The organism is Mycobacterium sp. 360MFTsu5.1 (genome assembly GCF_000383495.1).
Taxonomy (GTDB): domain Bacteria; phylum Actinomycetota; class Actinomycetes; order Mycobacteriales; family Mycobacteriaceae; genus Mycobacterium; species Mycobacterium mucogenicum_B.
Genome location: NZ_KB911468.1, coordinates 288,358 through 346,028 on the forward strand (window position 1 = coordinate 288,358; position 57,671 = coordinate 346,028).

50 protein-coding genes (1 of these 50 running past the window's edge) are annotated in these 57,671 nt (G+C 65.5%); 29 read left to right on the forward strand and 21 right to left on the reverse strand.

Annotation, left to right across the window (positions count from 1 at the left end; genetic code table 11):
- A protein-coding gene (locus H289_RS0118520) for an MMPL/RND family transporter (protein WP_020102307.1) crosses the window boundary here: on the reverse strand, window positions 1-2,208 show its 5' portion. It extends 645 nt beyond the left edge of the window; the window shows 2,208 of its 2,853 coding nt (coding positions 1-2,208); its start codon is at window positions 2,206-2,208; the stop codon falls past the left edge of the window.
- Between the two features lie 195 nt (window positions 2,209-2,403).
- Here H289_RS0118520 and H289_RS0118525 point away from each other — a divergent pair, with 195 nt between their 5' ends.
- Both H289_RS0118525 and H289_RS0118530 read left to right on the forward strand, forming a co-directional pair.
- A complete protein-coding gene (locus tag H289_RS0118525; protein WP_020102308.1) occupies window positions 2,404-3,021 on the forward strand; it encodes a hypothetical protein in 618 nt (205 codons plus the stop codon).
- Window positions 3,022-3,107: 86 nt separating this feature from the next.
- Window positions 3,108-4,409, forward strand: a complete 1,302-nt coding sequence (locus H289_RS0118530; protein ID WP_020102309.1) for an acyl-CoA dehydrogenase family protein — start codon at window positions 3,108-3,110, stop codon at window positions 4,407-4,409.
- Between the two features lie 212 nt (window positions 4,410-4,621).
- Here H289_RS0118530 and H289_RS0118535 read toward each other — a convergent pair whose 3' ends face one another.
- The 4 genes from H289_RS0118535 to H289_RS0118550 all read right to left on the reverse strand — a co-directional run bounded on the left by H289_RS0118535 (window position 4,622) and on the right by H289_RS0118550 (window position 9,084).
- Entirely contained in the window at window positions 4,622-5,650 is a 1,029-nt protein-coding gene (locus H289_RS0118535) for an amidohydrolase family protein (protein ID WP_029105421.1), read from the reverse strand.
- 73 nt (window positions 5,651-5,723) lie between these two features.
- On the reverse strand, window positions 5,724-6,707 hold the full coding sequence (locus H289_RS0118540) for a VOC family protein (RefSeq protein ID WP_020102311.1): 984 nt from the start codon (window positions 6,705-6,707) through the stop codon (window positions 5,724-5,726).
- A complete protein-coding gene (locus H289_RS0118545; protein WP_020102312.1) occupies window positions 6,704-7,573 on the reverse strand; it encodes an alpha/beta fold hydrolase in 870 nt (289 codons plus the stop codon). The genes H289_RS0118540 and H289_RS0118545 overlap by 4 nt, the downstream gene beginning before the upstream one ends.
- The gene (locus H289_RS0118550) at window positions 7,570-9,084 is read right to left on the reverse strand and encodes a bifunctional 3-(3-hydroxy-phenyl)propionate/3-hydroxycinnamic acid hydroxylase (protein ID WP_020102313.1); all 1,515 of its coding nucleotides are present in this window, start codon (window positions 9,082-9,084) and stop codon (window positions 7,570-7,572) included. The genes H289_RS0118545 and H289_RS0118550 overlap by 4 nt, the downstream gene beginning before the upstream one ends.
- A gap of 79 nt (window positions 9,085-9,163) precedes the next feature.
- On the opposite strand from H289_RS0118550, the gene H289_RS0118555 reads away from it, so the two are divergent.
- Genes H289_RS0118555 through dmpG form a run of 3 tightly spaced genes read left to right on the forward strand, consistent with a single transcriptional unit; the run spans window position 9,164 to window position 11,246 of the window.
- Window positions 9,164-9,790, forward strand: coding sequence for a TetR/AcrR family transcriptional regulator (locus H289_RS0118555; protein ID WP_020102314.1), 627 nt, complete (start codon window positions 9,164-9,166; stop codon window positions 9,788-9,790).
- Complete coding sequence (locus H289_RS30800) at window positions 9,787-10,242, forward strand: hypothetical protein (RefSeq protein ID WP_020102315.1); 456 nt, start codon at window positions 9,787-9,789, stop codon at window positions 10,240-10,242. Before H289_RS0118555 ends, H289_RS30800 begins: the two co-directional genes overlap by 4 nt.
- Window positions 10,239-11,246, forward strand: a complete 1,008-nt coding sequence (dmpG, locus tag H289_RS0118565; RefSeq protein WP_020102316.1) for a 4-hydroxy-2-oxovalerate aldolase — start codon at window positions 10,239-10,241, stop codon at window positions 11,244-11,246. The genes H289_RS30800 and dmpG overlap by 4 nt, the downstream gene beginning before the upstream one ends.
- Here dmpG and H289_RS0118570 read toward each other — a convergent pair.
- The 3 genes from H289_RS0118570 to H289_RS0118580 are packed head-to-tail and all read right to left on the reverse strand — an operon-like array spanning window position 11,243 to window position 13,969.
- Complete coding sequence (locus H289_RS0118570; RefSeq protein ID WP_020102317.1) at window positions 11,243-12,391, reverse strand: thiolase family protein; 1,149 nt, start codon at window positions 12,389-12,391, stop codon at window positions 11,243-11,245. The genes dmpG and H289_RS0118570 overlap by 4 nt on opposite strands.
- Window positions 12,384-13,619 (reverse strand): CaiB/BaiF CoA transferase family protein, encoded by a 1,236-nt coding sequence (locus tag H289_RS0118575; protein WP_020102318.1) that lies wholly within the window; start codon window positions 13,617-13,619, stop codon window positions 12,384-12,386. Before H289_RS0118575 ends, H289_RS0118570 begins: the two co-directional genes overlap by 8 nt.
- A gap of 50 nt (window positions 13,620-13,669) precedes the next feature.
- Window positions 13,670-13,969: a hypothetical protein gene (locus H289_RS0118580; protein WP_020102319.1), complete on the reverse strand. Its 300-nt coding sequence runs from the start codon at window positions 13,967-13,969 to the stop codon at window positions 13,670-13,672.
- Between the two features lie 138 nt (window positions 13,970-14,107).
- Here H289_RS0118580 and H289_RS0118585 point away from each other — a divergent pair, with 138 nt between their 5' ends.
- Both H289_RS0118585 and H289_RS0118590 read left to right on the forward strand, forming a co-directional pair.
- On the forward strand, window positions 14,108-14,842 hold the full coding sequence (locus tag H289_RS0118585; RefSeq protein ID WP_020102320.1) for a winged helix-turn-helix domain-containing protein: 735 nt from the start codon (window positions 14,108-14,110) through the stop codon (window positions 14,840-14,842).
- Complete coding sequence (locus H289_RS0118590) at window positions 14,842-15,969, forward strand: HAMP domain-containing sensor histidine kinase (RefSeq protein ID WP_020102321.1); 1,128 nt, start codon at window positions 14,842-14,844, stop codon at window positions 15,967-15,969. The genes H289_RS0118585 and H289_RS0118590 overlap by 1 nt, the downstream gene beginning before the upstream one ends.
- 22 nt (window positions 15,970-15,991) lie before the next feature.
- Here the strand turns inward: H289_RS0118590 and H289_RS31945 are convergent, their stop codons facing one another.
- Together H289_RS31945 and H289_RS0118600 are read right to left on the reverse strand one after the other, a co-directional pair.
- Window positions 15,992-16,627 carry a hypothetical protein gene (locus tag H289_RS31945; RefSeq protein WP_141772215.1) on the reverse strand — a complete coding sequence of 212 codons (636 nt, stop codon included), beginning with the start codon at window positions 16,625-16,627 and terminating at the stop codon, window positions 15,992-15,994.
- 10 nt (window positions 16,628-16,637) lie between these two features.
- The gene (locus H289_RS0118600) at window positions 16,638-17,144 is read right to left on the reverse strand and encodes an SRPBCC family protein (RefSeq protein WP_020102323.1); all 507 of its coding nucleotides are present in this window, start codon (window positions 17,142-17,144) and stop codon (window positions 16,638-16,640) included.
- Window positions 17,145-17,420: 276 nt separating this feature from the next.
- Here H289_RS0118600 and H289_RS0118605 point away from each other — a divergent pair, with 276 nt between their 5' ends.
- Window positions 17,421-19,775, forward strand: coding sequence for a Nal1-like putative serine protease (locus H289_RS0118605; protein ID WP_020102324.1), 2,355 nt, complete (start codon window positions 17,421-17,423; stop codon window positions 19,773-19,775).
- Between the two features lie 11 nt (window positions 19,776-19,786).
- On the opposite strand, the gene H289_RS33895 is transcribed toward H289_RS0118605, so the two are convergent.
- Window positions 19,787-19,921: a hypothetical protein gene (locus H289_RS33895; protein WP_263863806.1), complete on the reverse strand. Its 135-nt coding sequence runs from the start codon at window positions 19,919-19,921 to the stop codon at window positions 19,787-19,789.
- A 235-nt stretch (window positions 19,922-20,156) separates the two neighbouring features.
- Here H289_RS33895 and H289_RS0118615 point away from each other — a divergent pair, with 235 nt between their 5' ends.
- A complete protein-coding gene (locus H289_RS0118615; protein ID WP_020102326.1) occupies window positions 20,157-21,845 on the forward strand; it encodes a hypothetical protein in 1,689 nt (562 codons plus the stop codon).
- 85 nt (window positions 21,846-21,930) lie between these two features.
- Here the strand turns inward: H289_RS0118615 and H289_RS0118620 are convergent, their stop codons facing one another.
- The 3 genes from H289_RS0118620 to H289_RS0118630 form a co-directional block, all read right to left on the reverse strand.
- A complete protein-coding gene (locus H289_RS0118620; protein ID WP_020102327.1) occupies window positions 21,931-22,599 on the reverse strand; it encodes a hypothetical protein in 669 nt (222 codons plus the stop codon).
- A gap of 26 nt (window positions 22,600-22,625) precedes the next feature.
- Complete coding sequence (locus H289_RS0118625) at window positions 22,626-23,183, reverse strand: CsbD family protein (RefSeq protein ID WP_029105423.1); 558 nt, start codon at window positions 23,181-23,183, stop codon at window positions 22,626-22,628.
- Window positions 23,184-23,347: 164 nt separating this feature from the next.
- Window positions 23,348-23,620, reverse strand: a complete 273-nt coding sequence (locus H289_RS0118630) for a DUF4235 domain-containing protein (RefSeq protein ID WP_020102329.1) — start codon at window positions 23,618-23,620, stop codon at window positions 23,348-23,350.
- A gap of 231 nt (window positions 23,621-23,851) precedes the next feature.
- Between H289_RS0118630 and H289_RS0118635 the strand changes: the two genes are divergently transcribed.
- Window positions 23,852-24,193, forward strand: a complete 342-nt coding sequence (locus tag H289_RS0118635; RefSeq protein ID WP_231388057.1) for a hypothetical protein — start codon at window positions 23,852-23,854, stop codon at window positions 24,191-24,193.
- Window positions 24,194-24,305: 112 nt separating this feature from the next.
- Here H289_RS0118635 and H289_RS0118640 read toward each other — a convergent pair whose 3' ends face one another.
- Entirely contained in the window at window positions 24,306-25,976 is a 1,671-nt protein-coding gene (locus H289_RS0118640; protein WP_020102331.1) for an ABC-F family ATP-binding cassette domain-containing protein, read from the reverse strand.
- Window positions 25,977-26,144: 168 nt separating this feature from the next.
- A complete protein-coding gene (locus H289_RS0118645; RefSeq protein WP_020102332.1) occupies window positions 26,145-26,882 on the reverse strand; it encodes an SDR family NAD(P)-dependent oxidoreductase in 738 nt (245 codons plus the stop codon).
- Between the two features lie 126 nt (window positions 26,883-27,008).
- Between H289_RS0118645 and H289_RS0118650 the strand changes: the two genes are divergently transcribed.
- Both H289_RS0118650 and H289_RS0118655 read left to right on the forward strand, forming a co-directional pair.
- Window positions 27,009-28,790 carry a penicillin-binding transpeptidase domain-containing protein gene (locus H289_RS0118650; protein ID WP_020102333.1) on the forward strand — a complete coding sequence of 594 codons (1,782 nt, stop codon included), beginning with the start codon at window positions 27,009-27,011 and terminating at the stop codon, window positions 28,788-28,790.
- A gap of 48 nt (window positions 28,791-28,838) precedes the next feature.
- Window positions 28,839-31,202 (forward strand): lysylphosphatidylglycerol synthase transmembrane domain-containing protein, encoded by a 2,364-nt coding sequence (locus tag H289_RS0118655; RefSeq protein ID WP_020102334.1) that lies wholly within the window; start codon window positions 28,839-28,841, stop codon window positions 31,200-31,202.
- A gap of 200 nt (window positions 31,203-31,402) precedes the next feature.
- Here H289_RS0118655 and H289_RS0118660 read toward each other — a convergent pair whose 3' ends face one another.
- On the reverse strand, window positions 31,403-32,047 hold the full coding sequence (locus tag H289_RS0118660; RefSeq protein ID WP_110811807.1) for a DUF305 domain-containing protein: 645 nt from the start codon (window positions 32,045-32,047) through the stop codon (window positions 31,403-31,405).
- 47 nt (window positions 32,048-32,094) lie between these two features.
- Window positions 32,095-32,616, reverse strand: a complete 522-nt coding sequence (locus tag H289_RS31950; RefSeq protein WP_231388073.1) for a DUF6153 family protein — start codon at window positions 32,614-32,616, stop codon at window positions 32,095-32,097.
- Between the two features lie 79 nt (window positions 32,617-32,695).
- On the opposite strand from H289_RS31950, the gene H289_RS0118675 reads away from it, so the two are divergent.
- The 5 genes from H289_RS0118675 to H289_RS0118695 all read left to right on the forward strand — a co-directional run bounded on the left by H289_RS0118675 (window position 32,696) and on the right by H289_RS0118695 (window position 40,683).
- Window positions 32,696-34,519 (forward strand): fatty acyl-AMP ligase, encoded by a 1,824-nt coding sequence (locus tag H289_RS0118675; protein ID WP_020102338.1) that lies wholly within the window; start codon window positions 32,696-32,698, stop codon window positions 34,517-34,519.
- Between the two features lie 189 nt (window positions 34,520-34,708).
- Complete coding sequence (locus H289_RS0118680; protein ID WP_020102339.1) at window positions 34,709-36,520, forward strand: sulfatase-like hydrolase/transferase; 1,812 nt, start codon at window positions 34,709-34,711, stop codon at window positions 36,518-36,520.
- 69 nt (window positions 36,521-36,589) lie between these two features.
- On the forward strand, window positions 36,590-38,206 hold the full coding sequence (locus H289_RS0118685; protein WP_020102340.1) for a peptide chain release factor 3: 1,617 nt from the start codon (window positions 36,590-36,592) through the stop codon (window positions 38,204-38,206).
- A 76-nt stretch (window positions 38,207-38,282) separates the two neighbouring features.
- Window positions 38,283-40,271, forward strand: a complete 1,989-nt coding sequence (locus tag H289_RS0118690) for an OPT family oligopeptide transporter (protein ID WP_020102341.1) — start codon at window positions 38,283-38,285, stop codon at window positions 40,269-40,271.
- Between the two features lie 196 nt (window positions 40,272-40,467).
- A complete protein-coding gene (locus H289_RS0118695) occupies window positions 40,468-40,683 on the forward strand; it encodes a hypothetical protein (protein ID WP_020102342.1) in 216 nt (71 codons plus the stop codon).
- A gap of 10 nt (window positions 40,684-40,693) precedes the next feature.
- Here the strand turns inward: H289_RS0118695 and H289_RS30810 are convergent, their stop codons facing one another.
- Window positions 40,694-41,899 (reverse strand): hypothetical protein, encoded by a 1,206-nt coding sequence (locus H289_RS30810; protein WP_036420794.1) that lies wholly within the window; start codon window positions 41,897-41,899, stop codon window positions 40,694-40,696.
- A gap of 262 nt (window positions 41,900-42,161) precedes the next feature.
- Here H289_RS30810 and H289_RS30815 point away from each other — a divergent pair, with 262 nt between their 5' ends.
- Entirely contained in the window at window positions 42,162-42,467 is a 306-nt protein-coding gene (locus H289_RS30815; protein ID WP_020102345.1) for a GreA/GreB family elongation factor, read from the forward strand.
- A gap of 38 nt (window positions 42,468-42,505) precedes the next feature.
- On the opposite strand, the gene H289_RS0118715 is transcribed toward H289_RS30815, so the two are convergent.
- Window positions 42,506-43,462, reverse strand: a complete 957-nt coding sequence (locus tag H289_RS0118715) for a mechanosensitive ion channel family protein (protein WP_020102346.1) — start codon at window positions 43,460-43,462, stop codon at window positions 42,506-42,508.
- 264 nt (window positions 43,463-43,726) lie between these two features.
- Between H289_RS0118715 and H289_RS30820 the strand changes: the two genes are divergently transcribed.
- From H289_RS30820 to H289_RS0118760, 9 genes are all read left to right on the forward strand, one after another.
- Complete coding sequence (locus H289_RS30820; protein ID WP_020102347.1) at window positions 43,727-44,029, forward strand: WXG100 family type VII secretion target; 303 nt, start codon at window positions 43,727-43,729, stop codon at window positions 44,027-44,029.
- Window positions 44,029-44,316, forward strand: a complete 288-nt coding sequence (locus H289_RS0118725; RefSeq protein WP_020102348.1) for a WXG100 family type VII secretion target — start codon at window positions 44,029-44,031, stop codon at window positions 44,314-44,316. The genes H289_RS30820 and H289_RS0118725 overlap by 1 nt, the downstream gene beginning before the upstream one ends.
- Window positions 44,317-44,568: 252 nt before the next feature.
- Window positions 44,569-46,908, forward strand: coding sequence for a WXG100-like domain-containing protein (locus H289_RS0118730; protein WP_155944173.1), 2,340 nt, complete (start codon window positions 44,569-44,571; stop codon window positions 46,906-46,908).
- Window positions 46,908-47,321, forward strand: a complete 414-nt coding sequence (locus tag H289_RS0118735) for a hypothetical protein (protein WP_051128535.1) — start codon at window positions 46,908-46,910, stop codon at window positions 47,319-47,321. Before H289_RS0118730 ends, H289_RS0118735 begins: the two co-directional genes overlap by 1 nt.
- Entirely contained in the window at window positions 47,314-48,135 is an 822-nt protein-coding gene (locus tag H289_RS0118740) for a hypothetical protein (RefSeq protein WP_020102351.1), read from the forward strand. Before H289_RS0118735 ends, H289_RS0118740 begins: the two co-directional genes overlap by 8 nt.
- 7 nt (window positions 48,136-48,142) lie before the next feature.
- Complete coding sequence (locus tag H289_RS30825; RefSeq protein ID WP_020102352.1) at window positions 48,143-48,667, forward strand: hypothetical protein; 525 nt, start codon at window positions 48,143-48,145, stop codon at window positions 48,665-48,667.
- Window positions 48,668-48,680: 13 nt separating this feature from the next.
- The gene (locus H289_RS0118750; protein WP_029105427.1) at window positions 48,681-48,944 is read left to right on the forward strand and encodes a hypothetical protein; all 264 of its coding nucleotides are present in this window, start codon (window positions 48,681-48,683) and stop codon (window positions 48,942-48,944) included.
- A gap of 54 nt (window positions 48,945-48,998) precedes the next feature.
- Window positions 48,999-50,528 (forward strand): hypothetical protein, encoded by a 1,530-nt coding sequence (locus tag H289_RS0118755; RefSeq protein WP_029105428.1) that lies wholly within the window; start codon window positions 48,999-49,001, stop codon window positions 50,526-50,528.
- Window positions 50,529-50,717: 189 nt separating this feature from the next.
- Window positions 50,718-51,416: an SDR family oxidoreductase gene (locus H289_RS0118760; protein WP_020102356.1), complete on the forward strand. Its 699-nt coding sequence runs from the start codon at window positions 50,718-50,720 to the stop codon at window positions 51,414-51,416.
- A gap of 64 nt (window positions 51,417-51,480) precedes the next feature.
- On the opposite strand, the gene H289_RS0118765 is transcribed toward H289_RS0118760, so the two are convergent.
- Window positions 51,481-52,455 carry a metallophosphoesterase gene (locus tag H289_RS0118765; RefSeq protein WP_502685707.1) on the reverse strand — a complete coding sequence of 325 codons (975 nt, stop codon included), beginning with the start codon at window positions 52,453-52,455 and terminating at the stop codon, window positions 51,481-51,483.
- Between the two features lie 771 nt (window positions 52,456-53,226).
- On the opposite strand from H289_RS0118765, the gene H289_RS0118775 reads away from it, so the two are divergent.
- Both H289_RS0118775 and H289_RS0118780 read left to right on the forward strand, forming a co-directional pair.
- On the forward strand, window positions 53,227-56,535 hold the full coding sequence (locus tag H289_RS0118775; protein ID WP_029105430.1) for a type ISP restriction/modification enzyme: 3,309 nt from the start codon (window positions 53,227-53,229) through the stop codon (window positions 56,533-56,535).
- Window positions 56,536-56,575: 40 nt separating this feature from the next.
- Entirely contained in the window at window positions 56,576-57,583 is a 1,008-nt protein-coding gene (locus H289_RS0118780) for a restriction endonuclease (protein WP_081633465.1), read from the forward strand.
- Window positions 57,584-57,671 lie beyond the last annotated feature (88 nt).

Here is a 57,671-nt window from a genome sequence, read left to right on the forward strand (position 1 = left end):
CGGGGTGCCCTTGATGGCTTCCTTGGCGGCCTGCTTGATCGGGTCGACATGGGCGATGCCGTCCGGCGTCGCCGGGTCACCTTCGTGCTGAATGATGAAGCGAACCGACTTGCCGTCCGGCGAGATGAAGTTCTTCATGCCGCGCTTGAAGTCCTTGTTGTCGAAGGCTTCCGGTGGCAGGTAGAAGGAATCGTCGTTCAGCGAGTTGTCGAACGCCTCGCCCATGGCCGCCGCGTTGTCCGACGACGCCGCACGCTGGTCCACCTGACCCTTCTGGGTCTGGTACATGGACAGCATGTACTGCTTCATGTTCTTCATGACCTCGATCTGAGGCGGCATCACCGTGACCATCTCGGCCGTCAGCTTGTCCATCTTCATCAGATCCGGGACGAGCGTCTGGATGTCGTCGGTCATGACGTCGATGCCGTCGAGGGTGTCGAACAGCGCCCGCGTGGACCAGCACATCGGGATGTCGTAGCAGTGCGGTTCCCAGTACAGGTAGTTCCGGATGGGCCGCAGGAAATCGTCGAAATCGGAGATGTGGTCACGGAGGTCGGCGACGTCGAGCGCCATGTTGGCGGTCTTCATCGACATGTCGTGCGTCGTGGCGGCCATCTGCGTGGTGATGGCCTGCATCTTGGTCATCGTGTCGATGCTGACCTGCATGTCGTTGGCCTGCTGCAGCATGTTGGCCATCGAGTCCAGCTGGTACTTCTCCGTCATCTTCGAGGTGACGGCCTGCATGCCCATGATGAACGGAATCGTCGTGTGCTTGATGGGTTTTCCGTCGGGGCGGGTGATCGTCTGTACCCGCGCGACGCCCGGGGTGTGCACGATGGCCCGGGCGATCTTGTTGATCACCAGGAAGTCGGCCGAGTTCCGTAGATCGTGGTCGCTCTGCACCATCAGCAGCTCAGGGTTCATCCGCGAAGCGCTGAAATGCCTTTCGGCGGCGGTGTATCCGACGTTGGCGGTCAGGTCGGCCGGCACGTAGCGGCGTGCGTCGTAGTTCGTCTTGTAGCCGGGCAGCGTCACCAGTCCGACGAGGGCGAGCGCCAGCGTCGCGACGAGCACCGGTCCCGGCCAGCGCACCACGAGAACACCGACACGACGCCACCCGCGGGAGTGGATGGCGCGCTTGGGTTCGAAGCGCCCGAAGCGGCTACCGATCTTGATGACGGCGGGCCCCAGCGTCAGTGCCGCGAGGACGGCGACGAGGGTGCCGATCGCGCAGGGCACGCCCATGGTCTGGAAGTACGGCAGCCGGGTGAAGCTCAGGCAGAGCATGGCGCCGGCGATGGTCAGACCGGACCCCAGAACCACATGCGCCGTCCCGCGGAACATGGTGTCGTAGGCCTTCACTCGGTCTTCGCTGTCGCCGCGTGCTTCCTGGTAGCGCCCGATCGCGAAGATGGCGTAGTCGGTACCGGCCGCGATCACCATCAGCGTCAGCAGGTTCACCGCGAACGTCGACAGGCCGATGATGTTCGCGTTGGCCAGGAACGCGACGACGCCGCGAGCCGCGCCGAGCTCGAGGAACACCATCAGCAGGATCAGGATCATGGTGACGATCGACCGGTAGACGAACAGCAGCATCACGGCGATCACCAACAAGGTGATCGCGGTGACCCGCGCGACGCTCTTGTCACCGGCGTGGTGCTGATCCGACACCAGCGGGGCGCCGCCGGTGACGTACACGTGCAGCCCGGCCGGCGGATTCGAGTCGGCGACGATCTGCCGGACCGAGGCGACGGAGTCGTTGGCCTTCGTCTCGCCCTGATTGCCGCGCAGGTAGACCTGGACGTACGCGGCCTTGCCGTCGGCGCTCTGGGAGCCGACGGCCGTCAGCGGGTCGCTCCAGAAGTCGGCGACGTGCTCGACGTGGTCGGTGTTGGCGGTCAGCTTCGCGACGAGGCCGTCGTAGTAGTGGTGTGCCTCGGCGCCGAGCGGCTGGTCGCCCTCGAGGACGATCATCGCGTTGCTGTCGGAGTCGAACTCCTGGAAGTTCGCGCCGATCTGCTTCATCGCGATCATCGCCGGGCCGTCCTGGGCGCTCAGCCCGACGGTGTGCTCCTCGCCGACCTTCTCCAGCGGCGGGACCAGCGTGTTGGTGGCGACGTTGAGCAGGAACCAGCCGATCACGATCGGCACCGCGAGCACCCAGATCAGGTGGCCGATCTTGGATCGCTCGGTGTTGGTGGCACTCACTCGGGGCACCCTTCCGTCAGGCCCGCCAGGTCCACGGAAATGGAGCTCGTCGGCGTTACAAAATCACTGTCGCGCGAAATATACCTAGCTAACCAAACTTTTATCCATAGCAGCCACCAAAAAAGGCCTCCGACCTCCCACGAAATGGGACAAATCGGGCTCTTTTCGCCCGGTTTCGGCCGTAGCGTTGACGGCGTGGAAAATTCTCCGGCCGACACCTTCGGCAAGCGCTACGGCGAAGTGCTGCTGGTCTCCCAGACGCCGACGGGGCCGCAGGTCGCCGTGTTCAACACCTTCCCGCTGAACGACTGCCCACAAGAGGCGTGGTCCGCACTCAACCCGCAGGCCCTCGCCGAGGAGAACGGGGCCGCGGCCGCTTTACTCAACGGCCCGCGCTACTGGCTGATGAGCGAGATCGTGAAAACCCGCGAGGACGTCGGCGAGAAGAGGACGTTCGGCGGCATCGAGATGCTGCAGCAGGCGACGGTCGAACTGTCGTCGATGAACCCCGCGCCCTTCAGCGTGAACAAGGTCAGCCGCCGCACGGTGTTCGTGTTCGGCGCCGGGCGGCCTGTCTTCGAGCTCCTCGACCCGCACGGGCAGCGCTGGGTCATGCAGTCATGGAGCCAGACGGTCGACCCGACACTCTCACTGGCGGACCTGCCGGGGCTGGGTGCGCGGCTGCAGCTGCCTGACGGCTGGAGCTACCGGACCTCGACGCTGACCAGCCCGCTGCGCATCGACACCACCACCGAGGCCGCTCACGTCACACAGGACAACCTCGCCAACACCTATTCGTTGGCGAGCGCGTAATCCTCGCGGCCGTTCCCAAACCCGTCCCTGTGCGTTAAACAGAGACTGGTGTGTTTCTGACGGGTGGCTGAACTGAAGGAGGCCGTATGGCTTGGGATTTCGAAACCGATCCGGAGTTCCAGGAACTCCTCGACTGGGCCGACGCCTTCGTGCGCGACGAAGTCGAGCCGCTCGACCTCATCTGGCCGCACCTGCAATACACCGCACTCGACGAGACCCGGCGCCGGGTCGTCGACCCACTCAAAGAGCAGGTGCGCCGAAAAGGCCTATGGGCCACGCATCTTGGCCCCGAACTCGGTGGCCAGGGCTACGGGCAGCTGAAGCTGGCGCTGCTCAACGAGATTCTGGGCCGGTCGCAGTGGGCGCCGATCATCTTCGGCTGTCAGGCGCCCGATACCGGCAATGCGGAGATCATCGCGCACTACGGCACTCCCGAGCAGAAGGAGCAGTACCTACGGCCGTTGCTGAACGGCGAGGTCTTCTCCTGCTACTCGATGACGGAGCCGCAGGGCGGCGCCGACCCCACCCAGTTCACGACGTCCGCGGTCCGCGACGGCGACGACTGGGTGATCAACGGGTACAAGTTCTTCTCGTCCAACGCGTCGACGTCCACGTTTCTGATCGTCATGGTGGTGACCAACCCCGACGTCAGCCCATACCAGGGCATGTCGATGTTCCTCGTGCCGACCAACACGCCGGGCGTCAACATCATCCGCAACTCGGCGATCTACGGGGAATCCGACGGCCACGGCTCGCATGCCCTGATCCATTACGACAATGTGCGCGTACCGAATTCGGCCGTCCTCGGCGGCGAAGGCCAGGCCTTCGTCATCGCGCAGACCCGCCTCGGCGGCGGACGGATCCACCACGCGATGCGCACCATCGGACTGGCCCAGAAGGCCCTCGACATGATGTGCGAGCGCGCACTCTCGCGGCACACCGCCGGCAGCCTGCTGGCGGACAAGCAGGCCGTGCAGGGCTACATCGCCGACTCGTGGGCGCAGCTGCAGCAATTCCGGCTGTTCGTGCTGCACACCGCCTGGAAGATCGACAAGTACAACGACTACAAGAAGGTTCGCAAGGACATCGCCGCGGTCAAGGTCGTCATGCCGACGGTGCTGCACGACATCGCCTGGCGCGCAATGCAAATTCACGGCGCACTCGGCGTCACCAACGAGGTGCCTTTCCTCGGCATGGTCGCCGGCGCCGCGGTGATGGGGCTGGCCGACGGACCGACCGAGGTCCACAAGGTCACGGTCGCCAAGCAGGTACTGCGGGACTACAAGGGCACCGACGAGCTGTGGCCGACGGAGTGGCTGCCGGGCAAACGCGAAGCGGCACAGGCGAAGTACGCGGAGTACCTCGAACTCGAAGTCGGAAACCTCTAGCCGGCCGCCTCGGTCATACTCGCCGAATTGTTCGCCGACACGCTGACCGCTGCCTGAACGCATCGCTTCGGCGTGTCGAGCTCTCCTGCAGCACTTGCGATTCAGACCCGTCATCTTCGGCTGACGTTGTCACCATGCGTTGACGATGTCAGTGCATGATGACGGCCCCAGCCCGAAGTACATGCACAGCCAGGTGCGCCGGCGCGAGGCGGCTAGCGCGCCAGCAACCGGGTGACACCCCGCATCACCACGCGGCTCGCGGCGTGCTGTGCCTGCGCAATCAACGACGGCGCCGCCGGCGCTGCGGCACTGCCCAGCCGCGGGAACAGCGCCAGTGCGTTGGTGCGGTCGATCTCGCGGCGCCCGGCGTCGTCCAGTCCCCCGTACGTCTCCAGTCCGGCTGCGTACAGCTGGCTGACCTCGACGGGCGCGAACGGGAAGTCCGACCCGAATGTCACGTGACCAGGCTTGGCGAAGGCCAGCAGCGACGGCAGCGCGGCCGCCGTGGACGACAGCGCGGTATCGAAGTAGAAGCTCGCGAAGTCGTCGAGGTGATCGGCCGGGCTGCCGCCGACATCACTCGTGATGCCCATGGCCATGCGGTAGGACGCATACGGGACGAAGCCGCCGGCATGGCTCAGGATGAACCGGATGTTCGGGTAGCGGCGCCGAATGCCGTTGCGCACCAGCAGGTATGCCGCGCGACTGGTGTCCAGCAGGAAGTCGGCGGCGAACGGCAGCACTCCGTCGATCGCGTGCCCGGGCAGCTCGGCGGGGTGGACGAACACGACGGCCGAACGCTTGTCGAGCTCCGCGAACAACGCGTCCTGGCCCGTCGCACCGACATAGGTCCCGACGCTGTTGGCGAGCAGGAACACCCCGTCGGCACCCAATTCGTCGAGCGCACGCACCGACTCAGCGACGGAGGCATCCAGGTGCGGCATCGGCAGGGTGGCGAAGAACCCGAACTGATCCGGCTGGGCGGCAATCAGTTCTGCGCTGTAGTCGTTGAGATCACGGGCCAATGCGGCCGCGTCGGCCGCGGCCGACAGCATCGTCGTGCCCGGCGCGGAGACCGACAGGATGGCGGTGGCGACACCGAGCTTGGCCATCGTGTCCAGGGACGCTTCCGGAGACCAGTCCGGCATTGCCCGGCCGCCGGCATCGCCGATACCGGCGCGATCCAACGCCTTGCGGTAGACCGGCGGGACCATGTGGTGGTGGGTATCAATACGTTTCATGACGTTTCCTCCTCCGGTGATTTGTGCACGATATTCCGCGCCCACCGCGGAAAATCGTGCACAAATCCCGGGACTAGTCGCGGATTCCCACCCCGGCGAGCGCCGGGACGGTATCTTCGCGGTGCAGCAATGACCTGACTGCGGTCGAGAACTGCCCGAGCTTGTCGACGCTGGCCTGCATCTCGTGGCCCCAGATGCTGATGCCCTGGTGCGTCGTCGGCTTCCACGTCGATTCGTCGACGACCAGCGGGTTCCAACCGACCTCCCATTCGAAACCCGATGGCGTGACGGCATAGAACGACAATTCGCGGTCATTGGTGTGCTGACCGATGCCGAGCGCCATGTCGAATCCCAGGGCCCGCACGCGCTGGTAGCTGTCCGTCAGATCGTCGAGTTCGGCGACCTGAATGTTGAGGTGTTGCACCCGGGTTCGAATCGGGTTGATGGGCAGCCGATTCACCGCCGCGATGGCCACGGAGTGGTGACGCCGGTTGACCCGGAGAAACCGGATTTTGACCTTCACCCCGCTCATCGTCTCATCGATGAAGTCGCTGAGCCGCGCATCGAGCAAGGTGTTGTAGTAGCCACGCACCTCGTGCGGCCTGGTGCTGGTGACGGCCACGTGGCCCAGTCCGAATTCGCCAGTGACAAAACCTTTTCCGGCGACGGAAAGGTGGTCCCCGACGTGCGCGTGCGTGTACAACTCCTGCGCCAAGCCGTTGGGGCCGGGTATGCGCACCAAGCGCTCGACGCCGCGCAGCGCGGCTTCGTCGTCGCTCCCGACAGTGACCGGCACACCGCACCGGTGCACGCGGCGGAGGATCTCGTCGAAGGTCTCGTGATCGTCGACCTGCCAGCCCAATGCGGTGACGTCCTCAGCCGGTCCGCGCCGCAGCAGGAACCGGCATTGTTGTTCGTCGAGCCGGAATCGGATGGCGTCCGAGTCGAGGTCATCGAGGTGCATGCCGATCGCGTCGCGGCCGAACCGCCGCCAGTCGGCGAACCGCTCCGTCTCAACTGCCAGGTAACCGAGCGAGACATGCCCGAAGACGCTCATGGCTGGAACACCGTATTGTCCGTGAGGAATTCGTCGACCATCTGATTGAACAGATCGGCACGCTCCCACTGCATCCAATGGCCGGTACGACTGGTCATCACGAGTTCGGCGTTGGGCATGATGTTCTGCAGCATGGGTCCGCCGGAGGGCTTGTTCACCTTGTCGTCGCGGCCCCACAGGATCAGCGTCGGCGTCTGCAGCGATGCCAGCCGCGAGTCGCGGGTCAGGTCCATGCGCCACAGCGTTCGCAGGGCGAATGGTCCGGACGGCCGGCTCAGCGGCGGATCGGCCACCACCTCCGGGTCGATCGATGCGGCGTAGCGCAGATCGATCAGCTCGGCGGGAACCGAATCACCGTCGTAGACCAGGTAATTACGGATGAACTCGGCCAGCTTCTCGCGGCTGGGACCGGTGCCGCCGTAATACGCCAGCAGGCTGTTCAGTCCGGCGGTCGGCAGGCCACGGGTGGTGCCGATGCCACCGGGTCCCATCAGCACCAGCTTGCCGACGCGGCCCGGGGTGTCCAGCGCCAATCGCAGCGCCGCAGCGCCGCCGTAGGAGTTGCCGATCAGATGTACTGTGCTGATGCTCAATTCGTCGAGCAGCCCCCGCATCGCGTCGGCCAGCGAGCCGAAGGGATCGGACTTGTCGATGCCCTTCGATGAGCGCCCGTAGCCGGGCATGTCGGGAACGAGGACGCGGTAACGCTTTGCGAGCGCGTCGATGTTGCGGGAGTAGTTGCTGACGCCGGAGGCGCCGGGGCCGCCGCCGTGCAGCAGCATCACCGCGGGGCCCGAGCCGGCCTCGGCGACAAAGATCTTCCGGTTGCCGACGGTCACGGTGTGTTCGGTGCGGGTGGTGGTCATGCGGGTGCTCCTGTCAGGGTGGTGAGGTTCAGTCCGGCCGGCGGAGCCGGGAGCCGCCCGCCGGATGAGGCTGCGGCGTAGACGAATCCGTCCGGCCGGAGTACGACGGCGTCGGCTTTGTGGTCGGCCAGCCATCGCACGAGGCTGGGTTCGGTTGTCTGCAGAGTCGCGGCTCCTGCGGCGGCCCAGGCCGCCGCTCCGACCGGCACGGCGCCGGTGTGCATCAGCGTCCAACGGCCGCCCAGCAGATCGTCGAGTGGCACACCGTCAACGGTCGGTTGCGGAATCTGCCGGCCCACCGCCGGGTGCGCGGCTGCGAAGAAGCCGTCGTCGTAGTGAGCCTCCGGAATCCACCAGAATTTCTGCCCCACGGCGTTGGCGCCGGGAATTCTGGTCAGCGCCCGCACGACGTGGTTGCGGATGGCGGCCAGCCAGGGCCTCCGCTCGGTGATGATCCGGCCGACCAGCACGGCGCGCCGGGTGACCTCGGTGACGTGCGGCTTGCGTTCTGCGGCATAGGAATCCAGCAATGAGTCCGGCGCCTGGCCCCGGAGGACCGCAGCGAGCTTCCAGCACAGGTTGGCGGCGTCGCGCACGCCCGCGGACATGCCCTGGCCGATCCACGGCGGCATGGCGTGCGCGGCGTCGCCGGCCAGGAACACGCGGCCGACGCGCCAGCGGTCCGCCACTCGCACATGGTGGCTGTAGACGACGGCTCGCAGGATCTCGACGTTGTCGGGTGTGACGCCCTGCTCCCGCAGTACCTTCCACACCGCCTCGTCACTCACCAGGTCCTTCTCGTCCTCCCCCGCACGGGCCGGGTACTCCCAGCGGTGGTGTCCCAGCGGGGTCGGACAGTCGACGGTCGGGCGCGCCGGATTGCAGTGAAACCGCAAGCGGTCGTGGGCATCCCATTCCTTGACGACCTTGGTGTCGATGACGACCCAGCGCTCGCCGTAGGTGCGTCCGCTGTACCCGATGCCGAGCACCCCGCGCGTCGCCGACGAGCCACCGTCCGAAGCGATGACGTAGCGGGCGGTCACCCGCTTGAACGTGTCGGTACGCAGGTCGGCCAGCAGCAGTTCGACATCGTCGGTCCGGTTGGCCACCCGCAGGCATTCGTGTTCCAGGAGGACCTCGACGTTGGCGAAACGCGCCACGCCTTCGCGGAGTACCGAGTCGACCGCCGGCTGGTACAGGAACTGCTGCGACGGATGGCCGCACCCGCGGCCGTAGATGACCGTTTCGATGAACGGGCGGCCGTGGGCATCGACAAAGGCAACGGGGCGACCCGGCAGCATGTCGCGCTGAAGGCGCTCCGCCAGCCCGACCGACTGCCAGACCCGCAGCACCTCTTCGTCGGTGGAGATCGCCCGCGCCCGGCTGTAGATGTCCGGGTCACGCTCGATCACCAGGACCTTCAAGCCGAGCTGCCCCAGCAGGTTGGCGGCGGTGGCGCCGGTGGGGCCATACCCGATGACGGCGACGTCGTAGGTGTCTTCACTGCTCATTGGAGCCTCCGGGGCTTGTTCTGTAGTGATCGCTACGGTAATGTAGTGATCGCTACAGAGTCAAGAGTCGGGAGCGAAAATGACCGAAGCACCCAAGACCCGTCGCAAACGAGCCGACGGCGAGCAGTCCCGTGAGCGAATCCTGGACGCCGCCAATGCGATTGCCTCCGAACGCGGATACGAGGGCACGAGCATCGCCCTGGTCAGCAAGAAGTGCGGGCTCCCCGCCAGCTCGATCTACTGGCACTTCAAGGACAAGGACGACCTGCTGGCCGCCGTGATCGACCGCAGCTTCGAGACCTGGCTGCGCGTCTGGGAACTCCCCTCCGAGGGCGAGCCGCGGGAACGTGTCATCGGCCTGGCCAAGCAGCTCGCGAAGGGCCTACTCGACAATCCCGATTTCCTGCGACTCGGGCTCATGCTCGCGCTGGAGCGCCGACCCGTGGAGCCGCTGGCCCGCGCGCGTTTCCTGCAAGCGCGGGCGCAAGCTACCGCGTCGCTCACGGAAGCACTCGGCGAGCTGGCCCCCGGCCTCGCCGACGCCCAAGTGCGGCTGCTGGTGAACTACTCCATCGCCGGCGCCGACGGGCTGTTCATTGCCAAGGAACTCGGCGGCGACTCCGTGGACCTGCTCGAGTTGTTCGAGATACACGCCAACGCCATCTACGACACGGCGATCCGGATGCTCGCCGAGAACGCGCAATGACCGCGACCGCCGGGGCTACCGCGCCGATCGTCGCTGCCGTCGCGAGATCGTCGAGCGTGATCTACGCCGAGATCGTGTCGTCGATTTCGGCGCGCTCCGCCGGCCCGGACATCCGGGGCGGCATCGACGATCTCATCGAAACCACCTGTGCCGCAGTGCAGACCGCGGGCGCGCGGCATGCGAAGGTCATTTCGCTGCTCAGCCCGTCCCCGTCGACGCGGAACACCATCTACTGTCTCGTCGACGGTGCTGCCGATCACGTTGCCATCGAACGAGACATCCACACCGCGGTGGCACGAATCGGCGCTGAGGTAGGCGGCTTCCGGCTCAAGCAGGCCGTGCAGTTCGAGAGCATCGGCCCGATACACATCCCAGAAATCGGTGCCTTCGCCGGCACCAAGGTGACCGTGCTCGTCGAGGTCGCCACTGAAAATGCCGGAGTGCCAACATGATCTACATCAGCGACGTCACCCTGCGGGACGGCATGCATGCGGTCCGGCACCAGTACACCATCACGCAGGCCGTGGCCATCGCCGCTGCGCTCGACGCCGCGGGCGTCGCCTCCATCGAGGTCGCACACGGCGACGGACTGGGCGGGTCCAGTTGCGTGTACGGCTTCGGCGCACACACCGACCTGGAGTGGATCTCCGCCGTCGCTGCCGCGGTGTCCCGCGCTCGCATCGCGACGCTGATCCTCCCTGGCATCGGCACCGTACGCCAGCTGGGCGACGCTCATCGCGCCGGCGTCTCGGTCGTCCGCGTCGGCACTCACTGCACCGAGGCCGATCTTTCTGCGCGTCATCTCACCGCTGCCCGTGAGCTGGGTATGGACCCTGTCGGCTTTTTGATGATGAGTCACCTCGCCACGCCGGCCGCCCTCGCCGCGCAGGCAAAGCTGATGGAGGGGTACGGCGCGACGTGTGTCTACGTCGTCGACTCCGGTGGGGCAATGACCATGCGCGACGTCGCCGATCGGGTCGACGCCCTGCGTCAAACCTTGGACCCGGCAACCGAAATCGGCATCCATGCGCACCACAATCTGTCGCTGGGAGTGGCCAATTCGATCGCCGCTGTAGAACACGGCGCCAACCGCGTCGACGCATCACTGGCGGGCATGGGCGCCGGCGCCGGCAACGCACCGCTGGAAGTCTTCATCGCCGCGGCCACCAAGCTCGGCTGGCAGCACGGCTGCGATCTGCACGCGCTGCAGGATGCCGCCGACGATCTGGTCCGCCCGCTGCAGGAACGCCCGGTCCGCGTCGATCGTGAAACCCTGACGCTCGGCTACGCGGGTGTGTACTCCAGCTTTCTGCGGCATGCCGAGACCACCGCTGCGCGTTTCGATCTCGACGCCCGCACGCTGTTGGAGGAAGCGGGTCGACGCGGACTCGTCGGTGGGCAAGAGGACATGCTGGTCGACATCGCGCTGGACCTCACGCGCGCCGAGAGCGCCTAAGCGACCAGCTCCACCAGTGTCGCGTTGGCGGTGCCGCCGCCCTCACACATGGTCTGCAGCCCGTAGCGAATTCCGTTGTCGCGCATGTGGTTGATCATGCGGGTCATCAGCACCGCGCCCGACGCGCCGAGCGGGTGCCCCAGCGCGATCGCGCCGCCCAGTGGGTTGAGCGCCGCCTCGTCGGCGCCGGTATCGGCGAGCCAGGCCAGCGGGACCGGGGCGAACGCCTCGTTCACCTCGAAGACGCCGATGTCGCCGATCCGCACGCCGGTCTTGCGCAGCACCTTCTCGGTGGCCGGAATCGGGCCCGTCAGCATCAGGACCGGGTCGGCGCCGGTGACGGCTCCGCCGACATACCGCACCAGCGGGGTGAGGCCGAGCTGCAGCGCGTTCTCCAGCGTCATCACCAAAAGCGCTGCCGCACCGTCGGAAATCTGCGACGAGTTGCCGGCGTGGATGACGCCGTCCTCCTGGAAGGCCGGCTTGAGGCCGCCCAGCTTCTCGACGGTCGTCCCGCGCCGGATGCCCTCGTCCTCGTGCACCACGCCACCATCGTCGGTGAACACCGGCACGATCTGCGTGACGAACGCGCCCGAATCCTGTGCGGCGGCAGCGAGTTCGTGCGACCGCGCCGAGTACTCGTCCAGCCGCGCTCGCGACAGGCTCCACTTACTCGCGATCATCTCGGCCGAGATGCCCTGATTGAAACCGAAACCGTCATACCGGGCAAGCGCTTTCGGCCCGTACGGCTGCCCCGTCTGACGGGCCGCGCCGAGCGGCACCCGGCTCATCACCTCGACGCCGCCGGCCACCACCACGTCCTGCTGGCCCGACATCACGGCCTGCACGGCGAAATCCAATGCCTGCTGCGACGATCCACAGGCCCGGTTGACCGTCGTGCCCGGGATCGACTCGGGCCAGCCGGCGGCGAGCACCGACCACCGGGCAATGTTGCTCGACTGATCACCGACTTGCGAGACGCAGCCCCACACCACGTCGTCGACGAGGTCCGGTGACACCCCGGACCGTTCCATCAGTTCGTTCAGGACCACCGCGGACAGGTCGGCGGCATGCTGGCCGGCCAGTCCCCCGTTGCGCTTGCCGACGGCAGTCCGTACGGCCTCGACAATGACGACTTCACGCATGGTCGCTCCCTGATCCGTAGACCTCGCCGATGGCACCGGCGGCCCGCAGGCCGGCGATATCTTCAGCGCGGTAACCCAATTCGCCGAGTATCACATCTGTGTGCTCACCCAGTCCGGGGATTGCCCCCATGTTCAGCTCGAGGCCGCTGATCACCGGCGGCGGCAACAGTGCCTCGATGGGGCCGTTCGGGGTGCTGACCTGGCGCCACCGGTCGCGGGACTTGAGGTGCGGATGCGCGACCACCTCACTGGGCAGGTTGTACCGCGAATTGCCGATACCGGCGGCGTCGGCGATCCGCTGAATGTCCTCGAGATCGCGCTCTGCGCACCAGGATCCGATGGCGGCATGGAGCTCGTCGCGGTGCGCGCAGCGGTCCGGGTTGGTAGCGAATCGTGGGTCGTCGGCGAGGTCGGGCCGGTCGATGATCTCCCTGGCCAGGCGCTGCCATTCCCGGTCGTTGGTCGTGCCCAGCACCACCGTCTGGCCATCGCGGGTGGCGAAGGCGCCGTACGGCGCGACGGCCGGTGATGCCATCCCGAGCGGCTGCTGGTTCACGCCGGAGTGCTGGGTGTACGTCAATGGATAACCCATGATGTCGGTCATCGTGTCGAACAGGCTGACGGCTACCGACGGCGCCGCGCCGACCGATACCCCGCGAGCCCGGCCCACCAGCAGCGCCATGATGGACAGCGCCGAGTACAGACCGGTGGAGATGTCGGCGACGGGCGGGCCCGGCTTGGCCGGCATTCGCGGAAAGCCGGTGGCCGCGCACGACCCGGATTCCGCCTGTACCAGCAGGTCGTACGCGCGCTTCCGGGAAAGGGGTCCGCCCGGCCCGTAGCCATCGATCTCGACGGGAATCACCTGAGGGTGCCGTTTGCCGAGCTCCTCCGGTGACAATCCCAGTCGCGCGGTGGCTCCCGGCGCCAGGTTGGAGACGAACGCGTCGGCACGGTCGAGCAACTGGTGCAGCACCGCAATGCCTTTGTCGGACTTGAGATTCAGGGTGATGGACTGCTTGCCCCGGTTGGCCCAGACGAAATGCGCCGCCTGACCCAGCACCACGTCGTCGTAGTCGCGGGCGAAGTCGCCGCCCCGCGGATTCTCGACTTTGATCACCCGGGCACCGAAGTCGGCCAGCACGCGCGTGCACATCGGCGCGGACACCGCCTGCTCCATCGCGACGACGGTGATCCCGGCCAGCGGCAGCGACTGCGCTTCGGTCACGTCCTCACATAACCATGTCGCCGCCGGCGGGCAGCCTGCGGGCCGCCCAGTCAGGAGTCCGACGCACAGGTCACGTCGACGTAGACGTTGTTGACCATGCGGGTGTCGGCACGCTGGGTCGGGTCCGCAGGGTTCGGCAAACCGTGCACGTCGGTCACGGTGCACGCCGACAGCGGCGCGCTCGGGGCACCGTCGACCTGCACGTTGTAGCCCTCGCTGCGCAGCGTGGACACGACGTCGGCGCCATTGTTGCCGGACACACTGGCAGCCTGCGCCGGGCCCGCGGCCGTCAGCGCCGCAGCGGCCAGCGCTGCGGCGGCGGTGGAGAAGAAGGCGATCTTGGTGATCATTTCGGTGTCCCTTCGGGTTGAGGTTCTGACGGCTTCCAGCCTCGAATCGGCCGACAAGGGTTCCCCGGAGGAACGATGAAGATTCGTTAAAGAACCCGGCTCTGACCAGGTCATCCGGTCGACCCCGCCAGCGCGCGGGTGCACTATGAGCAGGTGACCGCCACCGAACCCGCGCCAGGTCTGCGCGCGCTGGTCGTCGACGACGAGGCCGCGCTGGCCGACGTCGTGGCCAGCTACCTCAAGCGAGAACTCTTCGAGGTACGCGTCGCGAGCGACGGCCCGTCGGCCCTGGTCGCTGCCCGCGAGCTGGATCCCGACGTGGTCATCCTCGACATCGGCCTGCCCGGACTCGACGGCATCGAAGTATGCCGACAACTTCGCGTGTTCTCCGACGCGTATGTCGTGATGCTGACGGCCCGCGATACCGAGATCGACACCATCGTCGGGCTGTCGGTCGGCGCGGACGACTACGTCACCAAGCCGTTCAGTCCCCGCGAGTTGGTGGCCCGCATCCGCGCGATGCTGCGGCGGCCCCGGCGCGCACCCGACCAGGCCTCGACGGCAGGGACGCCGCCGCGGGTGTTCGGCGATCTGCACATCGACACCGATAGCCGTCAGACCTTGCTGGGCGGCGCGCCGATCATGCTGACCCGCACCGAGTTCGACGTACTGGCCGCGCTGTCGTCCCGCCCGCGCCAGGTGTGGACGCGACATCAACTCCTGGAAGCCGTGTGGGGCGAATCGTGGTTCGGCAACGACAACGTCGTCGACGTCCATGTCGGCCATCTACGCCGGAAGCTCGGCGACAACTCAGCCGAGCCGCGCTACGTGACGACGGTCCGCGGCGTCGGGTACCGGATGGGAGAAGGCTGATGGTCCAGCACCATCCGCGCAGCAAGCACGGCATTCGGAGTCGCCTGCTCGTCACCAACGCGGTCGTCGTCATCGCGGCCATCGCCACCACGACGACGGTCGCCCTCATCATCGGCCCGCCGATGTTCCGCCAGGTGATGCAGGACGTCCTCGTCCCCGGACGTACCGGTCCGCACCCCTACGAGCATGTCTTCCGGCAGGCGACCGCCGTCTCGGTGGGGATGTCGCTCGCGGTGGCCGCCACGACCGCGCTGGCACTGAGCTGGTACCTGAGTCGACGGATGCACCGGTCGACGGCCGAGCTCGCCGCCGCCGCAACCGCGGTGGCCGACGGGAACTACGACATCCGCGTCTCGCCACCCCACCTGGGCACCGAATTCGACGCCATCGCAGACGCTTTCAACACCATGGCCGAGCAGCTCGGCTCCGTCGAGACCACCCGGCGTCAGTTGTTGGCCGACCTGGCACACGAGCTTCGCACACCCGTCTCCGTCATCGACGCGTACCTCGAGTCGATCGAAGACGGCATCCATCCGCTCGACGCGACCACGATCGGCGTGCTGCGCGACCAGACCCGTCGGCTTGCCAGGCTCAGCTCCGACGTGCGGGCGCTGTCCGACGCCGAACGCGACATGGCGCTCGTCGACACCCAATCCGTCGCGCCCGCAACGCTGATCGGTGCGGCCGTCGACGCCTTCGCCGCGCCGTACCGCGCGAAAGGTGTTGCGCTGACATCGGATATCGCGCCGGGACTGCCTGACCTCTGGGCCGACCCGCAGCGCCTCGACCAGGTGCTGGCCAACCTGCTGACGAATGCACTGCGGCACACCGATGCCGGCGGCACGGTGCGGGTGACGGCGACGCCCGCCGGTGGTTCGGTGCGGATCCAGGTATCCGACGACGGCGACGGCATCGCCGCCGAACATCTGCCGCGGTTGTTCGAGCGGTTCTACCGCGCCGACTCGGCACGCGACCGCGCGCACGGCGGTTCCGGCATCGGGCTGGCGATCGCAAAGGCCCTTGTCGATGCCCACCATGGCCGGATCACCGCGACCAGCGCCGGGGTCGGTACGGGTGCGACGTTCACCGTGGAATTGCCCAGCCGCGCCACGTCGCTCGCCGGCTGATCCCAACGCCTCCGGACCACAACTAGCCCGGAGAGTTCGGGTAATTGGGGTTCGGCGGGTAGCCCTGGTTGGGATAGCCGGGCGGCGGGTAGCCCGGATAGCTCTGCTGTGGGTAGCCGGGGTAACCCTGTTGCGGCGGTGCGGGATACGACGGCCCGCTCTTCCCGCCCCGGCGGCGCACCATCACCACGACGAACACCACGAGGCACGCCACCCCGATCACGACAAAGACGACAATCGGCCACGACCAGCCGTTCGGCGGCGCACTCACCCAGATCCGGCTCGCTCCGGGACACCGCACGGTCACCGGCCCGCGGTCGAGCGGCAACTCCCCGACCGCGCGGTAGTACTTGCCCCTGGGGATCAGGAAGAGCCGCTTGCCACCGAAACGTTTCTCGTCGTGGGCCCCGGTGAACGGCTCCAAGGGCTCGGCCTGACCACCAGATGTCGTTGCCGTGCAACGAATGTTCGATTGCGATCGATCGAGATACACGACGTGCACGCGTTCGGTGGGCGTCACCACGTCGCCCGATCTGATCAACTCGGCCGGGTCGTCCTTGGCCCCGAGGAAGATGACGACCGCCAGCGCCAACATCCCGAACCCGAACAGCGTCCCGATCACTCTGCCGATCGGGCTTTTTCCCCCTGCACGCCCCATGCCCCGATTCTCACACGGACTCCCCCACTGGTCGGGCCGAGTCGTCGTCACTGGTTGTGGTTCGGCGTTCGGCGATGGCGGCCAGCCGCAGGGTGCATTCCCGGTTGCGCGGAATGACCGCCGCCAGGGCCAACTGGTCGGGCACCCAACGCATCGGTCGACCGACCGGCACCTCGGCCATCTCGATGAGGCAACCGCCGGTCGGCGTATCGGACAACCGAAGGAAGATGCGCGCCCGGCCGAACACTCCAGCGCTGGCAAGCAGCACCAGCTCTTCCAGCGGGCGGCAGTCCTGCACTTCGGTGACGTCGTTGACGAGAACCGGCCACACTCCGATCGAGTGCTGAATGCGGCGGCCGGCGGCCGGCCAGTCGGCGTCGACGGCACGCATCCGGCTGTTGCCCACCACCCACTGGGAGTATGTCCAGCCGTCGGCGATGACGTTCCAGACCTCTTGCCGGGTCGCAGTGCTGTGCCGCCGAACGGTCAGGGCGCTGTCAAGGACGTTGTCAGCCATGCGATTTCCTTTCGGAGCCTGCCCCCGAAAGGAAACGACGACGAACCGCCCGGCCAAACCGGTGCTGGAGAATCGCTGTGGTGCGCATGACTGTGATTAGCCTGCGGCGGACAAGCTAAACCCGCGAGCGCCAACATCCCGAACTCGACTGCCGATGACGCCGCGGTGTCCGAATGGAAAACAGGTAGCGATCTACTCGGTCCTGATCACCGCGGAAGGCGCATTCTTATTACGGCCACCATCTGATCAGCGCCGAGCGTCGCGGAGAGCAAGCCCATGAGTCACGCCACACACGCAGCGTCACCCGACCGCGGGCGACTGAGCGCCAGTGACTTTCAGTCGCTCGGTATCCGCGATCTGCTGGATGCCCGCGACCAGTTTCACGTGCACCTCGCACACAAGCCGAACGTCTTCTCCACGGCGATCGGGCGCTACCTGATTCGTGACACCGATCCTGACGTACCTGAAACGACGTGCGATCCGCTCGATGCGCGGGCGCGAAAGGCACCAGAGCGCACCCTCCTGAATTCCACGACTCGGTCGTGGTCGTGGCCGTGTGTCCTGGTGTTCGTCAAGCGGTGGCAGACGCTCGACGATCTGGTCGATCGTCCCGAGGATGTGGTACCGCCGTTCATCTACCTGCCGGACGGGCGCATCGTTCCGGTGTGCGTCGTACTCGCCGAATCCGCGCAGCTCCCGTCCCCCGTGCTCGACCCGAGCCGACTCGCGGCGGAATCGCTCGGTGTGGGTTCGCCCATCTACGTCGATGCACAGGGAATGCGTCGCATGGGCACCGCCGCCTGCCTGGTTTCGGACGGCAGCGATGTCTATGTGCTGACCAACACGCACCTTGCCGGAGTGGTGGGGCGGCCGGTGCGGGCGTTGTTGCGTGGTGTTCCCGTCACCATCGGGAGCACGTTGGGAGCGCCTCATCTGGCGGAGCGCACGTTTTCGGACATCTATCCGAGCCTGCCGGGCCGGGACGCCGTCGTGAATATTGATGCCGCCATCGTCCGGCTCGACGATGCCCGGGTCTGGGAAACGGACGCCCTCACTGATCCGATCGGCGACGTGACGGACTTCAGCGCAAGCACCGCCGCACTCTCCTGGATCGGTCGGCCGGTGGTCGGCCAGGGCGCCGCGAGCGGAGAGATGCGCGGCGAGATCAAGGCCTTGTTCTACCGGTACAAGTCGATCGGCGGGCGCGACTACATCGCCGACTTCGTCATCGGTCCACGATCCGACCACACCGGCCCGCTGGTCACGCAACCTGGTGATTCCGGGTCACTGTGGTGCCTCGACGGAATCGAGGCGCCTGGTGTCCGCTCGCCGTTCGGGCTGGAGTGGGGCGGTCAGCGGATCGGCGGCGATCCGGCCGCCGGCGACTTCCTTCAGTTCTCGCTGGCGACGTCGATGGCGGTGATCCTGCGGGAACTCAATCTCGACCTGGTCTCCGGCCCCACAGCACAGCGCATCCAGTATTGGGGGCCGGTGGGGCACTTCAAGATTGGCCAACAGGCCTGCTTCCTGGTCGGAAACCCGGCATTGCGAAAGTTCTTCACCGCCAACATCAACAACCTGAGTTTCCGCAGCGACGACCAAATTCAACTCGCCACGCACCTGCAGGCCACGAAATTCGTCCCGCTCAGTGATGTCCCGGATGTGGTGTGGAAGACGAACATCAACCGGGCCAAGCCGGAAGTCGCGCGGGTGATGGAGAACTGGAATCACTACGCCGACATCGACCTCCCCGGAGCCGACGGCGACTCGCTGATGGCGAGCTATGCGGCCGACGAGGATTCGCTGAACTACAGCAACTGGCTGACCTTCTACAAAGACGCGCCGGTGCCCAGTGCCTCGAAGACGCATTCCAATAACCAAGGGGCGCTTCCGTTCCGGGTCTGGCAGATCGTCGCTCAGATGGTGAAATTCGCGAAGAACGGTGACGGCGATCGTTTTCTCACCGCCGCCGGCTGCCTGGCGCACTATGTGGGCGACGCGTGCCAGCCCCTGCATTCCTCGCAGCACTCCGACGGCTTGAACGGAGCTTCAACCGGCGTCCACGCCACCTACGAGGACAACATGGTGAACGCGCACGCCGACACCATCGCGGATGAGATCGGCAACGCCATCAAAAACCTGGACTTCACACCGCGCGCGATCCACAGTCCGCGCGACGCTGCCAAGGCCACCATGGATTTGATGATCTTCGCCCAGACCACGCTGCCGCCCCAGACGATCTGCCAGACCTATGACGACGTGCATCCAGGAGCCAGCCACGAGACGAGCAATCCGGCGGTGTTGGACGCACTCTGGAACAAGTGCGGGGACCGGACCGTCGAAGTCATCGCGGCGGGTGCGGTGACGCTCGGCGCGCTCTGGACTGCCGCGTGGAAGCTGTCCGGCGCATCTAAAGATTCCCCTTGGCTGACAAAGGTTTACGACGGCACCAAGGATTTGATGCCGATCTATGAGGACAAGAACTTCCTGCGGTCCCTGCACCTGAAATATCTGGGGCAGGACGACCTGCCCGGATCCGACGCTCCCAAGAATCCACCCCCACCGCCGGGCGGCCCCGCCAAGAAGCCCGCGAAGCAGGTGGCGAAGAAAGCTGCCAAGAAGGTCCCCTAGGCGCTGGGACGTCACTCCGCGGCGTCGACGATCTCTTTGTCGGTGATGACCGACGCTCTCGGCGCGGTCGCCAGGCTCGACAGCGTCGTCGGGCGCCGCACGACAGGCAGCCAGTCCGGCACCCACTCTTGGCGAGCTAATTTCAACAGCTAAATACATCTTGACCCAGCAAACATACTGTGGGTATTTTATGGGTGGGGTTCAATCGTTGGCGACCATGACACATGGGGCGGGGTTGGTGTGCCTGCTGCAAATGATGTTGTGGCCACTGGCATTAACGATCACGGAAACGGGGACCAGATCATGCCGGCTGCACATTCCAGCAAGTCCACAGCAAACTCACAGAAGTTGGCGGTAGCCCTATTGGCTAGCGCTACCGCGGTGACCGCGAGCATCGTCGTTGCCAATCCGCACGCCAGCACCGTGGCCGCGCCAGTGCCAGAAATCACCAGGCAGGTGAAGCTGACCGCGGCCGCAGACCCGATCTCGCTGATCGAGGGCCTACTGGCCCTGCCGACGTCTGTCGCGCAACAGCTTCTCGGCAACGGGCAGTGGATCAACAACTTGGCCTACCTCGCTGCACAACCGCTGGTGGCCGCCGACAACACGCTCTACGGACTGGACACCGCGGCGGCGCCGGTGATCTTGAACGCTGTCACTGCCCTGCTGTCGCCGCTTGCCTCGACACCGGTGGCGCCGGCGCTGGAGGCCGCCTTGCAGGAGTACTTCAAGAATGCGGCTTTTCCTCCTACTGCCTTCTCCGGCGGAGGTCTCACCGGCTTCAACTTCTACGACTTGGCGCTCGCTTCGCTCTACGACTTCGGCGCCCCGGCGACCGCCCTATTTCCGGCAGCAGTGACGTTGTTGGAGAAACTGGGGATACCGCTGCCGTTGCCCGGCAACCTGGTGCCGGATGCGGCGACCAATGCGGCGCTCGCGCCTGCCATCACGCCCGCAGCCGCGACTCCGCAAGACCTGGTTGGCGGCCTCGGTGGCCTACTGACCAGCGCGCTCAGCACAGTGTGGAATGACGGCGCCTACTTGGCGAGCATTCCCCTGCAAATCGGGGTCCAGACGGCATGGACGCTGCTGTATTACGGCGGTGCGGCCGTGTTCCACCCGGACCTGCTGTTCAGTCTGCTCACCAGTTACATTCCGAACTACATCCAGCAGTTCACCGCAAGCGGCCTCAGCGGATTCATCAGCACCACAACGCAATTCCTCGCCGGCCTCGCGGGGACTCTCGGCGGGCTGCTGCCGGCCGCAGCCGCGCCACTCGCAGCTGCAGATGTGTCAAAACTGCAGCCCAATTCGGCTGCGGCAGTGACTCCTTCGATCAGTCCCTCGGTCCCGTCACCGCAGAATCTGATCGGCGGCCTGGGCAATGTGGTGTCGTCTGCGGTGTCCATGGTGGCGAACGACGTCGCCTACGCGGTGAACCTGCCATTGGCCGTCTCAGTGCCGGTAGTGGTGCCACTGGTCGCCGGGTTGCCCTACACCCTCGCCCCACAGGCCCTGTTCGGGCTGCTCACCACCAACCTGCCGAACGCTCTGCGGTTCGCCGTCGGCAATACGGTGAACGGAATCGTCTCGCAGGCAGGACAATTCGTCTCCAGCCTCGGCGGTCTCGTTTCGGCGGCAGCGGCGCCGCTCGCCGCCGCCAGCGTGCCGAAGGTCCAGACCAATCTGATCAAGGTCAACCATCCGACAGCCGCGCTGTCGGCGCCCAACTCCACCGCCGACTCGACGTCCGGCAACACCGCTTCGGACAACAAATCGGACAAAGCAGACGCGAACAAGTCCGGCACCGACAAAACAGATTCAGGCAAAGCCAAGTCGGACAAGGGCGGCAAGCACCGCAAGCCTTCAGAGTCGGGCCAGGCGGGCAGCGGACAGCCGGATGCCGGTGCCGGAAAGACCGGTGGGACCAAGAGCGGCAACAGCTCTCATGACGGCGACGGACCGAAGCACGCGTCGGATACGTCAGGGTCGAGCAGTCACGCAACCGGAGATGGTCAGGGCAATGCCGGGAGCCACGGTGGTGGCGGGGGCCACCGCGGCAGCAAATAGCCTGTCCGGAAACCGGTTTCACTGAGTGGCTTCATCGGCGGCAGGTGTGCCGCCGATGAAGCCACTGTCGATTCGGAAGCCTGTGTCAGACCCGGCCTGCCCGCCGGTTCCGCTTCTCGGCGTCGGCAAGTACTTCGACCTGCTCCGCCTGCTCGCGCTTGGCTGCCGCCGCAGCACGCTTGTCCCGCGCGTCCTGGAGCGCGGCTTCGGCCGCAGCCGCCGCCTTTTGTTCGGCTTTGTTGATCCGTTGCAGCCGTTGCTGTTCGGCGGTTTCGGCGGCGTCGCGCTTACGTTCGGCCTCGGCCCGACTTGCCTTCGCGGCCTGAGCGATGCGCTTGTCGGCCTCTTCGGCCGCTTGCCGCTTACGCTGCTGCGCGCGCTCGCGCGCTTCGGCCACCGCGTCCTGCTTGGCGGCGATCGCTTCGTCGCGGTCGTCGGCGGCCTCTTCCAGCGAGTCCTCCAGCTGCGCGCCGGCTTCTTTACGCCGTTGGGCGGCGTCCATGCTCCGCACGACAGCTTCGGCACGAACCTCGCTTCGGCGGGCCAGCGCCGCACCCCGCCGGCGCAACGTGGAATCGCCCAGCACTCCGCCGATAGCAGCGTCCAAACCCCCGAGCGAGCGCTCATAGATCAGCCGAGCGGGTGCTTCGGCGTCCAGGCGGGCGATCCACCGATCCTCGATGAACTGCAGGGGAAACCGGGCCAGGCGGTATTGCAGGCGCAAGACCTGTAACGGCAATTCGATGATGCTCACGATATCTCCTTGGTTCTCAATGTCTTTCAGGGCAGCTTGGTTCGATCGCCGAGGGTCTCGGCGCGTTCGCGAAGGCGACGGGCCTCGGCTTGCTCTTCGTCCGCCTCTCTCTGCGCGGCGCGATGTTCGGCGAGCGCGTCACGTGCCTCCCTGCCGGCTGCCGCGGCGTCGGCCGTTTCCCGGATTTCCGCCTGTCGTTCCTCGCGCTGCTCCTCGACGCTGGCGCGGACCTGCTCCTCGGCAGCGCGGTGCCGCGCTGTCTGCGCGGCTTGCTGCACCTGGTCCACCTGCTGCTGTTGGGCCGCATCTTCTGCGGCGTCGGTACCGCTCTGCACCACGTCTCGGGCGGCGGCGGCCTGGCGGCGGGACTGAGCCAGCAGGTCGGCGGCGGAGTCGGCTTCGGCGTCCGCGACCGCCTCGACGGCGTTGGCCTCTCTGCGGGCCCGCGCCTGTGCCTGCTCCAGTTGCCCCTCGGCGGTCAATGAATCGTTGCCGGTCACCGCGCCGGCGATCTCTTTTGCCTTGCCTTTGATCGAATCGATCAGGCCTGTACGTGCCTCATCAGCTTTCTCATGTTCGCCCATGACCTCTGCCATGCTCGTTTTGCGCGTTCTTCAAACACCGTTCGGTCGGGTCTGGGTCGTGCGCGGAGACCGCACAGCGCGCTGAACAGGCACGAAGCATCGATGCAGGCTGACGATAAAGCCCCTGTGATGTGAGTCAACCCGCGTAGCCAACCGTGAAAGCGTTACACCGGATTCTCGTGCGCCACAGCGCGGTAGCTGCGCGCCCCAGCGCGATCTACGGCCGCCCTGACCAAACCGAAGACGAGGCCCTGCACACCGGCGGCCAGGAGCGCTTGCCCGCCCGAGCGGTCCAGATCTTTGGGGTCCGGCGGTCCCTCCCCCGAGTCATCGATCCGCTTCCACAACACACTGAAGACCTTGCCGGCCACCAGGCCGCCCACCACACTGAACGCAGCCGACAGCGGCAGATACAGCGACTTCGATATCTTGCTCATCGTTCTCCTTGGCATATCTGACGGTCCCGACTGATCCGAGCCGTGGCTGAGAGTTACCCCGCCTGCACCGAAACCAATCGCCGCCCTCTCACCGGACGCCCTGAGCTGGCAATGTCTGAAATAGCTATGAATCGATCATGAAATTGGCATGTCGATCATTATGTGTCACATATGAATACCTCGACGCACGTTCGAACCTGACTAGCATTGAATTTGAGAAACCGCAGATAAATGGTTGTAAATGCTGGAAAGGAAAGTGAATTGTTGGGCGGCGGTATTACCAAGGGCGTCGTGGTTGGAGCCATCGTGTTGAGCTTGGGCACGGCGGCTCCGGCGCTGGCTGCGCCCGAGGTGCAGAAATCGGCCCAGGCGACGATCAGCGAGTTGGAAGCACAGGGATTTCGGCCAATACTCAACAAGGTCGGTAACGCACCCCTCGAGCAATGTACGGTCATCGCGGTGCGCGACGGCACTGCCGTCAAGCACTCCTGGATACAGCGGGGACCGACCGGGAACGTCGGCAATCTCGTTCGGTACAAGACTGCGTACGTGGATCTCATGTGCAATCGATGAATGATGCCAGCGGGTATTTGAACCACAATTTGTAGGTGGCTGCATCAACTGTCAATTACTGCTGACAAAACCAGTGGCAATTGTGTCGAACGGCTCAACGCAACAGACTCAATCACCTGGAACGTACGACGCGCCCTTCGTCCCACACCGGCACCGGCGATTCGACGACTTCGCCGTCTTCTCGGAAGATCCAGAACCGATCGAAGTCGCGGGCGAACCAGCGGTCGTGCGTCACGGCGATCACGGTGCCCTCGAAGGCTGCGATCGCCTGCTGCAAGGCCTCGGCTGATTCCAGATCGAGGTGGTCGGTGGGCTCGTCGAGCAGCAGTAACGTCGCACCGCCGAGCTCGAGCAGCAGGATCTGGAATCGCGCCTGCTGCCCACCAGACAGTGAGTCGAAAACTTGCTCGGCGGCGTGAGCGAGCCCGTAGCGTGCGAGCGCTCGGGCGGCGGACTCACGGTCGCGTCCCTCCCGATGGCCGTCGCCATGGTGCAACACCTCGAGAAGGCTCCGGCCGGCAAGATCGGGTCGACGCTGTGTCTGCGCGAACCATCCGGGCCGGACGCGAGCGCCGAGTCTCGCGCGGCCCTCGAACTCCACGGGCTCGATCGAAAGATCAACGGGAGGCTCGTGTTCGGGTTCCGGGTCCGATCCGCCGGCTGCCAGCAGCCGCAGGAAGTGCGACTTGCCTGACCCATTGGACCCGAGTACGGCTATTCGGTCGCCGTACCAGGCCTCGGCGTCGAACGGGAACATGAGCCCGACCAGTTCCAGCTGCTCGCACACCACCGCTCGCCGACCTGTTCGCCCGCCGCCCAGGCGCATCTGGAATCGCTGCACACGCGGGAGTTCGTGCGGAGGGCCCGCCGTCTCGAAGCGCCGCAGACGCGTCTGGGCGGCCTGATACCGAGACGCCATGCCGGCATTGTTGGCTGCCTTCTCCTTGTACATCTGCACCAGGGCCTTGAGCTTCGCATGCTCTTCGTCCCAGCGGCGGCGCAACTCGTCGAGCCGTTCGAAGCGGGCCGCACGGGCCGCGTGATAGGTCTCGAAGCTACCCGGATGCGTCCATGCGGTGCTTCCCGCAGCGCCGAGCTCCAGCGTGACGACCGCCGTCGCTGTGCGTGCCAGCAGCTCACGATCGTGGCTCACGAACAAGACGCTCTTCTCGGACTCCCGCAGGCGGTCTTCGAGCCAGAGCTTGCCGGGTACGTCGAGGAAGTTGTCCGGTTCGTCGAGGATGAGAAGCCCGTCGGTACCACGCAGCAGGGCCTCGAGCACCAGGCGCTTCCGCTCACCACCTGACAGCGTCTCCACCGGACGAGATGCCGCCTGGTCGTACGGGATGCCGAGCGCGGCGTCGGTGCAGACGTCCCAGAACACTTCGATCTCGTAGCCGCCGGCTTCTCCCCATGCCGCCAGCGCGTTCGCGTACCTCATCTGCGACGCTTCGGTAGCCGACTCACACATGCTGCGCTCGGCACGGTCGACTCTCCCAGCAGCTTCGACCACCTGCGGTGGGGCGACGCTCAGCAGCAGGTCGCGGACAGAATCACCTTCGATGAACTGCCGCATCACCCCGACCCCTCCGGATCGGGCGATCGAGCCCTCCTCAGGTTCGATCTCCCCAAGCGCGATTTTCAGCAGTGTCGACTTGCCCGCACCGTTGGCGCCGATCAGTGCGAGACGTTCCCCTTCGCCGACTCGCAACGAGACATTGTTGAGAAGCGGACGGCCGTCAGGTAAGCCGTAGCTGATCCTTGACAGGTCGAGATGAGCCACACGCCAACCCTATGAGCCATCGCAAACGGTTTTTCGCGGTGCTGAGCGCGTCGGCCTTCATTGTTGGACTTCCAGTCGACCTGAAAGCCCTTCGCCCAGATCAGGTTTGGGAAGATCAGTAACACGACGCCAATTCGACTGCACCGGTCCACTTTTCATCGCAAGCCCCTAAGCGTGCCGCGACGTCACTCCCCCGTCGACCACGATCTGCGTCCCGGTGATGAACGACGCCTTCGGCGACATGAGGAACGCGACGGCCGCGCCGATCTCTTCGGGCTGCCCCAGCCGGCCCAGCGGCGCCGCCGCCACGAACGCGCTCTTCACCTCAGGAACAGCCAACGCATCGGCGAGCATCGGGGTTTCGATGAAGCCCGGACACACGGCGTTTACGCGAATTCCCAACGGCCCCAACTGACCTGCCATCGACCGGGTCAGGCCCAGCAGCCCAGCCTTCGACGCACAGTAGGCCGGAATGAACGGATTGCCAACCAGCCCTTCGATGCTCGAGATCCCCACGATCGCCGGCGCAGCGCCACCAGCAAGGGCCTTTTCGAAATGTGGCAGCAGCAGTTGGGACAGCAGCGCCTGCGCGCGCAGGTTCACATCGACAACGGCATCCCACGATTCGATGGTGAACATCCCGACCGGCTCGGGCAGCACCCGGCCCGCGGCATGCACCAGTCCGTCGATACCGTCCATGGCCGCGGCGGCCTGCTCGACGGCGGCGGCCATCGAGTCGGTGTCACTCACGTCGACGACGACGCCGTGCGCCCCGAGCGAGTCCGCGACGGCGACCACTTGCGGCGAGATGTCGAACAGCGACACCGCGCGACCGTCGGCGATCAACGCCTTGGCCGACGCCAGGCCGATACCGGATGCACCACCGGTCACCACCACACCACTCATGCCAGACCTTTCAATACGCTCCGCTACGTAGCGGAATACCGAACGGCTCGGACACTACGCGATACCGGCCCGCCCCAGCGTTTCAACGCCGGAATTCATAGGCACTCATGGTTGGCTCGAAGGGTCATGACGAAACGTACTGCGCTGCTGCTGACCTGCACGCTGCTCCTCGGCTCCACGGGATGCTCGATCTTCGGCGGCCCGGAACCCGAGGACGCCTTCAACGCGTTTGCTGATGCGTTGCACCGCAAGGACTCCGGCGCCGCCGCCAAAGACACCACCGATGCCGGCGCGTCGGAGCCGGCCATCAAGTCCATGTTCGACGGCATGGGCAAAAACGCCACGCTCGACGTCAAGGCCACACCCGGCGACGGCGACAACAAGTCGACCGCCAAGCTCGCCTACACCTGGTCATTCGGCCCCGGCCGCGAATTCAGTTACGACACAACGGCGATCGCCACGAAGGTCGGCGAGGACTGGAAAATCCGCTGGGCCCCCGCGCTTTTGCATCCCAAACTGCGGCAGGGCGGGACATTCCAGTTCAGCGAAGACAAAGCGCTGCTGACGCCCGTCGTCGACCGCAACGGCCAACCCCTGCTGAACTGGCAGACCGTCGGCGTCATCACCCTCAGCCGCGACCACCTCGACTCCGCCGCGGCACTGGCTCCGGTGGTTGCCCGATTCGACGACACCATCACCGGCGACTCGATCACCAATGAGTTCAACGGAAATCAGGACGACCGTGTCACCGTCGTCAAGCTCCGGGAGGCGGACCTCGCCCAGGTCGCCGACGAGCTCACCCAGATTCCTGGCGTCACCGTCACCAAGCAGGGCGCGCTGCTGACCGCCGACCCGAACCTGCACTCGCCGGCCATCAGCGGACTGCCCGAGGTATGGCAGAAGGCCATCGACGCGACCGCCGGCTGGTCGGTGGATCTGGTCGACGAGCAAGGGCAGCCCACCGACGAACTCGCGAACAACGCCCCCGCGGACACCAAACCCATACGCACCACCCTGGACCCGCGCCTGCAGCTCCTCGCGCAGCACGCCGTGGCCACCGATCCCCGTCCGACTGTTCTGGTCGCCATCGCCCCCAGCACCGGCGCCATCCTCGCCGCGGCGCAGAACGACGCGGCCAACGCGCAGGGACCCATCGCCTTCACCGGCCTCTACCCGCCGGGGTCGACGTTCAAGACCGTCACCACCGCGGCCGCCTTGGAGAAGGGCCTCGCGAAGGCCGAGTCCCCCGAGCCGTGCCCGGGCACGGTGACGATCGAGAACCGCACCATCCCCAACGAGGACAAGTTCGACCTCGGCACCGTCCCGCTCGAGCAGGCCTTCGCGCATTCCTGCAACACCACCATGGGCGCGCTGGCCGACAAGCTGCCCGCCGACGCGCTGCCCAACACCGCCCGGAATCTCGGCATCGGCGTCGACTTCGTCATCCCCGGCATCACGACCGTTACGGGCAAGGTGCCCAACGCCGACACCCCGGCGCAGCGCGTCGAGAACGGCATCGGCCAGGGCACCGTCACCGTCAGCCCGTTCGGGTTGGCCGTCGCCGAGGCCAGCCTCGCGCACGGGTCGACCATCACGCCCACGCTGCTGCCCGGCCAGCAGACCACCGCCAGCACGCCGTCGACCCCGATCGACAAGCCGACCGCCGACGCCCTGCGGGCCATGATGCGGCTGACTGTCACCGACGGCACCGCGTCCGCGCTCAAGGACATCGACGGGCTCGGCGGGAAGACCGGGACAGCGGAATTCGGCGACAACACCCACTCGCACGGCTGGTTCGCGGGCATCGTCGGGGACCTCGCGTTCGCGACGCTGGTGGTCGGCGGAGATTCGTCGGCACCCGCGGTGGCCGTCAGCGGGGACTTCCTGCGTGCGGCGCTGGCCGGATAACGGCGTGCCAATTTCGCCAACTGCCCCGGTCCTTGGGATTCTTGGCTGATGCGGGTTGACGGGCGCGAGGTCGCGGTCTCGGGCAGCCTGCTGCAACCGATCACCCGCCGGACCAACGACATTCTGCGGCTGGTGGCGGCGACGGCGTTCCTCGTCACCGTCGTCACCAGCTCGCTGATCACCCGCAACGACTGGGTCCGACTGGAACGGTCGGTGTCGCGGATCGTCGGCGTGCTCACGCCGACCCAGTCGAATCTGGTCTACCTCGCGTACGCCATCGCGATCCTGGCGCTGCCCTTCGTCATCCTGCTGAGCCTGCTGGTCACACGGCAATGGAAACTGCTCGGTCCGTACGCCGCCGCCGGGCTGATCGCCGTGCTGTCGCTGTCCATCAACTCCCGCGGGATTGCGGCGCCCAAGTGGCATTTCGACCTGTCCGACCGGCTCAACACCGTCTTCTCCCAGTTCCTCGACGACCCGCGCTGGATCGCGCTGCTGGCCGCGGTGCTGACGGTGTCCGGCCCCTGGCAGCCGGCCCGGCTGCGCCGCTGGTGGTGGACGCTGCTGCTGGCGTTCGTACCGATCCATCTCGTGGTGAGCGCCATCGTGCCGGCGCGGTCGCTGCTGGGTCTGGCCGTCGGATGGTTCGTCGGCGCGCTGGTGGTGCTGGTCAGTGGCACCCCCGCGCTGGAAGTCCCGCTGGCGGGCGGGGTCCAGGCGCTGGCCCGCCGCCAGTTCGAGGTGTCGGCGCTGACGGTCATCCGGCCCGCCGGGGCCGGACCCCTGGTGCTCAGTGCCGATTCCGCCGACGGGACGCGCGCCGTGGTCGAGCTGTACGGGCCGAACCAGCGCGTGGGCGGCGCCATGAGCCAGCTCTGGCGCAAGATCACGCTGCGCAACGACGAAACCGCGCCCCTGCAGACCTCGATGCGCCGCGCCGTCGAGCACCGCGCGCTGATGACCATCGCGGTCGGCGACCTCGATCTCGCGAACACCCGGACCATCGCGCTGGCGGCACTCGACCGCGGCTGGACGATGTTCGCGCACTCCCCGGCGAGCGGCGTTCCGCTGAGCACCGAGACCCCGGTCGCCGACGTCTGGCACGCGCTGGGCGCGCTGCACCACCACCAGATCTCGCACGGCGACCTGCGGGCATCGGAGCTCACGGTCGACGACCGTGCCGTCCTGTTCGGCGGCTTGGGCAACTCCGAGTACGGCGCATCCGACGTGCAGCTGCAATCCGACGTGGCTCAGCTGTTGGTGACGACGACCGCCATGTACGGCGCCGAGGAGGCCGTCGCCGCGGCCATCGAGCAGTTCGGCGAGGACACCGTGCTCACCGCGTCGCGCCGGCTGACCAAATCCGCGATGCCACAGCGGCTGCGCGAGTCACTGCCCGATTCCCGTGAGGTCATCACCGCGGCGCGCGACGAGGTGAAACACCAGACCGGCGCCGACCGCATCCAGACCGAGACCATCACCCGCTTCACCCGCAACCAGGTCATCCAGCTGGTGCTGCTCGTCGCGCTGGTGTACGTCGCCTACCCGTTCATCAGCACGGTGCCGACGTTCTTCTCCGAGCTGCGGTCCGCCAACTGGTGGTGGGCGCTGCTCGGTCTTGCGGTGTCCGCGCTGACGTACGTCGGCGCCGCGGCGGCGCTGTGGGCCAGCGCCTCGGAGGCGGTGAGCTTCAAGAACCTGACCATCATGCAGGTGGCCAACACCTTCGCCGCGACGACGACGCCCGCCGGCGTCGGTGGCCTGGCGCTCAGCACGCGGTTCCTGCAGAAGGCCGGTCTCGGCGCTTTGCGCGCGACGGCCGCGGTGGCGCTGCAGCAGTCGGTTCAGGTGCTCACCCACGTGGCGCTGCTGATCTTCTTCAGCGCCGCGGCCGGGGCATCGGCCGATCTGTCGCACTTCGTCCCGTCCTCGACGGTCCTGTATCTGATCGCCGGCGCGGCTCTCGGTGTGGTCGGCACGTTCATGTTGGTGCCGCGGGCACGGCATTGGCTCGGCACCGCGGTGCGGCCCCGGCTGACCGAGGTGTGGGGCGACCTCGTCAACCTCGCCCGCGAACCCCGGCGCCTCGGGCTGATCGTGTTGGGCTGTGCCGCAACGACTCTCGGTGCAGCGCTGGCACTGTGGGCGAGCGTCGAAGCCTTCGGCGGGTCGACGTCGTTCGTGACGGTGTGCGTCGTGACGATGATCGGCGGGACGCTCGCGTCAGCCGCCCCGACTCCTGGCGGTGTCGGCGCCGTGGAAGCCGCGCTGATCGGTGGTCTGGCCGCGTTCGGCCTGCCCGCCGCCGTCGCGGTGCCGTCGGTACTGCTCTACCGGGTGCTGACGTGCTGGCTGCCGGTGTTCATCGGCTGGCCGGTCATGCGGTGGCTGACCGAGAAGGACATGATCTGAGTCGCCGCTCCGCGCGGTGACATGGACGCCTCCGCGCGCGGCGTGTCGTCGTCGGCGTGTCGTCCTGTCTTGTGACACCTGCGATCTGAAGGCGTCAGCTTTCCTTGACGGGTCAAGGAAAGCTGACGCCTCCCAGCGAAACATGCCAAGAGAGACAGGTGGCCGAAGCCACGGCTGCGGCCATCCGTCTCGGCATCGCACTACATCTTGGCGAGCATGCCGTTCATCGTGGTGATCTCGGCCTGCTGCGCCGTGACGATCGCCTGGGCCATGGCCTTGGCGTCGGCGTTGGTGCCGTTCTTCAGCTCGTCGTTGGCCATGGTGATGGCGCCCTGGTGATGCTCGACCATCATCTGCAGCCACATCTTGTCGAACGCCGCGCCCGACAGGCCCGTCAGCTCGGTCATCTGCTGCGGGGTCATGAGGCCCGGCATCGAGTGGCTCATGGTGGCCGACGGCGCGGGCTTGCCGAAGCCGGCGAGCAGCGTCGTCATCTGCTGCATCTCGGGGGCCTGCGCCTTCTCGATGGCCGTGGCGAGATCCTTGACCTGCTGGTTCTGCGAGCGGGTCGGGACCAGCTTGGCCATGTCGACGGCCTGGGCGTGGTGCGGGTACATCATCTGCAGGAACATGACGTCGGCGTCGTTGAAGTTGGCGGCCGGCGCAGCGCTGGTGCTGGAACCCGACATCCCCGGCATCGAGTGCCCGGGCATGTCGTGGCCCGACATCGGCATGGACGAGGTGGTGGCGGACATGGTCGAAGCCTGCTCATTCGGCGGGCTACAGGCCGCGAGTGCGATGACGGCAGCGGTTCCGGCGATGGCGATAGATGCGGTTTTGAACATGGTTGAACTCCTTGAAGATTGGATGGGTTGACGCGGGGCGCGGCCCATCAGATTCGAAGGAGCGACAGTTCCGCGAGAGTCAGTACCGTCCACGGCGGGGCTCTTTGCCTGCGTCGCAACGCCTGTCGAATGCGCGCCTGCACGTTCTGCTCGGGCGCGACGCCGAGCCAGTACAGCAAAGCCAGACCCAGGATGGTCAGCAGTTCGGTCATGACGAAGACGCAGGCGTGAAAACCGTTGTGTCCGTTGCAGTCGCAGGCATCCGACAAGGACGTTTGCGCGACCGGGGCGCTCACGTGGTGATGGACTGCCGCCTGCGGATGATGCGACGGAGCGTGCGCGGACGTGACGACCAGCGAATGCATGCCGATGATGCCGGCGATCAAGACCAAGAGACCGACTACCCACCAGCCGACGTGGCGGCGCGTGCTGCGATGCGTCACGTCGGCCTCCGGTTCGGGTATCGGTACGCAAATCATAGTACCCGAGGGGGGTATATCTTCGGGAATAAATTCCGCGGCCGCCGCCGACTGATCCGGCAGCTGCACCCAAAAGCCGGTGGGCCGCATCACATCGCCGCTCCCGCAGTGGTGACTTTCATAATTGTCTGACTCGTCGGTTAGTTAGATTCGCTACTAGTGTCGACATATGGGTCGGGAAGCCTTGAGTCACAGCATTATTGGGGCGGCGGAATCGCTGAACCAATACGTTCAGCCGGACGGCAGGATCGTCATACCTGACGGCATCACGCTGACGTCGTTCTTGGAGCGCAACCGCGCGGCGATGGGCGACAGTCCGTCGTACCGGTTCATCGACTACGCGCACAATCCCGACGGCGAGATCGTCGAACTCAGCTGGAACGGCCTCTGGGCTCAGGTCAACGCCGTGGCGGCCCGGCTCCAGCAGGTCACCGCGCCCCGCGACCGAGTCGCGATCCTTGCGCCCCAGGGCGTCGACTATGTCGCGGCGTTCTTCGCGGCCGTGCACGCCGGGAACATCGCCGTCCCGCTGTTCGCGCCGGCGCTGGCCGGACACACCGAACGGCTTGCCGCGGTGCTGGCCGACGCCAAGCCGTCCGCGGTGCTCACCACCACTGCGGCTGCCGAGCCGGTCCGCACGTTCATCAAGACGCTGCCCGCCGCCGAGCGCCCGCGGGTGATCGCCGTCGACGCCGTGCCGGACACCCTCGCCGAGATGTACGTCGCCCCGGACTCCCGCACCGACGACGTCGCCTACCTGCAGTACACCTCGGGCTCGACGCGCACCCCGGCCGGCGTGGAGATCACGCATCGGAACGTGTGCACCAACGTCATTCAGATGATCCTGGCCGGCGGCCTGGACACCGACATCCGGAGTGTCAGCTGGCTGCCGCTCTATCACGACATGGGTCTGATCATGATCATGTTCCCCGCACTGTGCGGCGGCCAGATCAGCCTGATGGACCCCATGGCATTCGTCCGCCGGCCCTACCGGTGGATCCGGCGGCTCGCGGACGAGGCCGCACACGGCCGGACGTTCGCGGCCGCACCCAATTTCGCCTTCGAGCTGTGCGCGCAGCGCGGCCTGCCGCCGGCCGGTGAACCGCTCGATCTCAGCAATGTGGTGACGCTGCTCAACGGCTCCGAGCCGGTGACGCTGCCGTCCATCGAGCAGTTCATGGAGGCGTTCAAGCCGTACGGGCTGCCCGAGACCGTGGTCAAGCCGTCGTACGGCATGGCCGAGGCCACTCTGTCGGTCGCCAGCATCGGCGCGGACGAAAAGCCGTGCGCCACATATCTGGACCGTGAGGAGCTCGCGGCGGGCCGGGCCGTCGTCGTCGGCCGGCACGCCGACGGTGCGGTCCCCCACGTCTCGTGCGGGCAGGCCATTCCCGACCAGTGGGTGGTGATCGTGACGCCCGACGGCGACGAGGCCGCCGACGGCACGGTCGGTGAAATCTGGTTGCACGGCAACAACATCGGGCGGGGTTACTTCGGCCGGCCCGAGGAGTCCGAGCGGGTGTTCGGCAACAAGCTGCAGACCCGCCAGACCGTCAGCCACGCCGACGGCGCCGAGGACAACGCATTGTGGTTGGCCACAGGCGATCTGGGCGTTTACGTCGGCGGCGAGCTGTTCGTCACCGGCCGCATCAAGGATCTCGTCATCGTCGACGGGCGCAACCACTACCCGCAGGACATCGAGGCGACGGTCAGCCGCGCCTCGTCGGCCGTGCGCTCCGGCTACGTGACAGCCTTTGCTGTGCCTGGTGATTCGGGTGAACGACTGGTCGTGGTGGCCGAGCGCGCAGTGGGTGCGGGCCGTGCCGAATTGGAGCCGGTGGCCGAGGCGGTGCGGGCCGCGGTGGCGCGTCATCACCAGGTGCGCGTGGCCGAGGTGCGGCTGGTCGCGGCCGGCCGGATCCCGCGGACGACGTCGGGAAAGCTGGCCCGTAGCGCCGCGCGCGCGGAGTTTCTCGCCGGTCAATTCGACTAGCGATCGGCGCGCCGGGCGCTGTTGCGGCACTTCCGATTTGGGGCCACGGCAGCCCACTGGGGCACGAGTCAACAGAGTTAACAGAACGTTATTTGTCGATCGCGCCAATTTGCGCCGCCGTGGTCGCCGCTCGTGTTGGATGACGGGGTAGCCCTCAGTAGGGCCCATTCCGCCGATGGGAGCACCGAGATGACGGAGCAGCGCCCCGACATCGTCATCCTCATGACCGACGAAGAACGCGCCATCCCGCCGTACGAAACCGACGACGTCCTGGACTGGCGCCACCGAACCCTCACGGGCCGGCGATGGTTCGACGAGAACGGCGTGCGTTTCACGCGGCACTACACCGGCTCCCTCGCGTGTGCGCCCAGCCGGCCGACGCTCTTCACCGGCCAGTACCCCGACCTCCACGGCGTAACGCAGACCGACGGTCTCGGTAAGCGGTACGACGATTCGCGGCTGCGGTGGCTGCGCCAGGGCGAGGTGCCGACGCTGGGCAACTGGCTGCGCGCCGCCGGGTACGACACGCATTACGACGGCAAGTGGCACATCTCGCACGCCGACCTCGAGGACCCGAAGACCGGCAAGCCGCTCGCAACCAACGACGCCGACGGCGTCGTTGACCCCGTGGCGGTGCAGGCCTACCTCGACGCCGATCCGCTAGGGCCTTACGGCTTCTCCGGCTGGGTCGGACCCGAGCCGCACGGAGCGGCCATGTCCAACAGCGGTTTTCGGCGCGACCCATTGGTGGCCGACCGCGTCGTCGCCTGGCTCGACGACCGCTACGCGCGGCGGCGCGCCGGCGACCCGGAGGCACTGCGCCCGTTCCTGCTCGTGGCCAGCTTCGTCAATCCCCATGACATCGTCCTGTTCCCGGGTTGGGTCCGCCGCAGCCCGCTGCTCGACTACCCCGTCCTCGAACCACCGCACGTCCCCGCGGCGCCGACCGCCACGGAAGACCTGAGCGACAAACCGGCCGCGCAGGCCGCTTTCCGCGAGGCCTACTACTCCGGCTACGGCCCGGCCGCGGTCATCGAACGCACCTACCGTCGCAACGCCCAGCAGTACCGCGACCTCTACTACCGGTTGCACGCCGAGGTCGACGGCCCGCTGGACCGGGTGCGCCGCGCCGTCACCGAGAACGGGTCCGAAAACGCCGTGCTCGTGCGGACTTCCGATCACGGCGACCTACTGGGCGCGCACGGCGGGCTGCACCAGAAGTGGTTCAACCTGTACGACGAGGCGACGCGCGTCCCGTTCGTCATCGCCCGGATCGGCGCCGACGCGACCGTCGCCCGCGAAGTCAACGCGCCCACGTCCCACGTCGACCTGGTGCCGACGCTGCTCGGCGCGGCCGGAGTCGACATCGCCGCGGCGGCCGAAACCCTGGCCGCGTCGTTCACCGAGGTGCATCCGCTGCCCGGCCGCGACCTCATGCCAGTGGTGAATGGTGCTGCGGCTGAACAGGATCGGCTCATCTACCTGATGACGCGCGACAACATCCTCGAGGGCGACACCGGGGCGTCGGGTGCCGCACAGGCGATCGGCGCCAACACCAATCCGCCTGCGCTGCTGCGCATCAAGGTGCCCGCGAACGTCGCGGCCAACTTCGAAGGGCTGGTCTCGCGCGTCACCAACGCCGAGGCGGCCGGCGGCTCCGGGCACCTGTGGAAGCTGGTCCGCACCTTCGACGACCCGGCGACCTGGACGGAACCCGGCGTCCGGCATCTGGCGGCCAACAGCCGGGGCGGCGACACGTACCGCACCGAGCCGCTCGACGACCAGTGGGAGCTCTACGACCTGACCGCCGACCCGATCGAGGCGTCCAACCGCTGGGGCGATCCCAGCCTGCACGAGCTGCGCCGGCATCTGCGGACGCAGCTCAAGCTGGTCCGGACGGCATCGGTACCGGAGCGCAACGATCCGTGGCCGTACGTGAGCAGGCGGCCGCCGGAGCCGGGCAGCGCCGTCCGCCGGTTGCTGTGCCGGTTCCGCACGTAGCCGAAACCTGCAGGTCACGCGGTCGCGATTACAGGTTTTGCCTGGTCGGCCAATAGCATGTCTGGTGCCATGACCGACACCGCCCCCACCACCGATACCCGCTCCGCCGGCCGAGTGGCCACCGAAGCCGCCCGTCGCCGTACGTTCGCCGTCATCAGCCACCCTGACGCCGGTAAATCGACGCTGACCGAGGCGCTGGCCCTGCACGCGCGGGTGATCAGCGAGGCAGGCGCGATCCACGGCAAGGCGGGCCGCAAGTCCACGGTGTCGGACTGGATGGAGATGGAGAAGGCCCGCGGCATCTCGATCACGTCGACGGCGCTGCAGTTCCCATACCGCGACTGCGTCATCAACCTGCTCGACACCCCCGGTCACGCCGACTTCTCGGAAGACACGTACCGCGTGCTGACTGCCGTCGACTGCGCCGTGATGCTCATCGACGCCGCGAAAGGCCTTGAGCCGCAGACCCTGAAGCTGTTCCAGGTGTGTAAGCACCGCGGCATCCCGATCATCACGGTGATCAACAAGTGGGACCGCCCGGGCCGGCACGCGCTGGAGCTGATGGACGAGATCCACGAGCGCATCGGCCTGCGGACAACGCCGCTGACCTGGCCAGTGGGCATCGCCGGCGATTTCAAGGGTGTGATGGACCGCCGCAAGGGCCACTACATCCGCTTCACCCGCACCGCCGGTGGCGCCACCGCCGCGCCGGAGGAGCACATCCCCGCCGACAAGGCGCACGACGCCGCCGAGGGTGACTGGGACACCGCCGTCGAAGAGTCCGAACTGCTGTCGATGGACGGCTCGGACTACGACCGTGAGACGTTTCTGTCCGGCGAGTCCTCACCCGTGCTGTTCACCTCGGCCGCGCTGAACTTCGGCGTCAACCAGCTGCTCGACGTCCTGGTCGACCTGGCGCCCTCCCCCGGCGCGATCCGCGATGTCGCGGGTGAGCCGCGGCCGGTGGATTCGCCGTTCAGCGCGTTCGTGTTCAAGGTGCAGGCCGGTATGGACAGCTCGCACCGCGACCGCATCGCCTACGCGCGGGTCTGCTCGGGCACCTTCGAGCGCGGTGATGTGCTGACGCACGCCGGGACCGGCAAGCCGTTCGTGACCAAGTACGCGCAGTCGGTGTTCGGTCAGCAGCGCTCCACACTGGACGACGCCTGGCCCGGCGACGTGATCGGCCTGGCCAACGCGGCGGCGCTGCGCCCCGGCGACACGCTGTATCGCGATGTGCCCGTGGAGTTTCCGCCGATCCCGAGCTTCTCCCCCGAGTACTTCTCCGTGGTTCGCGGCAAGGATCCGAGCAAGCACAAGCAGTTCCGCAAGGGCATCGAGCAGCTCGATCAAGAAGGTGTCGTCCAGGTGCTGCGCTCGGACAAGCGCGGTGAGCAGGCGCCCGTCTTCGCGGCCGTCGGCCCCATGCAGTTCGAGGTCGCCGCGCACCGCATGGCGACCGAGATCGGCGCGGCCATCTCGCTCGAGTCGCTGCCGTACCAGGTGGCGCGGGTCGTCGAGCCCGAGGACGCCGAATTCATGAGCAAGCAGGTGTCCTGCGAGGTGCTGACCCGCACCGACGGCGTCATGCTCGTGCTGTTCTCGACGCCGTGGCGCCTCGAAGGGTTCCAGCGGGACAACCCGTCGATCAAGCTGCGGTCTCTGGTGGCGGCGGCCGAAAGCTGACGCGCCCCTCTCGATAGCGGGCACACCTCGGCGCTCAGCGCTTACGGTGTAGAGCACCCAAGAGAGAGGACGAGAGTTGGCCACCGCCACTCCAGCGACCCCCGCCACCCCGACGCTGCGTGAACTGACCGTCCGCGGCATCCTGCTCGGCGGTGTCATCACGCTCGTGTTCACCGCCGCCAACGTCTATCTCGGACTCAAGGTCGGCCTGACGTTCGCCACCGCCATCCCCGCCGCCGTGATCTCGATGGCGTTGCTGCGCAGCTTCGCCAACCACTCGATCGTCGAGAACAACATCGTGCAGACCGTCGCGTCGGCGGCGGGCACACTGTCGGCGATCATCTTCGTGCTGCCCGGGCTGATCATGATCGGCTGGTGGACCGGTTTCCCCTACTGGACCACGGTCGCCGTGTGCGCTGTCGGCGGCACGCTCGGCGTCATGTACTCGATCCCGCTGCGCCGCGCCCTGGTCACCGGGACCGACCTGCCCTACCCCGAAGGCGTCGCCGCCGCCGAGGTGCTCAAGGTCGGTGACGGCACCGAAGGCGTGGAGGCCAACCGCACCGGGCTGAAGGTCATCACGTTCGGTTCGGTCGTGTCGGCCGCCTTCGGGTTGCTGGCCAATCTGAAGGTGCTCGCCAATTCGGTTACCGCATATACCCGTATCGGTGCGGGCGGGACGATGTTCAGCGCCGGGCTGTCGATGGCGATGATCGGCGTCGGGCACCTGATCGGTATGACGGTCGGCATCGCGATGCTCGTCGGGCTCGTCATTTCGTTCGGGGTGCTGCTGCCCATCCGCACCAACGGCGCGCTCACCGGTAGTGAACCGATCGGCGACATCATCGACGGCATCTTCGTGCACGAGGTGCGGTTCGTCGGCGCCGGAGCCATTGCCGTCGCGGCCGTCTGGACCCTGCTCAAGATCCTGCGGCCGATCCTCAAGGGCGTGACCGATGCGCTGGTGTCGGCGCGCGACCGGCGGCAGGGCCAAGTTGTCGAGCTCACCGAGCGCGACATCCCCTTCCCCATGGTCGTCGGCACCGTCGTGGTGATGCTGCTGCCGATCGCCGTGCTGCTGTGGGATTTCAGTCGCGGCACTGTGCTGCAGGGGCATTCGGCCGGGATCATCGCGGCGAGCCTGGTGTTCATCTTCGTCATCGGGCTCGTCATCGCGTCGGTGTGCGGGTACATGGCCGGGCTGATCGGTTCGTCGAACAGCCCGATCTCCGGCGTCGGCATCCTGACGGTGCTCATCGCCGCTCTGCTGATCAAGGTGGTGTTCGGGCGGGCCGATAGTGGCCAGTCCACCGCGCTCGTGGCGTTCACCCTGTTCGCGGCGGCCATCACGTTCGGTGTCGCGACCATCTCCAACGACAATCTGCAGGACCTCAAGACCGGCCAGCTGGTCGGGGCCACGCCGTGGAAACAGCAGGTGGCGTTGGTGATTGGCGTGGCGTTCGGGTCGGCGATCATTCCGCCGGTGCTCAACCTGATGCAGCGCGCCTTCGGGTTCCTCGGCGCTCCCGGGGCGGGCGATCATGCCCTGGCCGCGCCGCAGGCCGCGTTGATCTCGTCGTTGGCCAAGGGCGTGTTCGGCGGGTCGCTGAACTGGGGGCTCATCGGGCTGGGTGCTGTGATCGGTGTCGTCGCCATTCTCGTCGACGAGACCCTCACCCGCACTTCACGTTTCGCGCTGCCGCCGCTGGCCGTCGGGATGGGCATGTACCTGCCGATGAGCCTGACGCTGATCATTCCGTTGGGTGCTGTTCTCGGCTACTTCTATAACCGCTGGGCCGACCGTACCGGCGGTGATGTCGAGCGCAAGAAGCGGCTCGGCGTGCTGCTGGCGACGGGCATGATCGTCGGTGAGAGCCTTTACGGCGTTGTCTTTGCCGGGTTCGTCGCCGGGACCGGCTCCGATGAGCCGTTCGCGCTGTTCTCCGGTTTCGGCGGGTCTCTTCCTGAAGTGATCGGGGTCGTGGCCTTCGCGGCGGTTCTGGCGTGGATGTACAAGCGGACGCGAGTCATTGCGGGTAGCGAGCCGGTTTCGGCTGAGCGCTGAGTCGCCTGGCTGCCGCTGATTTCGTGGTCGCTGCGCACGCTGCGACGGCGGGCCGCCCCTCCTGACATGTTCGATTTGGAGCCGTCAAGTTTCCTTGACGGCTCCAAATCGCATGTGCCACAGGAGAGCCAGCATGCCAATATCCGGCGCAAGTCAAACGGCTTGCATCGTGCGCGTGCGCTCGTACCATCAATAGATGCGATCGCTAGAGATCCGCAATGTGCCCGACGACCTGATGGAACGTCTGGAGCTGTTGGCGCGCGCTTCCAACACTTCGGTCGAGGCTGTCGCGATTCGCGAACTGAGCGTGGCTACCGGCCAGGTCAACAACGCTACGCTTCTGGCGCCGCTGCCTGATCTGAGCATTTCAACGGAGGACATCATTCAGCACGTGCAGGCCAGTCGCCGATGACGGTCGACAGCTACCCCACATCGTCGTACCCCCAGAACTCGTGCGCCTCTCGCATGAGTTCGCGACGATAGCTTGACCTCAGCTCGTCGATCACGGCAAGAGATCGCGAGGTCAGCTCGCCGCCAATCCCGCTCTGCGCGTGCGCATATGGGATGAACGCACGAAGCAGGTCTGGAATGTCGAGCGCGACCTCCAGCGGCGTGTCATCGTCGTAATAGGACGGGTTACGCAACACGTCTCGGACGCGTGTTTCACTCCACCGCAGCGGGTCTTCCGTACCGGTCTCGAAAAGCTCCAGCAGCTGCTCCCGGTAGCCGGGGCCGTTGAACGGAGCAGACGAACTGCTGACGAAGAACGACTCGCACAGCTGCTCGGCGGAAGCCCAATCCATGGACGGCGTGCGGCCCTCACCACCTTTCGGGAGCCGACTGATCAGCCACCTAACCAGCGGTCGGTTGGGCATCCACGTATTGGCATCTCGCGCGAACATTGGCTTCTTGAAAGCATCTTCGATCCACACCCTCGCGTCGGCGAGGTTCATTTCGACAACAGACTCGGAACCCGGCTCGGCAATCCGTGCAAGCACTTCGTCGATCAGCTCCGGCACAATGGCGATATCGGTGACGCCCGAGAACCGATTGTGGTCGACCCGCACGACCACAGTCAGCCCGTGACCACCGACTAGTCGAGCACCAATGGCAATCTCATCGACATCACCGAAGACATCACTTCGGCGGACAGCCCGGTGCACATCCACCTGCGCGAGTGAGGCGATCCATCGCGGCAGGTGCTCGTGGCGCTGTGCGAGTTCCGCTCGACATTCGAATTGCAGAGCTGGGTCATCGACCAGAAGTTCCGCGATGACAGCGAGTAAGGCAGTGAACGGCCGGTTGCGTGCCGACATAAGGCCGGTCAACAGGCGATGCAGCTTTTCGCCGTCCGGCCTGCTGGCATCGAGCGAAGTGAGGTTGAGGTTCCCTACGTTGATCGCGCGGCTGGCCATGCTGACGAGATAGACCGGCTGCTGATCGACTCTGGGCCGCACTATTTCTGTCAGCTGTCCGGTCACATCGTTCAGCTGCCCGATTACATCTTTCAGCTGTCCGGTTACATCTTTGAACCGTCGGTCGAGAGCATTCCCGGCCTTGCGCTTCTTCGCTCGCCGCACATCGCGTCGAGCCTGTTTGAGGCTCCGTAAACGTCGTTTGTCGGTCATGTCGCGGACGCTACGCCCGGGCTATGACAAGAACGCCGCAGCCGCTTTTCGCCGTCCGGCTGACACCCGGACGTACATCACGTGACAACACGGCAAACAAGCTCGCGTGCGTCATCCAGCGACGTCACCACGGCGGATAGTGACCATTGTGGACGCTGTAATTCACCCGAACACCGCGTCAAGGGTTCCGCCCCCACACCCGGTGTCATCGAATGCCGCTGAACAGCACGGTGCGGTCATCGCAGACCGGCACCCGCGAGAAATGTCATCCACCAACACAATCGACGCCCGCGACGAGCTGATCCTCGAAGGTCAGGCCGTGCCGGGCGCCTGGGTCACCGTGTCGTTCAACGGCGACCCCGACGACACGGACGTCTTCCACCTCGTCCTCCCCGCCGACGCCAGGGCCTTGGGCGACACGTGCTCTGTCGAATGCCCACTCGGCAAAGCTCTGGTTGCCGCGCACATCGGCGAAACCCGGAGATACGTGACAGAATCCGGGCGGAGCATGGCGATCACGGTCCTAGCCGTCGACCGGGTGAACCCCAAGGAGACGGCCGGGCGCTGACCGCTCCCCGACCAATGTTGTTCGGGGAGCCCAGGGCGCTACTCGGCGGCCCGACCGCCCACCACCGCGTGAATCCGCCCCTGCGGGTACGGCAGTGCGATGTCGTGTTCGTCGTAGGCGCGCAGAATCGCGCGGCGGATCCGGCGCTGCACCGCACCCTGCATATTCGGCCGGGTTTTCACCGACATCCGCAAGGTCAGCGAATCCGGCGAGAGCTCCTGCACGCCAAGCATTTCCGGATCACCCAACACGTTCGAGGCGATCGCGGGATCGATGATCGCGGACTCCGCCGCTTCGAGGGCCACCAGCTCGGCGCGGTCGAGGTCCGCGGTCAAAGCCACCGGAACCTCAACGTGCGCAACGGCGTAGTCCTGGCTCATGTTGCCGACACGCTTGATCTCGCCGTTGCGGACGTACCAGAGGGTGCCGTCGCCGTCGCGGACCGTGGTGATGCGCAGGCCGACGCTCTGCACCTCGCCGGTGACGTCGCCGAGGTCGACGCTGTCGCCGACACCGTACTGGTCCTCGAGCAGCATGAAGATGCCGCTGACGAAGTCGCGGACCAGGTTCTGCGCGCCGAAGCCGATCGCCAGGCCGACCACACCCGCCGAGGCGATGAACGGCGCGATATTGACGCCCAGAACGCTCAGGATCGCGAGCACCAACCAGACGAGCAGCAGGATCGAGACCGTCGACTTCAGCACCGACCCGATGGTCTGGGCGCGCTGGCGGCGCCGTTCGGCGGCCTTGCGGGCGTTCGACGAGGCCGACCGGTCGCGCAGGTAGCGCAGCAGCGGCGGACGGTTGGCCTGCGATTCCTCGTCAACGGCCATGGTCTTGCCGGCCCGACCGGTCGTGGCGCGGTCGATCACCCGGTGCAGGGCCAACCGCGCGATCAGGGCGATGACGCCGTACGACACGATCCGGATCGGCACCTCGACCAGCCAGTGTCGGTTCGTCTCGGTCCATTCGAAAGCCAGTTGGTAGACATGCACGGGTTCGACCCTACGAGAGGTCGCCGAAGCCCCTGGCCACGGCGATTCGCGGCCGCAGGCGGGACCAGCGGGTTTCCGGGGTCGAGAGATCCAGTCGGCGGATCGGACCGGTCGTAGCCTGGCTCACACTAGCGACGTCCGTTCCTGCCAGCAATCTGACAGAAACCTGTCTAAAACCTGTGAGCGGCAACGAAATTCGCGTCAGCGACCCCCTGGCACCCTCGGTAAGCTCCAACCGTCAGCCAAACGCGTTGGGGGTATCGCATGGCCGAGTTACAGGTCGAGCCGTCTGAGTTGGTCGCGACGTCGCATGAACTAGCCACCGTCGCGGACGGGCTTCGCACCGGGATCACGTCCCTGGACAACGAGGTGTCCGGCCTCATGGGCACCGGCTGGACCGGGTCCGCGGCCTCGGCATACGCGGACGTGTGGAAGGAATGGCACGAAGGCGCTGCCCAGGTGGCCGCCGGTCTGAGCCGCATGTCGGCGCTCCTCAACGAGGCGGCGGCCAAGTACACGAGCACCGACGCCGAGGGCGGCGCGCACATCGCGGGATCGGGCCTCTGATGAGCGAGTTCAGCGTCAACCCCGCGGCACTGGCGGCGGTCATCGACCGGATGACTGCGTTCGACAGCGACCTCGAAGCGCATCTGGCGCAGGCAGCCGGTTCAGTCGCCCGGTTGGGTTCCAGCTGGTACGGCGACGCCGGCGAGGCGGAACGGTCGGCGCAGGCGCAGTGGAACGAAGGCGCACGGGAGATGCGGGAAGCGCTGGCGCGGCTCCGGCAGATCGCTGAGGGCGCTCACGAGAACTACTCGTCCGCCGCGAGCAAGAACCACCAGATGTGGTCCTGACCTGTGACCGGCCCGATCACGGTCGATCCGACGGCGCTCAACTCGGCGGGAGCGTCGGTCGGCGCTGAAGCGAACAGCGTCTCCAGCGCGGTCACCACGCTCTCGGGTGCACTGTCCGGTCACGAAGCCGGCTTCGGCCACGATGCGGCCGCACTGGTCTTCTCTCGCAGCTACATGAACGCAGCCAATTCGTTGCTGCAGTCGGCGGCTGCGGCCGTCAACGCGTCGCACCGAACCGGCTTCGGCATCCAGATGTCGGCCTACAACTACGGCACTGCCAACGCGCACTCCACCGTCGGCGGCGGCGAGATTCCGGTCACCAAACCCACTGAGCCCCCGAAGTATCCGACGCCCAGCGCTCCGTCGGTGTTCGGCGGCGGCATCGCCGAGCCGTTGGGCTGGAGCCTGGTCGAAGCGTTCGTCGGAGACCTCTGGCCCGACGGCGATCCCGCACAGATGCGCGCGACCGCAGCCGCCTGGCGCACCTTCGGCTCGTCGATGAGTGGCGGCTCAGGCCCCATGACCGCTGCGGGAACGACGTTGGGCGGGTTTCAGATCCCCGACGCGCCGCAGATGCAGAAAGCCGCCAACGACATCAGTGGCGGACTGACCGACATCAATACCCAGGCGCAGAAACTGGCCGGCCAGATCGATTCGTTTGCAACCACTGTCGAGAATACGCAGAACAAAATCCGCGACCTGCTTCATCAGTTGAGTCCGAGCGGCATCATTAGCACGATTGGCGGCATCTTCGAGGGCGACAATCCCCTCGACAAGATCAAACAGATCGCGGACGACATCAAGGCGGTTCTGGGCAACATCAAGCGCGAAGCCGACGCGATGCAGCAGATGTTCACCCAGGGCATGCAGGACCTCGACTCGCTGACCGACAAGCTCGAGAAGTGGGCCGACAAGGAGTTTGTCGAAGCGTTCGGCCAGGAGGTGGGCGGCGCGCTGGGAGCGACGTTCAACGCGATGGTCGACTTCGACGAGGGTGCGTTCAAGTTCGTCGCGCAGACGGCCAACGGGCTCGAGCAGCTTGATCCGACGCGCTTCCTCTACGACCCCGAAGGTGCGGCCAAGGCCTGGGAAGGCACCGGTAAGGCCCTCGGCGAGGTCGCGCTGGTGGCCAATCCCCTGACCGCGCCGTTGGCGCTGTCAGACCCCGGCATCCGCAAGGACTTGACGACTCTCGGCAAGTCGATGATCGACTACGACGACTTCAAAAACGGTCACCCCTTCCGCGGATTGGGTTACGACACAGCACAAGTCGCGACCTTCTTCCTGCCCGGCGCCGGCGAGGCGGCACCCGCGGCCGACGCTGCCGGTGGGGCGGCGCGCGTCGGCGCGGCAGAGGCTCGGGCCGGCGGGACCGTAGCGCGCGATGCCGGTACGGCCGCGTCCAAGGTCGGTGCGGCCAGCGCTGCCGAGGAAGTCGCCGGCCAGGCGGGGAAGATCAGCAGCAATCTGGACAAGGTCGGCGTGCCGGAGGCCGCGCCTGGGACCGGTGCCGCAGGCAAGGCACCGGTTGAGGTTCCGGCGCCCAAGCCCGAAGCAGCTCCTGCGCCAAAACCGGAACCTGCGCCCGCGCCACACACGGAACCTCCGGCGCCGCACACGGCCGAGCCAACCGAACCGCACTCGAGCGGTCCAGGATCCGAAACGCACACCACGCCAAGCAATTCAACATCGCATGAGCCGCCTGCGGGCCCATCCGAGCACTCTCCTGCAGCCGCGCCCCACGAGCCGGCGCCCGTTACGCACGAACCGGCCGCGCCGGTCCATACGCCCGGCGACACACCGCATTTCTCCGGTCCGGATGACTCCGCGCCCCACTCCCCCGGCAGCCACGTCGATCCGAGCGACGGACGCGTCTACTCGATGATGGACGACACCTCGCACACAACATCATTCGCGCCGGAACAGCTCGGGGACAACCAGCGGGTCCTCGACGCGATGGCTGACCACGGCGTCAGCAAGAGCGACATGATCGACCTCATCAACACGCCTACCGATGCCCTCACGCCCGCCGAGCGGGATCTGGTCAACGACGTGCGCGACGCTCTGCCTCACCCGACCGACGATACGGTGATGCAAAAGGTGATTCCGCCGGGATACTTCGATGAGACGAAAGGCTTTGTCCCGAGCCGCGCGGACGACTACATCATGGGGAACCAGCCTTCGTTCAACGTCGACCAAGTGGGTGGTTCGGTGTCGATGGCCGACGACACGGCTCACCTCGGGACGCCCCAACAAATCCACGACGGCTTGCGTCTGGACTACACCGACTCTCCGTACACCCCCGAGGACCCGGGGACTCACATCATCCGGTTCCAAGCGGACCCCGACGCCCCAGGCTCCTACGAAGTGCCGCGCACTACGGACATGGGAGGCAACGGCGCCTACGACGGATGGGATGATCCATTCACCGGCAATGGGTTCACCAAGTCCGGTGACGATGTCATTCCTGAATACTTCGCCAAGAAAGTCACCATGCGAGACGGTGCCGAGATGTGGGAGGTCCTCGATGACGGAACCCAACGTCTGGTGGCCGTGCTCAAGGACAAAGAATGGATCCCGCAGGGGAACTGATGACTGACATTCCGGTGACAGGCGCCGTAGCGGAGTACCGCGGGCAACGGTTTCGAATCTTGTTCAGCGGCACCGACTGGGTCGCGCTGAACGTCGGGCCCGACGTCGAACTACCGGACGCCTTCGCCCGCGGTGAAGCACCGGCCGAGCCGGGCCACTACGACCCGTGGGCCAAGGTCCCCCGCTCGGCCCTCGACGGCGTCATCCAGGTCAGCGTCAGCGCCACCCTCGCGGGACACACTGTGTACCTCCGGCGCCGGTTGCGGGACGGCCGGATCGGGGTCGAGTTTGTGGGGCCGCCACGCATAGCCCGCGAAATGGGACTCGACGGCGACCAGCACACGGGATGGACCGGCCTGGTCGATCCCGACGATTTGCACGATATTCAGGTCGAGGAGACGCGGCGTGGCTGAGCATTTCGTGCTGCAGAAGCTCCTTGCCGGCCCTGTCTCAAGCGCCATCGTGGAGGACGGACTCGACCAAATTGGCGGGTATGTCACCGAGGCTTCGGCGGTAGTCGGTCTGAGGACGCCGGCAGAACTGTTGGCGGCGTACGGCATTGACGCCGCTCCCGATTTCGCGGATGTGGTCCGATTCGAGCAACCGCGCCTGGCAACATTCACCAAGCCGAGCGACGCGGAGCAGCCCTGGCGCGACTTCCCCCAAGGCTTTCTTCTCGGCGGCTCACTAGCGCCGGTCTGGCGCATGAGCCGTACCCGGTTCTCGCACGGGGCCGAATACTGGCGGATCCGTTCCGACGGTGAGCAGAAGTGCTTGTCGCACTACGCGGGAGCGGGCCGTGGCTGGGTGGGCGCCAAACGCTGGCGGCCGCCGAGCCCGATAGTGGGCACGTTAGCGCGATGGCAGGGTCGGGAGTACTTTGCCGATGTCATTGCGGAGAACGTGTTGTTGACCGCGCTCACCGAGAATGGCCCAGCAGGGTTCGAGCCAGTCCGCCCACATGCGTGGTCCGCGACCGTCCCCTTGGCGGAATGCGAAGTGTTCGAACGGGTTGTCACGGCCCAGGTCGACGGCGTCCCCGTGCGCATACTGCGTCGCGCAGGTGAAACCGCCGAAGTGCTGCTGCTCAGTGATGACCCCGCTGATGCCGAGCGCGTCGGCGCTGGACGCGTCGAGGCTGGAGTGTTCGAGGCTGTGGTCGCCGCCGATCGCTTGGCCGACGTCCACGGGGTCGAGAACCAGTGGGTTCCGAGCGCGGATAAGTAGATACCGAATGAGACTCGAACAGGCGACGCACATCCTTGAGTCCAACCGGGCAAAGATGCGCATGAGCGAGTTCACCGAAGAGATTCCCATTCAAATCACCGCGGGCATTAACCGCCTCGGCGACGGCGAGTACACCTACTACTCGATCTGCCCAGTGAGTCCGGAAGTTCCGTACGACGAACTCCCCTATTCGCACGAATGGATACAAGCGACGGGTATCGCGCCTGATCGCCTCACCGTCGAGATCAAGCAGCGCGACGCCGACGGTGTGCACCGCCTGTACACCATCGGCCGTTCTACCGGGTACGGCGAAACGGCCGAGACCGAGCCAATTCAGAACGGCGACAACACATATCTGGTGCACCCCGCCGAAGTGCTCACAGCCATTGACGCCATCGCACTGTTCCAGCACTACTACGACAACCACTCCGTCCCCGAAGGCTGGAATCTGCGCGAACAGCCCGAGTTCTCGGACACAGTGGTCGCCGACGACCTCGCTGACAACGCCTCCAAGGGCCACGACGAGCGCTAGATCGGAGTGTGGAGTGAGATTCAGTGACGTGTTCGTCTCCAAGGGAGACCGGTACTCAATCGGCGTCGAACTCGATTCTGGGAGTCACTACGTCTCGACCCCGGTCAGCAACGGAGTGGTCGATTACGAGGAGTACTACGCGATTTCGTCTGAGCAGTCCGACGCATTCATGTCTGACAGGAGCGCCGCGCTCGGGTTCATCGAGGCATGTCGGCAGCGTCAGCATGACGATCTGTTGATTCTGAAGCCGGGTACCAACCGAGGGACGCCCGCCTGATGCGAGCAACGGAAACCCCCTCGTACCTCAGCGACCGCTCTTTTGGGCGGCGCGATGATTGACGACGCCGTCCAGCGCCGCGGCGAACCGTGGTATTTCCTTGTACAGGAAGACAACGTCTTCTATATCGAAGCTGAGGAACGCGGCACACGGGGTCGCTACTGGATGTTCAGGCGGCGCTCCGATGCCGAGAAGTGCCTACTGTTCCTCAACCACCAAGGTGGTCGATCCCCTGAGTCGCCGCTGTTCCGGTGGTACCGCCGCGGCCTCCACCCGCGAGCCTCGCTGTCGAAACCGGATCCCGAGAATGTTCCGAGCCGAGTCAGCCTGACTGTCGATGGCGAGCCAACCGATCGCGGCTGGATGGACATGGACGATGCGATATCGCTGTCTCATGTTCTGCTGCTCAGTTACGAAGAGCTCGAATATGAACTGCAGCAAGATGTCTCGTCCGGCACCACACGTCCGCGTTCTGACGACCGCGACACGGACGTCGCGGGTGCAGCAACACAAGCCGACCCTCACCTGGATGAACTGATCGGCCGATGGCAACGCTGGCGTCGCATCTATGCCGCCGCCGGCCAACCTGCGCACGATGAGCCCGTGTGGGATGCGGGCCGTCTGCATCTACGGCATGGATACCCACTTCCGGACTGGACGTCGTACATCGTGGATCCCGCCGATGGTGGGTATTACGTTCTGACCGCGACGACCGAGCGACGGAACTGTCCTCTCGAGGGCGCGGCTGGATTCTTCACCGATGCAGACGACGTGTCGAAGTACCTCATCTGGAACCTCGGCGAGAACCTTCGGATGAACTGCCGACTGGACCCCATCGCATGGGCCTGGGAGGGCAGCGGATTGGACGCTCGGGTGCGCTGGACGGCGAGGGCCGAGTTCGTCTCGAAGTACGAGTTGATCGCGGACCCCAGCAGGTACTTCATCTTGCGGGCGGGCGGTATTCAGCCCGAAAACCGCCTGCTTCCGATGACATTCGACGATTTGGAAGTTCAATTACTCGACGGTGTACCAGAGGAAATCCGCTTCGCGATCTCACCGCCGCCTCCAATAGCGAAGCCATCAAGCGCATACGCGGATGCGACCGAGAACCACCTGAAGGAGGCCAGCATGCCGGCTGACATCGCCGAAACCCTTGCCAAATTGCCTGCGACACCGGGCATTACCTATCGAGGTCTGTCGGGTGCACCTGCGACATCGGCGATCACCTTGTCCCAGGTGATGCCAACGTCAGCCGATCCGCGGGTGGCTACCGAGAATTTCACGGCGGAACGCGTCGTTGCCATCGTGACCATCACTGGACGATTTATCGGGCCGCTGTCGCGGTATCCCGATCAAATGGAAGTCGCGTTGCTCCCCGCCACGCTCCTCCTCCCCGTCGGTTCTGTCGCGGTTCCCGGGATTGCCAATGATGTCGTCCTCCTTGCCGAGACGGGAACCGCTCCAGGACTACCCGCGGACTTACCGGAGCTCAAGCGCGTCGTGAGCGCACAGGTGTCCGCCGCGCTCCAGAGGCCGCTAGCGACCATCCACTCCCCCGGGCGATTCTCGACGCCGCGGGCGTAGCGACGCGAGCCGCAGCTCGCCGCCGTGGTCCCCTACCGCGAGTAGCGGCACAGCTCAACACCGCGAGCCACGCGGCCATTCCCCAAGGTCCGTGTCATGAACCCCACACATCGGTAGCGGTCACATTCGTTGGCGACGATGGTTCTATCTCAGTAACGAGATCGTTATTCAGATGGAGAGGAACGAGACATGACCGACGTAGCAGGCAAGGTGGTTCTGGTAACCGGTGGCCGACGGGGCCTGGGCGCGGCCCTGGTCGATGAGGTACTGGCCCGAGGCGCCCGCAGGGTCTACTCGACCGCGCGAACGGCCTTCACCGACGACCGACCTGAGGTGGTCACGTACGGCCTGGAGGTCAGTTCGGCGGATTCGGTTGCCGCACTTGCGGATGTTGCCACTGACGTCGACATCGTGATCAACAACGCGGGCGTCTCCCACCTGGATGACCTGCTCACCGGCAGCTGGGATGACATCACCGACACCTTCGACACCAATGTGTTTGGGCCACTGCGGGTGACGCGCGCGTTCGCACCGATCCTCGCCGCCAACGGTGGAGGCGCCCTGGTCAATGTGCACTCGGTGTTGTCGTGGCTCGGCGGCGCCGGCGCCTACGGCGCCTCGAAGGCCGCGATCTGGTCGATCACCAACTCGCTGCGCCAGGAGCTCCAGCCGCAGCACACGCAGGTGGTCGGAGTGCATGTCGGGTATATCGACAGCGATATGACCGACGGCATCAACGCACCCAAGCTTGCGCCTGCCGAGGTTGCCCGGCGCATCATCGACGGACTGGAAGCCGGCGCCGCCGAGGTGCTGGTCGACGACCTCTCCGTTCAGGTCAAAGGGGCGCTGTCCGGGCCGGTCGAGAACCTGGCCTTCACCCGGTCGTAGTCAAAGGCAATGGCGTCGGGCATGAGCTTGTGTTCTCATTCTTGACGAGGTTTGGCACGCAAGCTCATGCTCGGCCAGCGCCGATCTGGAGGTAATTCTCCAGCCGCACAGTCGATTCCCCCGACCACCGGTACGCGGTCAATGCTCCGCCTTTGACCGCGCTGAAATCGACGCAGGCCGTGCGGTCGGTCCAATCCAGGCCGTGCTCGGGCGTTCCGGTTCTCCAGTAGTGGCCGTACACAACGGGCACATCGCCTCGATAGACGTGGTCGTCATTGGCGATCGAGAGCGCCGGCAACTCCGGGTACGGCGAGCCGTCTGGAGTGGTGAAAGTGCTTGTCATCTCAGCCAGCTCGTTCAACGTCGAGCCGGTACTCCACCACCGCAGCCGCGCTCGGTCGCGCGTGTGACCGTCCTTGTCCAAGTAGGCACCCTGGCCGTGGTCGGTCAGGCTCAACTCCGGTCCCTTGATCAGCGTCTCGATGGCTTCGTACAGCCGGTGGCCCTTGGTCGACGCATCGGCGAACTGCGCATCCTCACCAAAGACATTCGAACCTAGCTCCTGCTCAACGACTCTCATCGAAGGCTCATGCCAGCAGGCATGCACGACCCGCACGCCACCGAGGTCGAGCCACAGCGGAATGCCGCGGAACCAGTCCAGGTAGTACTGCCGCTGCTCGTCGGTCAACTGCTCCAAGAACGCGCGGTGCTGATGGGCGTTCTTGTCCGAGTGATGACGCAGATAGTCACCGTCAGCATGCGGGATGCCATAACAGATCGCATTGAACTCGTGGTTGCCCATGGTGATCTGCGCACTGCCGGCATCGACCATGGCCTTGACAATTTCCAGGACGCGTAGCTGCTGCGAGCCACGGTCGACCAGGTCACCGACGAAGACCGCCTGACGGCTCGGGTGCCGAAACGCGCCGTCGGTGCGGCGATAGCCCATGGCATCGAGCAACGATTCCAGCGGATCGGCGCAGCCATGGATGTCGCCGATGATGTCGTAGCCGGTCACAGGCATATCGTCGCACCTCATGCCTGCGAGCTCCCGCGCTTCGCAGGGGGGCACGAATGCCCGCACCATCTGGGTGGACATCTATTTGGAGGTGTCGGCGCCATTGATCACGGCTTCGAAGCGATCGGTATCCCGCGCGCGAGACGAATTTTGGTGCCGCTGACACTCCGGCACCGATTGCTTCAACCGGCAGGCCATCGTGCACCGGCTGATCGCGTCGACGAGTGGAAACACCTTGCTGTCCAGGTCTGCCCCGAATTCGCATGCGTCGGCGCGGTAAAAGGGCACATACCGAGTTCACCAACCGCTCAGCGTGCAGCTTGCCAGCTATGGCCGCAATCGTCCGATCCAGTTGGTCACGGGGGTGCTTCACTGTGAACGGCCTTGCAGCGTTGTAGGCCTCAGCGGACTGGCGCTTCGTCATAGGCCAACAGAAGGCGGGGATCCAAAGCGATCCCACCCAGCGCCAGAGCGCGCGGTGTGTAGCTCGCGGAGCCGCCGGGAAATTGAAGCCGCATCTAGTGCGGTTGACCTGCACGTATTCATTTTCGGTCAGCACGGTCTGACATGGGAAAACTTGAGACGAGATGAGCTGGGTGCTGACCGCCGTCAGCACTGATCACCGCCTACCTGATTAGTAGCGTCGGTGATGGTCGCGCCGACATACTGGCCTCGAAGTCCAGGACTTACATGCGACTCATAGCCATGCGACAAGCCGACGTCCCAACACGCCAAGCGGGTAGTTAATTGCGCCTACGTAATTTCGTCGGTGCCCTCTCCTAGCCTGTTCACATGACTTCGGGGACTGGCGCGTGGGACCAAGCTGTAAGCAAGTTCGGCGCTGACTGCGCAGAGAAGCTCGCTGGCCCCGGTGACCGTGAAGCTGCCATCCGCACACCACTTGCAAACCTTGTTTCGCAGCTGGGTCAGCTATGCCGACGGCCAGCGGTTTTGCACGACGAGGTTCGAGACGCCGAAAGGCGCGTCCGGCCCGACTACGGGGTATCAATCAACCAGGTGATGATGGGCTATATCGAGGTGAAGGCACCCGGTCGGTCAATCAACCCGCAAGACATGACCGGCCACGATCTTGAGCAATGGACTAGGCAACGAGACCTTCCCAACCTGATCTATACGAACGGTACGAGTTGGCGGCTCTACCGCGACGGCGAACTGATAGGCCAGGCGACACTGACTGATAGCGCGCTGATCGAGATCGGTGCGGAATTGCGCTCAAACGACGGATTCCAAGCACTCGTCAAACAGTTCTTGGACTGGAACGCTGCGGCGATCACCTCTGTTGGGGCACTCGTCCATGCCATCGCCCCACTTACCCGGCTCCTTCGCGGTGACGTGCTCGACCAGCTCGCCGCTGAGAAGCGTGCGGTGGATGCAGGAGCACCTGAGGCCGAGCAGCCATTCACGGGATTGGCGAGTGACTGGCGACGGCTACTCTTCCCGCAAGCGAGCGACGACACGTTTGCAGACGGTTACGCACAGGCAGTCACGTTCGCTCTGCTGCTTGCCCGCACAACCGGCATCGAGCTACAGGGACGAAGCCTTCACGATGTCGGCCGGGAGCTGATTACGCAACACTCGCTAATGGGGCGCGCATTGCAGCTGTTGACTGATGACGTAGCCGCTGATTTCAAAGTGGCTCTTGACATGCTCACCACAGTCGTCGGCGCGGTTCGATGGGAGCGCATCCGTCAGTCGCGCCGCGACATTTACCTGTACCTGTACGAGGAATTTCTGGCCGAGTACGACGAAGCTCTTCGTCAAGCATCGGGCACCTACTACACGCCGCGCGAGGTAGTCAACGAGATGGTGCGGCTCGCGAACGACGTGATCGTTTCCCACCTCGGCGTTGAAGCAGGCTTCGCGGCTCCGCAAGTGTTCACCGTTGACCCGGCAATGGGTACTGGAACCTTCCTCCAGTCAATTGTTGAGCGGGTGGGCAAGTACGTACGCGAGGAACAGGGCGAAGGGGCAGAAGCTGGTGCTCTCGCCGAGCTGGCGACTCGTCTCGCCGGCTTCGAACTGCAAATGGGCCCTTTCGCGGTCGCCGAATTGAGGATTTCCGAACTGCTCGCAGGCGCAGGGGCCTCGGTGCCAGCGGAAGGTCTAAAGCTCTACGTCACGGACACACTTGATGATCCGACTGCAGATGTCACGCAGATTTCGTACTCGCTCAACACAATCGCTAGATCAAGACGCGAGGCGAACGAGCTCAAGCGCAATCAGAAGGTCAATGTCGTAATCGGCAATCCTCCATATCGGGAACTTGCCGCCGGCCAGGGCGGCTGGGTCGAGAACGGCAGTGCGTCAGCTGGACATGCTGATGCCATCCTAGACAACTGGCTGGAGGATGTTCCGGGCCGTATCTCGGCAAAGCTGAAGAACTTGTACGTCTACTTCTGGCGTTGGGCTACGTGGAAGGTGTGGGAGTCGATTCCCGCCGATGAGACCGGCCTTGTGTGCTTCATTACGACATCTGGTTATCTGACAGGCTCGGCATTCACAGACATGCGTAAGTACATTCGTCAGCAAGCAAGCGCCGGATGGATCATCGATCTCACCCCTGAGGGCCAAACACCCGACGTGCCGACGCGGATTTTCCCCGGTGTTCGGCAGCCTCTCGCGATAGGCATCTTTGTTCGTTCGAACGACGCATCCATCGATACGCCAGCCGATCTCCGTTACCGGTCATTGCGCGGTCGTCGCGCGGAGAAGTTCGATGCGCTGAAGGCCCTGAGACTTGATGCAGAAGGCTGGGAGCAGGTTCGGACCTCGTGGACTGCACCGTTCACAGCAGCGGCCCAATCGGCGTGGGATGACTGGCCGACCATGGATCAGCTAATGCCGTGGTACTCGCCTGGGATATTCCCTACTCGCACCTGGGTGTACTCGCCTTCCGAATCAACCCTGAGGCAGCGCTGGTCGCTCCTTGTCGGTGAAAGCGATCCAGATCGTCGTCGAGTGCTCATGAAAGACACCACCGGCGCAATGGAAACGCAATTCGGGGATATCCCTGGCTATGCACATTCCGCAAGACTGCCTGCGCTATCGACTCTAGAAGCGGCTGCCGCGATGGAACCAGTGATAACCATCGGCTATCGGGCATTCGACCGTCAGAAGTTAATTGCGGACCCTCGTCTTATCCATCGAACGCGCGCTCCATTGTGGGAGGCGTCGGGGCGGCCGAACCAAGTCTATGTTGTTGAGCTGCATACGACACCGCTGCGGGCCGGACCTGCGCTGGTGTTCTCGGCGTTAATACCCGATTTCCATCACTTCAAAGGGAGTGAAGGAGGAAGAACACTCCCCTACCTTCACCCCAACGGTTCTGCAAATTTCGCGAAAGGGCTAAGGGACGCACTATCTTCGAGGCTCGACCTACAGGTCGCCGATGCCGACATACTCGCTTACATCGCCGCAGTCGCAGGACACCGCGGGTTCACTCGCACATTCTCTTCCGAACTTGCGACACCGGGCGTCCACATCCCAATCACCGGTGTCGCGGAACTCTGGACGCAAGCGGTTGAACTCGGTCGGTCCGTTCTATGGGCGCATACCTACGGAAAAGCCTTCGCTGACGGCAATGAACGCCCCTCGGGCAACATCGCTTTCGCGAGAGGCAGCTCCGACCGAATCCTGAACCACACACCAGTAACGGAACTGCCGACAGGATTCACGTACGACGTGGACAACCAGCGAATCGAGGTCGGAGGCGGGACATTCGGACCTGTCAGCCGGGAGGCCATCGATTACGAAGTAGGTGGCCGGAAGGTAGTCAAGTCATGGATTGACTACCGTTCGAAAGAGCCAGCAGGAAAGCGATCGTCGCCTCTGGACGACGTGAACCCCACAACCTGGGACCACTCGTGGACGCAAGAACTCAACGAACTCCTCACCTTGGTCACGCGCTTAGTTCGGCTCGAGCCCGAGCAGGACGAGCTGCTAACCGCGATACTCGACGCACCCCTAATCACGGTCGCCGATCTCACCGCGTGCGGCGTTGTGTGGCCGTCTTCCGACGGCGATCGCCGACCCCAACGCAGCGCAAGCGACGAAGGACAGCAGGCAGCGTTCGACATCTGAGCAGTCACGAAATACTCACCGCCCAAAATCGGAGGTTGGCATGCCGAAACGATCGAACGAGTTCCAGCGCCTCGTAGCAATGCTCACCGCACTGTCGAGCAAAGGTGCGGCCGTGCACGAATCAGTCGAGCTGATGGAGATCACCTCGAACGAGCCCCGCGAAGTTGACATCGTCGCAGTCGGGGCAGTCGCCGGTTACCAGACCATCGTCTGCATTGAATGCCGCGACTGGAAGCGCCGACAGGACGTTCAGTGGGTAGAGCAAGCCAATACAAAGTTCAATGACCTCGGCGCGAACGTGAGAGTTCTCGTCTCTTCCAGCGGATTCACGAAGGGTGCGCTGGAAAAGGCTGCACGTTGCAACATCAAGACGATCACCCCCGGTGAAATCACGGCCGAGTTCGTCGGAAAAATCGTCAACAGTGCCAACCGCATTGAATATTCGCATTGGGTCACCCTCGTGAATAAGGCAGAAGTAGTCGTCACTAGCAACGGCGTAATCCAGCGGCTAGAACTACCCGGGAACGTTCCGATCTTTCGCGCAGACGGCTCAAATAGTTCCGAGTTTGTGGACCTCGTAAACCACGTGGTGAACGAACATACCCGAGCGAACGACAACGAGTGGGAGGAAGCGTTCCGCAAAGGCGCAGAGTTGTACGGCAAAGGCAAGGTGAAGTTCGTGGCAACAGGCGATGCGCCGGAGCCACGGTCCGACAGCCAGAAGGTGTATGTCAAAGGAATCTCGTGCGAGACGGGCGAGGAAGCGCTGTGCGAGATCACCAATGTCATCGTCACTTTTGAGGCCGAGCGGACCGTGGCCAACGTGCCACTTACCCACGGCAAGTACGAGGGAACCTACTACTCCACAGGATCAGCCCCACTGGGCGACGGCAACACCGTGCAGTTGGTCTGCACCGAGGCGCCCGACGGCACGCTCGATGTGATCGGCCGGGTAGACGGCGCAATCGCCTCGCTCGGGTTGCAGATCCCAGCAGAAACCAACGAAGCCAATGCGGGCAAACCCGCTGCGGCCGGCCCGGAGCAGTAGACGGCCTACGCCTGTGGCATACGGCCACGCGGGGGTGCAGGGGCGGCCACCAAACGCCCAATTACGCGTACAACCGATCTCGTCACTG

Excerpts from the sequence above, each read along its gene's own strand:
- H289_RS0118530 (WP_020102309.1), top strand. The coding sequence starts at position 3,108 with ATGGCTTGGGATTTCGAAACCGATCCGGAGTTCCAGGAACTCCTCGAC.
- H289_RS0118535 (WP_029105421.1), bottom strand. The coding sequence starts at position 5,650 with ATGAAACGTATTGATACCCACCACCACATGGTCCCGCCGGTCTACCGC.
- H289_RS0118540 (WP_020102311.1), bottom strand. The coding sequence starts at position 6,707 with ATGAGCGTCTTCGGGCATGTCTCGCTCGGTTACCTGGCAGTTGAGACG.
- H289_RS0118545 (WP_020102312.1), bottom strand. The coding sequence starts at position 7,573 with ATGACCACCACCCGCACCGAACACACCGTGACCGTCGGCAACCGGAAG.
- H289_RS0118550 (WP_020102313.1), bottom strand. The coding sequence starts at position 9,084 with ATGAGCAGTGAAGACACCTACGACGTCGCCGTCATCGGGTATGGCCCC.
- H289_RS0118555 (WP_020102314.1), top strand. The coding sequence starts at position 9,164 with ATGACCGAAGCACCCAAGACCCGTCGCAAACGAGCCGACGGCGAGCAG.
- H289_RS30800 (WP_020102315.1), top strand. The coding sequence starts at position 9,787 with ATGACCGCGACCGCCGGGGCTACCGCGCCGATCGTCGCTGCCGTCGCG.
- dmpG (WP_020102316.1), top strand. The coding sequence starts at position 10,239 with ATGATCTACATCAGCGACGTCACCCTGCGGGACGGCATGCATGCGGTC.
- H289_RS0118570 (WP_020102317.1), bottom strand. The coding sequence starts at position 12,391 with ATGCGTGAAGTCGTCATTGTCGAGGCCGTACGGACTGCCGTCGGCAAG.
- H289_RS0118580 (WP_020102319.1), bottom strand. The coding sequence starts at position 13,969 with ATGATCACCAAGATCGCCTTCTTCTCCACCGCCGCCGCAGCGCTGGCC.
- H289_RS0118590 (WP_020102321.1), top strand. The coding sequence starts at position 14,842 with ATGGTCCAGCACCATCCGCGCAGCAAGCACGGCATTCGGAGTCGCCTG.
- H289_RS31945 (WP_141772215.1), bottom strand. The coding sequence starts at position 16,627 with ATGGGGCGTGCAGGGGGAAAAAGCCCGATCGGCAGAGTGATCGGGACG.
- H289_RS0118600 (WP_020102323.1), bottom strand. The coding sequence starts at position 17,144 with ATGGCTGACAACGTCCTTGACAGCGCCCTGACCGTTCGGCGGCACAGC.
- H289_RS0118605 (WP_020102324.1), top strand. The coding sequence starts at position 17,421 with ATGAGTCACGCCACACACGCAGCGTCACCCGACCGCGGGCGACTGAGC.
- H289_RS0118625 (WP_029105423.1), bottom strand. The coding sequence starts at position 23,183 with ATGGGCGAACATGAGAAAGCTGATGAGGCACGTACAGGCCTGATCGAT.
- H289_RS0118630 (WP_020102329.1), bottom strand. The coding sequence starts at position 23,620 with ATGAGCAAGATATCGAAGTCGCTGTATCTGCCGCTGTCGGCTGCGTTC.
- H289_RS0118635 (WP_231388057.1), top strand. The coding sequence starts at position 23,852 with ATGGTTGTAAATGCTGGAAAGGAAAGTGAATTGTTGGGCGGCGGTATT.
- H289_RS0118645 (WP_020102332.1), bottom strand. The coding sequence starts at position 26,882 with ATGAGTGGTGTGGTGGTGACCGGTGGTGCATCCGGTATCGGCCTGGCG.
- H289_RS0118650 (WP_020102333.1), top strand. The coding sequence starts at position 27,009 with ATGACGAAACGTACTGCGCTGCTGCTGACCTGCACGCTGCTCCTCGGC.
- H289_RS0118655 (WP_020102334.1), top strand. The coding sequence starts at position 28,839 with ATGCGGGTTGACGGGCGCGAGGTCGCGGTCTCGGGCAGCCTGCTGCAA.
- H289_RS0118660 (WP_110811807.1), bottom strand. The coding sequence starts at position 32,047 with ATGTTCAAAACCGCATCTATCGCCATCGCCGGAACCGCTGCCGTCATC.
- H289_RS31950 (WP_231388073.1), bottom strand. The coding sequence starts at position 32,616 with ATGCGGCCCACCGGCTTTTGGGTGCAGCTGCCGGATCAGTCGGCGGCG.
- H289_RS0118675 (WP_020102338.1), top strand. The coding sequence starts at position 32,696 with ATGGGTCGGGAAGCCTTGAGTCACAGCATTATTGGGGCGGCGGAATCG.
- H289_RS0118680 (WP_020102339.1), top strand. The coding sequence starts at position 34,709 with ATGACGGAGCAGCGCCCCGACATCGTCATCCTCATGACCGACGAAGAA.
- H289_RS0118685 (WP_020102340.1), top strand. The coding sequence starts at position 36,590 with ATGACCGACACCGCCCCCACCACCGATACCCGCTCCGCCGGCCGAGTG.
- H289_RS0118695 (WP_020102342.1), top strand. The coding sequence starts at position 40,468 with ATGCGATCGCTAGAGATCCGCAATGTGCCCGACGACCTGATGGAACGT.
- H289_RS30810 (WP_036420794.1), bottom strand. The coding sequence starts at position 41,899 with ATGACCGACAAACGACGTTTACGGAGCCTCAAACAGGCTCGACGCGAT.
- H289_RS30815 (WP_020102345.1), top strand. The coding sequence starts at position 42,162 with ATGTCATCCACCAACACAATCGACGCCCGCGACGAGCTGATCCTCGAA.
- H289_RS30820 (WP_020102347.1), top strand. The coding sequence starts at position 43,727 with ATGGCCGAGTTACAGGTCGAGCCGTCTGAGTTGGTCGCGACGTCGCAT.
- H289_RS0118725 (WP_020102348.1), top strand. The coding sequence starts at position 44,029 with ATGAGCGAGTTCAGCGTCAACCCCGCGGCACTGGCGGCGGTCATCGAC.
- H289_RS0118730 (WP_155944173.1), top strand. The coding sequence starts at position 44,569 with ATGTCGGCCTACAACTACGGCACTGCCAACGCGCACTCCACCGTCGGC.
- H289_RS0118735 (WP_051128535.1), top strand. The coding sequence starts at position 46,908 with ATGACTGACATTCCGGTGACAGGCGCCGTAGCGGAGTACCGCGGGCAA.
- H289_RS30825 (WP_020102352.1), top strand. The coding sequence starts at position 48,143 with ATGAGACTCGAACAGGCGACGCACATCCTTGAGTCCAACCGGGCAAAG.
- H289_RS0118755 (WP_029105428.1), top strand. The coding sequence starts at position 48,999 with ATGATTGACGACGCCGTCCAGCGCCGCGGCGAACCGTGGTATTTCCTT.
- H289_RS0118760 (WP_020102356.1), top strand. The coding sequence starts at position 50,718 with ATGACCGACGTAGCAGGCAAGGTGGTTCTGGTAACCGGTGGCCGACGG.
- H289_RS0118765 (WP_502685707.1), bottom strand. The coding sequence starts at position 52,455 with ATGAGGTGCGACGATATGCCTGTGACCGGCTACGACATCATCGGCGAC.
- H289_RS0118775 (WP_029105430.1), top strand. The coding sequence starts at position 53,227 with ATGACTTCGGGGACTGGCGCGTGGGACCAAGCTGTAAGCAAGTTCGGC.
- H289_RS0118780 (WP_081633465.1), top strand. The coding sequence starts at position 56,576 with ATGCCGAAACGATCGAACGAGTTCCAGCGCCTCGTAGCAATGCTCACC.